60 protein-coding genes (1 of these 60 running past the window's edge) are annotated in these 55,856 nt (G+C 65.4%); 39 read left to right on the top strand and 21 right to left on the bottom strand.

What is annotated here, in order from left to right; translation table 11 throughout:
- From AC1DIO_RS14870 to AC1DIO_RS14810, 13 genes are all read left to right on the top strand, one after another.
- On the top strand, window positions 1–699 hold the 3' portion of the coding sequence (locus tag AC1DIO_RS14870; RefSeq protein ID WP_441506604.1) for an urease accessory protein UreD. Its footprint begins 192 nt before the window's first position; the window shows 699 of its 891 coding nt (coding positions 193–891); its start codon lies beyond the left edge, outside the window; its stop codon occupies window positions 697–699.
- A 10-nt stretch (window positions 700–709) separates the two neighbouring features.
- Window positions 710–1,033, top strand: coding sequence for a hypothetical protein (locus tag AC1DIO_RS14865; protein WP_441506603.1), 324 nt, complete (start codon window positions 710–712; stop codon window positions 1,031–1,033).
- Window positions 1,030–1,650 carry an urease subunit gamma gene (locus AC1DIO_RS14860; RefSeq protein WP_476853592.1) on the top strand — a complete coding sequence of 207 codons (621 nt, stop codon included), beginning with the start codon at window positions 1,030–1,032 and terminating at the stop codon, window positions 1,648–1,650. The genes AC1DIO_RS14865 and AC1DIO_RS14860 overlap by 4 nt, the downstream gene beginning before the upstream one ends.
- A 33-nt stretch (window positions 1,651–1,683) precedes the next feature.
- Complete coding sequence (locus tag AC1DIO_RS14855; protein ID WP_476853591.1) at window positions 1,684–2,511, top strand: DUF1003 domain-containing protein; 828 nt, start codon at window positions 1,684–1,686, stop codon at window positions 2,509–2,511.
- A gap of 41 nt (window positions 2,512–2,552) precedes the next feature.
- A complete protein-coding gene (ureC, locus tag AC1DIO_RS14850) occupies window positions 2,553–4,289 on the top strand; it encodes an urease subunit alpha (RefSeq protein WP_476853590.1) in 1,737 nt (578 codons plus the stop codon).
- 133 nt (window positions 4,290–4,422) lie between these two features.
- Complete coding sequence (locus tag AC1DIO_RS14845) at window positions 4,423–5,463, top strand: ABC transporter substrate-binding protein (protein ID WP_476853589.1); 1,041 nt, start codon at window positions 4,423–4,425, stop codon at window positions 5,461–5,463.
- A gap of 164 nt (window positions 5,464–5,627) precedes the next feature.
- Window positions 5,628–5,936, top strand: coding sequence for a putative quinol monooxygenase (locus AC1DIO_RS14840; protein WP_113514657.1), 309 nt, complete (start codon window positions 5,628–5,630; stop codon window positions 5,934–5,936).
- Window positions 5,937–5,962: 26 nt separating this feature from the next.
- Window positions 5,963–6,736 carry an urease accessory protein UreE gene (gene ureE, locus AC1DIO_RS14835; protein ID WP_476853588.1) on the top strand — a complete coding sequence of 258 codons (774 nt, stop codon included), beginning with the start codon at window positions 5,963–5,965 and terminating at the stop codon, window positions 6,734–6,736.
- 6 nt (window positions 6,737–6,742) lie between these two features.
- Window positions 6,743–7,420 carry an urease accessory protein UreF gene (locus AC1DIO_RS14830; protein WP_476853587.1) on the top strand — a complete coding sequence of 226 codons (678 nt, stop codon included), beginning with the start codon at window positions 6,743–6,745 and terminating at the stop codon, window positions 7,418–7,420.
- A complete protein-coding gene (gene ureG / locus AC1DIO_RS14825) occupies window positions 7,417–8,049 on the top strand; it encodes an urease accessory protein UreG (protein WP_441489162.1) in 633 nt (210 codons plus the stop codon). Before AC1DIO_RS14830 ends, ureG begins: the two co-directional genes overlap by 4 nt.
- A gap of 11 nt (window positions 8,050–8,060) precedes the next feature.
- Complete coding sequence (locus AC1DIO_RS14820; RefSeq protein ID WP_476853586.1) at window positions 8,061–8,639, top strand: HupE/UreJ family protein; 579 nt, start codon at window positions 8,061–8,063, stop codon at window positions 8,637–8,639.
- 39 nt (window positions 8,640–8,678) lie between these two features.
- A complete protein-coding gene (locus AC1DIO_RS14815) occupies window positions 8,679–9,263 on the top strand; it encodes an ANTAR domain-containing response regulator (protein ID WP_441506595.1) in 585 nt (194 codons plus the stop codon).
- A gap of 221 nt (window positions 9,264–9,484) precedes the next feature.
- The gene (locus AC1DIO_RS14810; RefSeq protein ID WP_441506594.1) at window positions 9,485–10,627 is read left to right on the top strand and encodes an alpha-D-ribose 1-methylphosphonate 5-triphosphate diphosphatase; all 1,143 of its coding nucleotides are present in this window, start codon (window positions 9,485–9,487) and stop codon (window positions 10,625–10,627) included.
- Between the two features lie 18 nt (window positions 10,628–10,645).
- On the opposite strand, the gene uxuA is transcribed toward AC1DIO_RS14810, so the two are convergent.
- Both uxuA and AC1DIO_RS14800 read right to left on the bottom strand, forming a co-directional pair.
- Window positions 10,646–11,842: a mannonate dehydratase gene (gene uxuA, locus AC1DIO_RS14805; RefSeq protein ID WP_476853585.1), complete on the bottom strand. Its 1,197-nt coding sequence runs from the start codon at window positions 11,840–11,842 to the stop codon at window positions 10,646–10,648.
- Window positions 11,843–11,895: 53 nt separating this feature from the next.
- On the bottom strand, window positions 11,896–12,588 hold the full coding sequence (locus AC1DIO_RS14800; protein ID WP_476853584.1) for a GntR family transcriptional regulator: 693 nt from the start codon (window positions 12,586–12,588) through the stop codon (window positions 11,896–11,898).
- 134 nt (window positions 12,589–12,722) lie between these two features.
- Between AC1DIO_RS14800 and AC1DIO_RS14795 the strand changes: the two genes are divergently transcribed.
- The 12 genes from AC1DIO_RS14795 to AC1DIO_RS14740 all read left to right on the top strand — a co-directional run bounded on the left by AC1DIO_RS14795 (window position 12,723) and on the right by AC1DIO_RS14740 (window position 23,203).
- Window positions 12,723–13,916, top strand: a complete 1,194-nt coding sequence (locus tag AC1DIO_RS14795; protein ID WP_441489176.1) for an ABC transporter substrate-binding protein — start codon at window positions 12,723–12,725, stop codon at window positions 13,914–13,916.
- Window positions 13,917–14,016: 100 nt separating this feature from the next.
- Window positions 14,017–15,090: an ABC transporter ATP-binding protein gene (locus AC1DIO_RS14790; protein ID WP_476853583.1), complete on the top strand. Its 1,074-nt coding sequence runs from the start codon at window positions 14,017–14,019 to the stop codon at window positions 15,088–15,090.
- A complete protein-coding gene (locus AC1DIO_RS14785) occupies window positions 15,087–15,974 on the top strand; it encodes an ABC transporter permease (protein WP_441478761.1) in 888 nt (295 codons plus the stop codon). Before AC1DIO_RS14790 ends, AC1DIO_RS14785 begins: the two co-directional genes overlap by 4 nt.
- A gap of 4 nt (window positions 15,975–15,978) precedes the next feature.
- Window positions 15,979–16,809: an ABC transporter permease gene (locus AC1DIO_RS14780; RefSeq protein ID WP_069882107.1), complete on the top strand. Its 831-nt coding sequence runs from the start codon at window positions 15,979–15,981 to the stop codon at window positions 16,807–16,809.
- A gap of 125 nt (window positions 16,810–16,934) precedes the next feature.
- Window positions 16,935–17,657, top strand: a complete 723-nt coding sequence (locus AC1DIO_RS14775; RefSeq protein ID WP_441489178.1) for a GntR family transcriptional regulator — start codon at window positions 16,935–16,937, stop codon at window positions 17,655–17,657.
- A gap of 75 nt (window positions 17,658–17,732) precedes the next feature.
- The gene (locus AC1DIO_RS14770) at window positions 17,733–18,623 is read left to right on the top strand and encodes a class I SAM-dependent methyltransferase (protein ID WP_476853582.1); all 891 of its coding nucleotides are present in this window, start codon (window positions 17,733–17,735) and stop codon (window positions 18,621–18,623) included.
- 110 nt (window positions 18,624–18,733) lie between these two features.
- Window positions 18,734–19,732 carry a tRNA dihydrouridine(20/20a) synthase DusA gene (gene dusA, locus AC1DIO_RS14765; protein WP_476853581.1) on the top strand — a complete coding sequence of 333 codons (999 nt, stop codon included), beginning with the start codon at window positions 18,734–18,736 and terminating at the stop codon, window positions 19,730–19,732.
- Between the two features lie 9 nt (window positions 19,733–19,741).
- Complete coding sequence (locus AC1DIO_RS14760) at window positions 19,742–20,203, top strand: PaaI family thioesterase (RefSeq protein WP_441489181.1); 462 nt, start codon at window positions 19,742–19,744, stop codon at window positions 20,201–20,203.
- Window positions 20,204–20,236: 33 nt separating this feature from the next.
- Entirely contained in the window at window positions 20,237–20,620 is a 384-nt protein-coding gene (locus AC1DIO_RS14755; RefSeq protein ID WP_476853580.1) for a cupin domain-containing protein, read from the top strand.
- Window positions 20,621–20,690: 70 nt separating this feature from the next.
- A complete protein-coding gene (locus AC1DIO_RS14750) occupies window positions 20,691–21,113 on the top strand; it encodes an ArsR/SmtB family transcription factor (RefSeq protein WP_476853579.1) in 423 nt (140 codons plus the stop codon).
- A 21-nt stretch (window positions 21,114–21,134) separates the two neighbouring features.
- Entirely contained in the window at window positions 21,135–21,575 is a 441-nt protein-coding gene (locus AC1DIO_RS14745; RefSeq protein ID WP_441506587.1) for an SRPBCC family protein, read from the top strand.
- A gap of 68 nt (window positions 21,576–21,643) precedes the next feature.
- Complete coding sequence (locus tag AC1DIO_RS14740; protein WP_476853578.1) at window positions 21,644–23,203, top strand: MFS transporter; 1,560 nt, start codon at window positions 21,644–21,646, stop codon at window positions 23,201–23,203.
- Between the two features lie 140 nt (window positions 23,204–23,343).
- Here AC1DIO_RS14740 and AC1DIO_RS14735 read toward each other — a convergent pair whose 3' ends face one another.
- The gene (locus AC1DIO_RS14735) at window positions 23,344–24,570 is read right to left on the bottom strand and encodes an SMP-30/gluconolactonase/LRE family protein (RefSeq protein ID WP_441506585.1); all 1,227 of its coding nucleotides are present in this window, start codon (window positions 24,568–24,570) and stop codon (window positions 23,344–23,346) included.
- Between the two features lie 314 nt (window positions 24,571–24,884).
- Between AC1DIO_RS14735 and AC1DIO_RS14730 the strand changes: the two genes are divergently transcribed.
- Window positions 24,885–25,718 (top strand): sulfite exporter TauE/SafE family protein, encoded by an 834-nt coding sequence (locus AC1DIO_RS14730; protein WP_476853577.1) that lies wholly within the window; start codon window positions 24,885–24,887, stop codon window positions 25,716–25,718.
- 36 nt (window positions 25,719–25,754) lie between these two features.
- The gene (locus AC1DIO_RS14725) at window positions 25,755–26,231 is read left to right on the top strand and encodes an N-acetyltransferase family protein (protein ID WP_476853576.1); all 477 of its coding nucleotides are present in this window, start codon (window positions 25,755–25,757) and stop codon (window positions 26,229–26,231) included.
- Window positions 26,232–26,278: 47 nt separating this feature from the next.
- Here AC1DIO_RS14725 and AC1DIO_RS14720 read toward each other — a convergent pair whose 3' ends face one another.
- Together AC1DIO_RS14720 and AC1DIO_RS14715 are read right to left on the bottom strand one after the other, a co-directional pair.
- The gene (locus tag AC1DIO_RS14720; protein ID WP_441506583.1) at window positions 26,279–26,473 is read right to left on the bottom strand and encodes a DUF1289 domain-containing protein; all 195 of its coding nucleotides are present in this window, start codon (window positions 26,471–26,473) and stop codon (window positions 26,279–26,281) included.
- Complete coding sequence (locus tag AC1DIO_RS14715) at window positions 26,470–27,324, bottom strand: adenosylcobinamide-GDP ribazoletransferase (RefSeq protein WP_476853575.1); 855 nt, start codon at window positions 27,322–27,324, stop codon at window positions 26,470–26,472. Before AC1DIO_RS14715 ends, AC1DIO_RS14720 begins: the two co-directional genes overlap by 4 nt.
- Before the next feature lie 111 nt (window positions 27,325–27,435).
- Here AC1DIO_RS14715 and cobT point away from each other — a divergent pair, with 111 nt between their 5' ends.
- Window positions 27,436–28,455 carry a nicotinate-nucleotide--dimethylbenzimidazole phosphoribosyltransferase gene (gene cobT, locus AC1DIO_RS14710; protein ID WP_441489191.1) on the top strand — a complete coding sequence of 340 codons (1,020 nt, stop codon included), beginning with the start codon at window positions 27,436–27,438 and terminating at the stop codon, window positions 28,453–28,455.
- A 104-nt stretch (window positions 28,456–28,559) separates the two neighbouring features.
- Here cobT and AC1DIO_RS14705 read toward each other — a convergent pair whose 3' ends face one another.
- Window positions 28,560–29,888: an MFS transporter gene (locus tag AC1DIO_RS14705; protein ID WP_441506581.1), complete on the bottom strand. Its 1,329-nt coding sequence runs from the start codon at window positions 29,886–29,888 to the stop codon at window positions 28,560–28,562.
- Between the two features lie 524 nt (window positions 29,889–30,412).
- A complete protein-coding gene (locus AC1DIO_RS14700; RefSeq protein WP_441489193.1) occupies window positions 30,413–31,930 on the bottom strand; it encodes a sensor histidine kinase in 1,518 nt (505 codons plus the stop codon).
- 85 nt (window positions 31,931–32,015) lie between these two features.
- Here AC1DIO_RS14700 and AC1DIO_RS14695 point away from each other — a divergent pair, with 85 nt between their 5' ends.
- The 5 genes from AC1DIO_RS14695 to AC1DIO_RS14675 all read left to right on the top strand — a co-directional run bounded on the left by AC1DIO_RS14695 (window position 32,016) and on the right by AC1DIO_RS14675 (window position 34,950).
- The gene (locus AC1DIO_RS14695; protein WP_441489194.1) at window positions 32,016–32,567 is read left to right on the top strand and encodes a thermonuclease family protein; all 552 of its coding nucleotides are present in this window, start codon (window positions 32,016–32,018) and stop codon (window positions 32,565–32,567) included.
- 199 nt (window positions 32,568–32,766) lie between these two features.
- Complete coding sequence (locus AC1DIO_RS14690) at window positions 32,767–33,378, top strand: glutathione S-transferase family protein (RefSeq protein WP_441489195.1); 612 nt, start codon at window positions 32,767–32,769, stop codon at window positions 33,376–33,378.
- Window positions 33,378–33,845 carry a hypothetical protein gene (locus tag AC1DIO_RS14685; protein WP_441506580.1) on the top strand — a complete coding sequence of 156 codons (468 nt, stop codon included), beginning with the start codon at window positions 33,378–33,380 and terminating at the stop codon, window positions 33,843–33,845. The genes AC1DIO_RS14690 and AC1DIO_RS14685 overlap by 1 nt, the downstream gene beginning before the upstream one ends.
- Window positions 33,842–34,312, top strand: a complete 471-nt coding sequence (locus AC1DIO_RS14680; RefSeq protein WP_441506579.1) for a hypothetical protein — start codon at window positions 33,842–33,844, stop codon at window positions 34,310–34,312. Before AC1DIO_RS14685 ends, AC1DIO_RS14680 begins: the two co-directional genes overlap by 4 nt.
- Window positions 34,309–34,950 carry a uracil-DNA glycosylase family protein gene (locus AC1DIO_RS14675; RefSeq protein ID WP_441506578.1) on the top strand — a complete coding sequence of 214 codons (642 nt, stop codon included), beginning with the start codon at window positions 34,309–34,311 and terminating at the stop codon, window positions 34,948–34,950. The genes AC1DIO_RS14680 and AC1DIO_RS14675 overlap by 4 nt, the downstream gene beginning before the upstream one ends.
- Window positions 34,951–34,966: 16 nt before the next feature.
- Here the strand turns inward: AC1DIO_RS14675 and AC1DIO_RS14670 are convergent, their stop codons facing one another.
- The 6 genes from AC1DIO_RS14670 to AC1DIO_RS14645 all read right to left on the bottom strand — a co-directional run bounded on the left by AC1DIO_RS14670 (window position 34,967) and on the right by AC1DIO_RS14645 (window position 40,048).
- Entirely contained in the window at window positions 34,967–35,833 is an 867-nt protein-coding gene (locus AC1DIO_RS14670; protein ID WP_476769402.1) for an NAD(P)-dependent oxidoreductase, read from the bottom strand.
- Between the two features lie 125 nt (window positions 35,834–35,958).
- Entirely contained in the window at window positions 35,959–36,675 is a 717-nt protein-coding gene (locus tag AC1DIO_RS14665) for an ABC transporter permease (RefSeq protein ID WP_441506576.1), read from the bottom strand.
- Window positions 36,672–37,400, bottom strand: coding sequence for an ABC transporter permease (locus tag AC1DIO_RS14660; RefSeq protein ID WP_069877202.1), 729 nt, complete (start codon window positions 37,398–37,400; stop codon window positions 36,672–36,674). Before AC1DIO_RS14660 ends, AC1DIO_RS14665 begins: the two co-directional genes overlap by 4 nt.
- Before the next feature lie 80 nt (window positions 37,401–37,480).
- Window positions 37,481–38,257, bottom strand: coding sequence for a transporter substrate-binding domain-containing protein (locus AC1DIO_RS14655; protein WP_441489200.1), 777 nt, complete (start codon window positions 38,255–38,257; stop codon window positions 37,481–37,483).
- A 220-nt stretch (window positions 38,258–38,477) separates the two neighbouring features.
- Window positions 38,478–39,698: an ornithine--oxo-acid transaminase gene (gene rocD, locus AC1DIO_RS14650; protein WP_476853574.1), complete on the bottom strand. Its 1,221-nt coding sequence runs from the start codon at window positions 39,696–39,698 to the stop codon at window positions 38,478–38,480.
- Between the two features lie 131 nt (window positions 39,699–39,829).
- Window positions 39,830–40,048, bottom strand: coding sequence for a hypothetical protein (locus AC1DIO_RS14645; protein WP_441489202.1), 219 nt, complete (start codon window positions 40,046–40,048; stop codon window positions 39,830–39,832).
- 101 nt (window positions 40,049–40,149) lie between these two features.
- On the opposite strand from AC1DIO_RS14645, the gene AC1DIO_RS14640 reads away from it, so the two are divergent.
- Entirely contained in the window at window positions 40,150–40,752 is a 603-nt protein-coding gene (locus tag AC1DIO_RS14640) for a TetR/AcrR family transcriptional regulator (RefSeq protein ID WP_476853573.1), read from the top strand.
- 31 nt (window positions 40,753–40,783) lie between these two features.
- Here the strand turns inward: AC1DIO_RS14640 and AC1DIO_RS14635 are convergent, their stop codons facing one another.
- From AC1DIO_RS14635 to speB, 3 genes are all read right to left on the bottom strand, one after another.
- Window positions 40,784–42,028, bottom strand: a complete 1,245-nt coding sequence (locus AC1DIO_RS14635; protein ID WP_476853651.1) for an MFS transporter — start codon at window positions 42,026–42,028, stop codon at window positions 40,784–40,786.
- Window positions 42,029–42,187: 159 nt separating this feature from the next.
- The gene (locus AC1DIO_RS14630; protein ID WP_069877198.1) at window positions 42,188–42,673 is read right to left on the bottom strand and encodes an Lrp/AsnC family transcriptional regulator; all 486 of its coding nucleotides are present in this window, start codon (window positions 42,671–42,673) and stop codon (window positions 42,188–42,190) included.
- Window positions 42,670–43,722 (bottom strand): agmatinase, encoded by a 1,053-nt coding sequence (speB, locus tag AC1DIO_RS14625; protein ID WP_476853572.1) that lies wholly within the window; start codon window positions 43,720–43,722, stop codon window positions 42,670–42,672. Before speB ends, AC1DIO_RS14630 begins: the two co-directional genes overlap by 4 nt.
- A 326-nt stretch (window positions 43,723–44,048) precedes the next feature.
- Here speB and AC1DIO_RS14620 point away from each other — a divergent pair, with 326 nt between their 5' ends.
- The 3 genes from AC1DIO_RS14620 (at window position 44,049) to AC1DIO_RS14610 (ending at window position 47,093) form a co-directional block, all read left to right on the top strand.
- Entirely contained in the window at window positions 44,049–45,134 is a 1,086-nt protein-coding gene (locus AC1DIO_RS14620; RefSeq protein ID WP_441489205.1) for a TRAP transporter substrate-binding protein, read from the top strand.
- 291 nt (window positions 45,135–45,425) lie between these two features.
- Window positions 45,426–46,520 carry a TRAP transporter substrate-binding protein gene (locus tag AC1DIO_RS14615; protein WP_113514737.1) on the top strand — a complete coding sequence of 365 codons (1,095 nt, stop codon included), beginning with the start codon at window positions 45,426–45,428 and terminating at the stop codon, window positions 46,518–46,520.
- 192 nt (window positions 46,521–46,712) lie between these two features.
- Window positions 46,713–47,093: a porin family protein gene (locus AC1DIO_RS14610; RefSeq protein ID WP_441489206.1), complete on the top strand. Its 381-nt coding sequence runs from the start codon at window positions 46,713–46,715 to the stop codon at window positions 47,091–47,093.
- 75 nt (window positions 47,094–47,168) lie between these two features.
- Here the strand turns inward: AC1DIO_RS14610 and AC1DIO_RS14605 are convergent, their stop codons facing one another.
- The 5 genes from AC1DIO_RS14605 to solA all read right to left on the bottom strand — a co-directional run bounded on the left by AC1DIO_RS14605 (window position 47,169) and on the right by solA (window position 52,993).
- Entirely contained in the window at window positions 47,169–48,875 is a 1,707-nt protein-coding gene (locus AC1DIO_RS14605; protein ID WP_441506665.1) for a TRAP transporter large permease, read from the bottom strand.
- A 104-nt stretch (window positions 48,876–48,979) separates the two neighbouring features.
- On the bottom strand, window positions 48,980–49,579 hold the full coding sequence (locus AC1DIO_RS14600; RefSeq protein WP_441506574.1) for a TRAP transporter small permease subunit: 600 nt from the start codon (window positions 49,577–49,579) through the stop codon (window positions 48,980–48,982).
- A gap of 118 nt (window positions 49,580–49,697) precedes the next feature.
- Window positions 49,698–50,888 carry a multidrug effflux MFS transporter gene (locus AC1DIO_RS14595; RefSeq protein WP_476853571.1) on the bottom strand — a complete coding sequence of 397 codons (1,191 nt, stop codon included), beginning with the start codon at window positions 50,886–50,888 and terminating at the stop codon, window positions 49,698–49,700.
- Window positions 50,885–51,787, bottom strand: a complete 903-nt coding sequence (locus AC1DIO_RS14590; RefSeq protein ID WP_441506572.1) for a DMT family transporter — start codon at window positions 51,785–51,787, stop codon at window positions 50,885–50,887. The genes AC1DIO_RS14595 and AC1DIO_RS14590 overlap by 4 nt, the downstream gene beginning before the upstream one ends.
- 63 nt (window positions 51,788–51,850) lie before the next feature.
- Window positions 51,851–52,993, bottom strand: a complete 1,143-nt coding sequence (solA, locus tag AC1DIO_RS14585) for an N-methyl-L-tryptophan oxidase (RefSeq protein ID WP_441506571.1) — start codon at window positions 52,991–52,993, stop codon at window positions 51,851–51,853.
- A 212-nt stretch (window positions 52,994–53,205) separates the two neighbouring features.
- On the opposite strand from solA, the gene AC1DIO_RS14580 reads away from it, so the two are divergent.
- Window positions 53,206–54,978 (top strand): methyl-accepting chemotaxis protein, encoded by a 1,773-nt coding sequence (locus tag AC1DIO_RS14580; protein ID WP_476853570.1) that lies wholly within the window; start codon window positions 53,206–53,208, stop codon window positions 54,976–54,978.
- Between the two features lie 125 nt (window positions 54,979–55,103).
- The gene (locus AC1DIO_RS14575; protein ID WP_476853569.1) at window positions 55,104–55,655 is read left to right on the top strand and encodes a GrpB family protein; all 552 of its coding nucleotides are present in this window, start codon (window positions 55,104–55,106) and stop codon (window positions 55,653–55,655) included.
- Window positions 55,656–55,856: the final 201 nt, after the last annotated feature.

The raw sequence follows: 55,856 nt of genomic DNA, 5'->3' as shown, positions 1-55,856 counted from the left end.
TTCGCCTCAACCTGCGAGGCCGTGCTGATCAACACCGGCGGCGGCATGGCCGGTGGCGACGCGATGCGGGTCGATGCCGTCATCGAGGCGCAGGCCGAGGCGGTCATCACCACGCAGGCGGCCGAGAAGATTTATCGCAGCCAGGGCGCTGACACGCGGGTCGAGACCCATCTCTCGGTTGCTGCCGGGGCGAGCCTCGCCTGGCTGCCGCAGGAGAGCATCCTGTTTTCGGGCGCTCGCCTCGCCCGGAATCTGACGATTGACCTCGCCACCGACGCCCGCCTCGTCGCCTGTGAATCGATCGTCTTCGGCCGCATCGCCATGGGCGAGACGATGCAGCGCGGTGCCATTCACGATCGCTGGCGCATCCGCCGCGACGGCCGCCTGATTTTCGCCGACGAGCTTCGCCTTGACGGCGCGGTCGCCGCCACGCTGGAGCGGCCTGCCATTGCCGCCGGGGCGCGGGCCGTCGCAACCGTGATCGCCGCCGGCCCGGAGCATCCTGCCAGGCTCGATGAGCTTCGTGCGCTGCTTGCCGAGGATCCCGCCTGTGTCAGCGTCGAGGCCGGGGCCGGGCTCGTCTCCGGCCTTCTCGTCATTCGCCTTCTCTCCCGCGATGCCCAGGCGCTCCGTCGCGCCCTCGTCATGCTGCTTCGGCATGTCACGGGGCGTGCGCTGCCGCGCACATGGTCCACGTGAGGAGAGCACCATGCTGGCGATCCAAGGCCTGAAATGCATTTATGACACCGGCTCGCGGGGCTGGGCGGTCGAGCTCGCCCTCGCCGACGAGGGGGAAACCGTCACGCGTCGCTTCGACGTCGACGGGCCTGATGATGCCGAGATGCTGATCGAGGCCTTCGAGGAATCCACCACGAGCAGCTTCGATCCCGCCACCAGCGAGATCGTCTTCGCCTATGAATACGCCGATCTCGACCTCGATGAGGACGAGGCGGAAGACGAGGACGACGAAGAGGTCGAGACCTCGGAAGACGAGTCCGAAGAGGACGAGGAAGACGAGAAGGAAAAGGCATGAACCTGACGCCGCGCGAAAAGGACAAGCTGCTCGTCGCCATGGCTGCCATGGTGGCGCGGCGAAGGCTGGAGCGCGGCGTCAAGCTCAACTATCCGGAGGCCGTTGCGCTCATCACCGATTTCGTGGTCGAGGGTGCGCGCGACGGTCGTTCTGTCGCCGAGCTGATGGAGGCAGGCGCGCATGTGATCTCGGCCGACCAGGTCATGGACGGCATCGCCGAGCTGATCCATGACGTGCAGGTCGAGGCGACCTTTCCAGACGGGACCAAGCTCGTCACCGTGCATGAGCCGATCCGCGGCTCGGCCGGGCGCCTGAAGCCCGGCGAAGTGACGACGCTACCCGGCGACCTCATTCTCAATGAAGGTCGCGAGAGCCTGATGCTCGCGGTTGCCAATACCGGTKACCGGCCGATCCAGATCGGCTCCCACTATCATTTCTTCGAGGCGAATCCCGCGCTCTCCTTCGAACGCGAGAAGGCGAGGGGCTTTCGGCTCGATATTCCGGCGGGAACGGCTGTGCGCTTCGAGCCCGGCCAGACCCGCGAGGTCAGGCTCGTAGCGCTCGGCGGCAAGCGCGAGGTCTATGGCTTCCGGCAGGAGATCATGGGTAAGCTCTAGCGAGACCGATGCCGGTGCGGGGTGAGAGTGCCGATGACCGCGATCGCAGAGAAATCGTCACAACAACTGGCCGCGAACGGAAAGAAGCGCGGGACCTGCGCCATTTCGGGTGTCGAGACCAGCCGCAAGAACCTTGTCCCGCTTGCCACGCTGCGTCCTTCCCTGGCCGAGCGCATCCAGTCCGACTTCCCGCAGCTTACCGAGCAGAGCCTGATCAGCAAGGCGGAGCTCGCGCGCTACCGCACGCGCTATGTCGAGGAAATCCTGCGTGAGGAGCATGGCGAGTACACGGAGCTCGACCGTGAAGTCGTCGAAAGCATCGCCAAGCAGGACACCATCGCGGCGAATGTCGAGGACGATTTCGAGGAGCATCGCACGGTAGGGCAGCGCCTCTCCGACGGTCTCGCCGGCTTCGGCGGCTCCTGGGCCTTCCTGATCAGCTTTGGCGTCGTGCTGGCGATCTGGATGATGATCAATGTCGTGGAAGGGATGGACAAGGCCTTCGACCCCTATCCCTTCATCCTGCTGAACCTCGTCCTCTCCTGCATCGCGGCGATCMAGGCTCCGATCATCATGATGAGCCAGAAGCGGCAGGAGCAGAAGGACCGTCTGCGCTCGTTCAACGACTATCAGGTCAACCTCAAGGCCGAACTCGAGATCCGCCATCTGCACGAGAAGATCGACCATCTGATCACCCGGCAATGGCAGCGCCTGGCCGAGATCCAGCAGGTCCAGCTCGAGATGCTGCAGGAGGAGAGCCTGCGCGCTACCCGCCGCCGCAAGCCCGCGGGTGCGAAGGCCAAGACGAAGCGGCGCGCTGAGGACCGGCAGCCCAAATCGGAGCCGGATGCATCGGCCTGAGAATTGCTAACACGTCGCAAGAACCGACCAGGGACTTCGAGATGCCCTTTCCCTTTCCGCGCAATGCCTATGCCGCCATGTTCGGCCCGACGACCGGCGATACGGTGCGCCTCGGCGATACCGAACTCGTCATCAAGGTCGAGAAGGATTTCACCACCTATGGCGAGGAGGTGAAGTTCGGCGGCGGTAAGGTCATCCGCGACGGCATGGGCCAGAGCCAGGTCAGCAATGCCGCTGGTGCGGTCGATACCGTCATCACCAACGCGCTGATCCTCGACCATTGGGGCATCGTCAAGGCCGATATCGGTATCCGTGCCGGGCGCATCTGCGCCATCGGCAAGGCCGGCAATCCAGATATCCAGAACGGGTTCGGAAACTTCAACCCGTCCGAGACCATCATCGTCGGCCCCGGAACCGAGGTCATCGCCGGCGAAGGCAAGATCATCACTGCCGGCGGCTTCGACAGTCATATCCACTATATCTGTCCGCAGCAGATCGAGGACGCGCTGATGAGCGGCCTCACCACGATGCTGGGCGGCGGCACCGGCCCGGCCCATGGCACGCTCGCGACGACCTGCACGCCCGGCCCCTGGCATCTCGGCCAGATGATCAGGGCAGCCGACGCCTTCCCGATGAACCTCGCCTTTGCAGGCAAGGGCAATGCCGCGCTGCCGGGCGCGTTGACCGAGATGATCGAGGCCGGCGCCTGCGCGCTGAAACTGCATGAAGACTGGGGTACGACACCGGCCGCGATCGACAACTGCCTCTCCGTCGCCGACGACTACGACATCCAGGTGATGATCCACACCGACACGCTGAACGAGAGCGGGTTCGTCGAGGACACGATCGCAGCCTTCAAAGGCCGCACCATCCACGCCTTCCACACCGAGGGGGCCGGCGGCGGCCACGCGCCCKACATCATGAAGGTGGCGGGCCTCCCCAATGTGTTGCCGTCCTCGACCAACCCGACGCGGCCCTTCACGGTCAACACGCTCGACGAGCATCTCGACATGCTCATGGTCTGCCATCACCTCTCGCCCTCTATCCCTGAGGATCTCGCCTTCGCCGAAAGCCGCATCCGCAAGGAGACGATCGCGGCCGAGGACATCCTGCACGATCTCGGCGCGCTCTCGATGATGTCCTCGGATAGCCAGGCCATGGGGCGCATCGGCGAGGTCGTGACCCGGACCTGGCAGACCGCGCACAAGATGAAGGTGCAGCGCGGTCCGCTGCCACAGGACGCCGGCACCGGCGCCGATAATTTCCGCGCCAAGCGCTATGTCGCGAAATACACGATCAATCCGGCGATCGCGCATGGCATCTCGCGCCATATCGGCTCGATCGAGATCGGCAAGCTAGCCGATCTCGTGCTCTGGTCGCCGGCCTTCTTCGGCGCCAAGCCCGATCTCGTCCTCAAGGGTGGCATGATCGCGGCGGCGCCCATGGGCGATCCCAACGCCTCGATTCCGACGCCGCAGCCGGTGCATTACCGCCCGATGTTCGGCGCCTTCGGCAAGGCCGTGACCACGACATCGCTGGTCTTCGTCTCGCAGGCCGCGCTGGCGAATGGCCTCAAGTCCCGCCTCGGTACGGACAAGGAGATGGTCGCGGTCGAGAACACGCGTGGCGGCATCTCCAAGAAGAGCATGATCCACAACGACGCGACGCCCGACATCCGGATTGATCCGGAAACCTATGCGGTGGTGGCGGATGGCGAGTTGCTGGTTTGCGAACCTGCCAGCGAGCTGCCGCTGGCGCAGCGCTATTTCCTGTTCTGAGCGATTGAGTGGCGCCCTGGGCAGTGGACCGCATGGGCGCGCGCCGCTTCCGTATTGACTAGCCCGCTCGCGCATCCTTTCTTCGTCGGCAAATGAATTTGTCAGGCAGACAAGTTTGCCAGGGAGAGAGCTCGTGTCCGGTTTCCGTTTCGCTCGCCAGGCGTCGTTCTGGCTCGCCAGTGCTGCGCTTCTGGCCTCCTATCAGCCTGCCGCGGCGCAGGGGCAGGTCACGGTCTATTGCTCGATTCTCGAAGAGCAGTGTCGTGAGGGCGCGACGATGTTCGAGCGCGCCACCGGCATCAAGGTCTCGATGGTGCGCAAGAGCACGGGCGAGGTCTATGCGCAGGTCAAGGCGGAAGCCTCCAATCCGCGTGGCGATGTCTGGTGGGGCGGCCCCGGTGAGCCGCATCTGCAGGCCGCGGAGGAGGGGCTGCTCGACGAGTATCGTTCGCCCAAGCTCGCCGAGCTGCATGACTGGGCGCAGCGCCATGCCGAGCAGTCGAAATTCCGCACCTCCGGCATTTATCTCGGCGCGCTTGGCGTCGGCTACAACACCGAGATGCTGAAGAAGAAGGGCCTGCCCGAGCCGAAATGCTGGGCAGACCTGCTCGATCCGACCTATCGCGACGAGGTCCAGATTGCCGACCCGAGCTCGTCCGGCACGGCTTACGTCTTCCTCGCGACCACCGTGCAGCGCCTCGGCGAGGAGAAGGGCTTCGACTATCTCAAGGCCCTGCACAAGAACATCAATCAGTACACCAAGTCCGGCATCGCGCCGGTCAAGGCGACGGCGCTGGGCGAGACGGTGATCGGCATCGCCTTCATCCACGACATGCTGACGCAGAAGCTGCAAGGGGCGCCGATCAAGACCGTCGCGCCCTGCGAAGGCACGGGCTACGAGACCGGCTCGGTTTCGATCATCAAGGGCGGCAGGAATGCCGAGGCGGCGCGCCGTTTCATCGATTTCACGCTCTCGCCCGAGGCGCAGAACATCAATGCCAAGCTCAAGATCAACTCGATCCCGTCGAACAGGAACGCCGAACTCTCTCCCGACGCGCCAAAATTCTCGGAGATCAAGCTGATCGACTACGATACGCCGCGCTGGGGCAGTCCGGCCGAGCGCTCGCGCCTGCTGAAGAAGTTCGACACCGAGGTGAAGGCGCTGCCCCGGTAAGGGTGGCGAAATCTGGCTCCTCGCCTTCGCAAACACATCCCACGCATCCGGACCCTCTGCACCATTCTGCTGCAGAGGGCGCGGCGGCTGCATCCAGCCCGCCGAAACGTGCGTATTCTCTCTGGGCGGGTGAAGCGCCCTCAGGCACGAGAGGAGAACGCGGTATGTCGGATCCGGTTATCGTCATTGCGCGGGCGCGCATCCGCCCGGAAACCCGCGCAGCCTTTGTCGCTGCGGCGCAGGACTGTATCGCCGCGACACGTCGCGAACATGGCTGTCTCGCCTATGACATGCATGAGAGCATTACGGAGCCCGGGTATTTCGTGTCGGTGGAGAGCTGGGAGCAGCGCGAGCATATCGACCGCCACCTGCAGCAGCCGCATCTTCAGGCGTTCCTCGAGATCGCGGGGGCTTGCGTCACGACGCCTCCGGTGATCGAAGTGGTCGAGCCGCGATCGGTCGATCGCCTCTGATCCATTTCGTTGTCACGGGTACCATCATGCTGCGCGCCACCTCCGTCGTCCGCAAGGCCGCGGTCAAGCAGGACAAGGTCGTTGAGACCCTGACGCTCGACCATGAGGATCGCAATCGCCGCCGCATCGCGCTGAAAGGCGATGGCGGGCGCGAGATCCTCCTCGATCTCGACAAGCCGACGGTTCTGAACGATGGCGATGCCGTGAAGCTCGAAGACGGCGGCCTGGTCCTGGTCAGGGCCGCTGCGCAGAGCCTGCTCGAAGTGCGGGCCGAGAACCCATTGCGGCTGATGCGCGTCGCCTGGCATATCGGCAACCGGCACACGCCCGCGGAAATCACGGCGGACGCGATCTATATCGAGAACGACCATGTCCTCGCCGAGATGGTCCGTGGCCAGGGCTGCGCCATGAGCGTGGTCGAACGTCCGTTCCAGCCCGAGCGCGGAGCCTATGATCACGGTCACGCCCACGACCATGAACACGGTCATGATCACGATCACGCGCATGATGCATCCTGCGGCTGCGGGCACGATCACGGCCACGCTCATCACGACAAGGGGCACGCTCACGCCGGCCTGGATCATGCTCACGACCACCATGGCCATAACCACCATGGGCACGACCACCACGAGAACAAACGTGATGATCACGCGAACCACGCCCACGCCCACGCGCATGCCCACGGCGCGGATTGCGGCTGTGGCCACGACCACGGCCATGGCGATCATKATCACAAGCATGACGACGGCCACCATCATGGCGCCGAACACGCGCACAAGGGTCACAAGCACGACCATTGAGGGCTGATGTCGCACGCCCATCTGCGGTTGATGGTCTGGCTTTCGCCGTCCTTCCCGGTCGGCGCTTTTGCCTATTCGCATGGGCTGGAATGGGCCTTCGAGGCCGGCGACCTCACCAATGCCGACACGCTTCGCGATTGGCTCGAGGCGCTCGTCGGCCATGGCTCCCTCCATAACGACCTCGTCCTGTTCACGTGCGCCTACAACGCCCTCGGGGCTGAGGACGGCGCGGCGCTGAGCGAGGTGGCGGAGCTGGCCCTGGCGCTGGCGAACTCCGCGGAGCGGAGGCTGGAAACGGTGACGCAGGGCAATGCGTTCGTCGCGGCCGTTCGCGCCGCCTGGCCCTGCGCGGCATTTGATCGGCTCCGCGCTGCCTGGGAGGGCGACGTCGCCTATCCCGTCGCGGTCGCGTCCGCCGCCAGCGGCCATGACCTGCCGCTGCGCCCGGCGCTGGAAGCCTACAGCCTCGCCTTCGTCGCCAATCTGGTTTCGGCCTCGGTCAGGCTCGGCATCATCGGCCAGACCGACGGGCAGAGGATCACGGCTGGGCTGGTGCCGTCCTTGCATGCGGCTGCCACGCGCGCGGAAACCGCGACGCTCGCCGATCTCGGCGGCTGCGCGCTGCGCTCGGACCTTGCGTCCCTGCGCCACGAAACCCAGTATTCGAGGCTGTTCCGCTCATGATCCGCTCTCCCCACGGCCCCTTGCGCGTCGGCATCGGCGGCCCGGTCGGTTCCGGCAAGACCGCCCTGATGGAGGTGCTCTGCAAGCGCATGCGCGATCGTTACGATCTCTGCGCCATCACCAATGACATCTACACCAAGGAGGATGCGCGTCTCCTGACCGTTGCAGGAGCGCTGCCGGAGGAGCGCATCATGGGCGTCGAGACCGGCGGCTGCCCGCATACCGCCATTCGCGAGGATTGTTCGATCAACCTCGCCGCGGTCGAGGAAATGCGCGGCAAATTTCCCGCGCTCGACCTGATCCTGATCGAGTCCGGCGGAGATAATCTGGCGGCGACCTTCTCGCCCGAACTCGCCGATCTGACGATCTACGTGATCGATGTCGCAGCCGGCGAGAAGATCCCGCGCAAGGGCGGCCCGGGCATCACCCGCTCGGACCTGCTCGTCATCAACAAGACCGATCTCGCTCCGCATGTTGGCGCGGATCTTGCTGTGATGGACCGGGACTCAAGAACCATGCGGGGCAAGCGACCCTTCGTCTTCACCAATACGCGGGAGGGCGAGGGCGTCGATGCGGTGGTGGATTTCATCGAGACCGTGGGCGGCCTGAAGGCGATCGCCCCGGGATAGAGGAGGCGAACATGCTGACGCGGTTGACGGGCGCCCTGGCGTCGCTCGTGACGATGATGGCGGCACCCGCCCTTGCCCATACCGGAGTGGGCTCCGTAGATGGTCTCGTTCACGGGCTGCAGCATCCGCTCACCGGGTTGGATCATGCGCTGGCGATGATCGCGGTCGGCCTCTGGGCCGGGCTCGTCGGTGGCAGGGCGCGCATCGCCTACCCCATCACCTTCGTTTCGGCCATGGCGCTGGCCGGGCTCTGGGCGATGTCCGGCGGACCGCTTCCAGGCGCGGAGGTCGGTATCGCCTTTTCCATCGTCATCCTCGGGCTTGCCATCGCACTCAATCTCGCGCCGCCGCTCGCTGCCGGCGCCCTTGCCTGCGGGATCTTCGCGATCTTCCACGGCTTTGCCCATGGCGCCGAGATGCCGGAGGATGCCAGCGGTGTGAGCTATGCGATCGGCTTTGTGATCGCGACATCTGCCCTGCATGGAGTAGGCTTGCTTCTTGCGGGCCAGCTTGCGGTGCGGATGCCGCAGCTTGCCCGCATCGCCGGTGGTGGTTTCATTCTGGCAGGTGTCGCAATCCTGTCGGGCTGAGGACGGGCCTTATCCTCACTGCGTTAGGCGTCGTGGCTCATGACACCTGCGTTGAAAATTCTGATCGTCGACGCCAACCCGGTCCGGGCTGCCATTCTCGACGAGGGCTTGCGCGAGGCGGGCTTTACCGATCTCGTCCAAATCGGTGCGACAAACGGGCAAGTCACTAGCGTTGAGTCACATGACCCCGATGTAGTCGTGATCGATCTCGCGAGCCCCGACCATCATGCGCTGGCTGAGGCATTTTTGGTCAGCCAGCGCCCGAAGCGGCCGGTCACCCTGTTCGTCGAGCCGCCGGATCCGGCCTTGATCGAGGCGGCCGTCGAGGCAGGGGTCGCGGTCTATGCCGTCGACGGGCTGAACCGGGCGGCGCTCAAGCCGATCCTCCAGGCCTGCATCAGTCGCTTCGACGCTGCCTCGAAGCTGCGCGAGGGGCTGGACGAGGTGCGGTCGCAGCGCGACGACCGCGCGCTGATCGATCATGCCAAGGGGATCGTCATGCGCCTCAAGGGGCTCCCCGAAGCGGAGGCCTATGCCCTGATGCGCCGCACCGCGATGAACGAGAAGCGCAAGCTGGTCGACATCGCCCGTTCCATCATCACCGCGACCGAGGTCTTGAAATGATCCTGGGCCGGAGCGTCACCGTCCTGCGCCTCGCCGATGCCGCCGCTTGCTGATCGCAGTGGACGATGCCGGCTTTGCGGAAGGCCGCCCGGTCGATGACGTTGTCGCCGGTCTCGGTGCGTTGAACAAGGCCGGACGCCATCCTGACCGGCCCGCTTGTCATTCTGCCGTCATGCTGACCCGTCAAGCGCGCCCTCCCAGGGGCTGCGGCGGAGGCGGGCGTGTCACTTCATATCACGGGCGGAACAGTTCTGACCGCCGCGCTCACCCGTGCCGATCTCGTCACCGATGGATCGTCCATCGCTGCGCTCGATGCGTCTCCTCCTGCCGGCGCCTTGCGCCTGGACGCCACCGGCCTGCTCGTCCTGCCGGGCATGGTCGATTGTCATGGTGATGCCTTCGAGCGGCACATCATGCCGCGACCGCGCGTGTCGTTCGATATCGATCTCGCTCTGCGCGATGCCGATCGCGCCATGCTGAGCTGCGGTATCACCACGGCCTTCCACGGCGTCACCTGGTCCTGGGAACCCGGCCTGCGCGGAGCCGGTAATGCGCGGCGCCTGGTCGAGGCGATTGCACGGCTCGGGCCGGAACTTGGGGCCGATACCCGATTTCATTTGCGCCACGAGACCTTCAACCTCGATGCCGAGGCCGAGATTATCGAGTGGCTGCAGGCGGGGCGCGTCGGAGTGCTGGCCTTCAACGACCATACCGGCGGCATCCTCAAGGAGACGACCCGGCCGGACAAGGTCGCCAAGATGGTCGAGCGCACCGGCCTCTCACATGCCGACTTCATGGCCCTGGCGCAGAACGCCCATGACCGCGGCGACGACGTGCCGGAATCGGTMGCGCGGCTGGCGAAGGCCTCGCTGGCCGCCGGCATTCCGACGCTCTCGCATGACGACATGAGCCCGGACATGCGGCGTTGGTATCGCTCGCTCGGCGTGACCGTGGCGGAGTTCCCGATGGATGAGGCGACGGCGCGCGAGGCGGTCGCGCATGACGAGGCGACGGTGTTCGGCGCGCCCAATGTCGTACGCGGCGGTTCGCATACCGGCTGCCCGGCCGCCGAGGATATGGTCGGCAAGCGGCTCTGCACCATTCTGGCGTCGGATTACTATTATCCGGCGCTGCTGCTGGCGCCCTTCATGCTGGCGCGCAACGGCACGGCGAGCTTTCCCGAGGCCTGGAGGCTGGTTTCCGAGGCCCCGGCGGAAGCCCTTGGCCTGGCCGATCGCGGCGTCATTGCGCCGGGCAGGCGGGCGGATCTGATCATCGTCGAGGATGCGCCGCAGCCGCGCGTCGTTGCGACGATTGCTGGCGGCAAGCTGGTGCAGCTCGCCGATCAGCGTCTTCTGGCCTAAGTAGCGTCCCTGGCCTGATCAGGCGTCGTAGCCGCGCAGGCTGGTCAGGGTGGCCATCACGCCGCGCAGCTCCGCGAGGCCGCGCAGGCGGCCGACGGCCGGATAGCCCGGGAAGCTGCCCTTGCCGATATCGTCGAGCAGTTCATGGCCGTGATCGGGCCGCATCGGGATGCGCCAATGGCGCCAGCCGGCGGCCTTGCGGCGCTGCTCCTCGACCATCAGCACATCGACCAGCGCCACCATGTCGGTGTCGCCGCCGAGATGCTCTGCCTCCATGAAGGAGCCGTCCGGATCCTTGGCGACATTGCGCAGATGCGCGAACCAGATCCGGTCGGCGAAGCGCCGGGCGATTCCGGGCACGTCGTTCCCTGGGTTGGCCCCCAGCGAGCCCGAGCACAGCGTCAGGCCATTGGACGGGGTATCGACCGCACTGAGTATGAAGGCGATGTCGCTCTCGTCCKAGCAGATGCGCGGCAGGCCGAAGAGTGGGCGCGGCGGATCGTCGGGGTGAATGCACATGCGAATCCCGACCTCTTCCGCAGTCGGGATCACCGCCTCGAGGAACCGCTTCAGATTGGCGCGCAACCCGTCATGGCTCATCTCATGATAGCGCGCGAGCATGCGCTTCAGGCCGGGCACGTCATAGCGATCATAGGCGCCGGGCAGCCCGGCCATGATATTGGCGAGCAGACGGGCGCGATCGGCCTCGGTCGAGCGCTCGAACCAGGCCTTGGCCCGGTCCATCACCTCGGCAGAGTGGCCGTCGGCGGCGCCAGGTCGCTCCAGCATGAAATGGTCGAAGGCGACATATTCATGCAGGTTGAAGCGCAGCGCCGTGCCGCCGCCGGGCAGGGGGCAGGCGAGTTCGGTCCGGGTCCAGTCGAGAACCGGCATGAAGTTGTAGCAGACCACCTCGATGCCGCAGGCGGCGAGATTGCGCAGCGACTGGCGGTAGTTGACGAAGATCGGCTCGAGATCGCCTTCGCCGATCTTGACGCTTTCATGGATCGGCAGGCTCTCGACCACGGACCAGCGCAGGCCGAGGCTCTTGTCCTTTTCGATGATCGCCTTGCGCGCCTCGATCTCCTCGACGCTCCAGACGACGCCATAGGGAATCTGATGCAGCGCGTTGACGATGCCTTGCGCGCCCGCCTGCCGTGCCTGGGCGAGCGTCACCACATCGTCCGGCCCGAACCAGCGCCAAGTTTGTTCCATCGTCGCGTTCCTTCCTTGTCGTTTCTTGTCGTGATGCAGAGAATGCGGCCGGCTCAGGCCTTGCGGATCGGGGTGTTGGCGACGAAGGCGTCAACATGATTGCGTGCGATCGCCTCGATGGCGTCGAACACCGTGCGCAGATGCGCCCGCATTGCCGTCTCGGCGCCGAGCACGTCGCCGGCGCTGACCCTCGCGGCGATCTCGCGATGCTGGTCCATGATCATGCCGGGCCAGGACGCGGCCTCGAGCGACAGGCAGCGCACGCGGTCAAGCTGCGCCTTGACGCCTTCGATCAGGCCCCAGACCGAGGGGTGTCCCGATAGCCGCGAGAGCTCGGCATGGAAGGCCTCGTCAGCACGGAAGAAATTGACGCGATCGCCCACTGCGAGCGCTTGTTCCTGCTGGGTGATCAGCCGTTCCAGTGCGGCGCGCCCGGCATCGTCGATCCGCTGCGCAGCCAGCGTGACAGTGCGGCATTCCAAGGTTTCGCGCACGAACTGGCTGTCATAGACTGCCGCCAGATCGATCGGCGCGACGAAGGTGCCGACCTGCGGCACGACCACCAGGAAACCTTCGTCGACCAGTCGCTTGAAGGCCTCGCGCACGGGCGTGCGGCTGACCCCGAACTGGACGGCCATCCGCGCTTCCGACATCGCCTCGCCCGGCAGGAGCACCGCGTTGAGGACGTCGTCCCGCAAGGCGCGGTGAATCTGGTCTGTGCTTTGTCGTGCCGCTGCGCTGCCCATTGCCAAGCTCTGGTCCACTAGTATACTAGGATACCGGGCAATCCGAGGCGGCGTCAATGTGAACTTCGCCGAGGCTGATGCCGAAAGGTGTCTAAGAATCCAAAAGCGGTAAATCCGTACCGAAGGGAGAAGTCATGGTCCAGGACAGCATCAATCGGCGCACATTTCTCGGCGGCGTCGCAGGTCTCGCCGGTGCCGCGGCCTATGCGCCGGGCGCCTTCGCGCAGCAGCTCAAACTGCCGACCTCGCCGGTCGCGCTTTCCGTCGTCGATGTCGCCGGCAATCTGGCGCTGACGCAGAAGGCCATTGAGAATTACCGCAAGGCCAAGCCGAATCTGGTCTCGCGCATCACCTTTACCAAGGCGCCTGCGCCGGAGCTTCCGGGCAAGCTGAAGGCGCAGCAGGAAGCGAACCGCGTCGATATCGACATGGTGCTGACCGGGACCGATGCGCTCTCCGCCGGTGTCGACCAGAAGCTCTGGACGCCGCTGCTGCCGCAGCTTGCAGGCTCGCTGCCGAAGCTCGACGAGATCTATCTCGAAGGTGCCGCCAAGATGCAGGGCCTCGCGAGCGGCCAGGGCGTCGTGGTGACCTATTATCCGTCCGGGCCGCTGCTCGAATACATGCCTGACAAGGTCAAGAAGGTGCCGACGACGGCGGAGGAGCTGCTCGCCTATACCCGCGAGAACAAGAACCGCTTCTTCTACGCGCGCCCCGCCAATTCGGGCCCCGGCCGGACCTGGATCATGGGCCTGCCCTATATCCTCGGGGATTCGAACCCGAAGGACCCGGTCAAGGGCTGGGACAAGACCTGGGCCTATCTCAAGGCGCTGGGCGAGAACGTCGAGTACTACCCGGCCGGCACGGGTGCGGTGATGAAGGAGCTCGGCGAAGGCTCCCGCGACATGACCGTCACGACCACGGGCTGGGACATTAACCCGCGCGTGCTCGGCGTCGTGCCCAAGGAAGCCAAGGTCGGCGCGCTCAAGGGATTCCATTGGGTCACCGACGCGCACTACATGTGCATCCCGAAGGGCGTCTCGGACGAGAAGCTCGCGGTGCTGCTCGACCTGATGAACTTCCTGCTCACCAAGGAGCAGCAGGCCTACACCTATGACGAGGGCTATTTCTATCCGGGCCCGGCGGTGAAGGGCGTGACGCTCGACATGGCGCCCGCCGACAGCCAGGCGGCGATCAAGGAATACGGCCGCCCCGAATACGAGAAGCTCATCGCCGAGGCGCCGCTCGAGACGCCGCTCGACCCCGACCAGATGGTGCTCGCCTTCCGCCGCTGGGACGAGGAAGTCGGCGGCGCCAAGCGCAAGTGAACGAACCCCGCTAACGACAGTGAGCCGGTTCCGGCCGGCTCGCTTCGCCGTCACATTTCCTGACAGAACCCATCAGCCGCTTTCCAAAGACGTGACCTAAATGACGATTCACGCTGCGAACTTCCGCGAGCTGCGGCTCGACAATCTGAGCCGCGACTTCGGCACTCACAACGCCGTCAAGGACGTGTCGCTGACGATCAAGAAGGGCGAGTTCATCGCGCTTCTCGGTCCGTCGGGCTGCGGCAAGTCGACGACGCTGAACCTGATCGCGGGCCTTCTGCCAGCGACGGGGGGCGGCATCTGGCTCGATGATCGGCGCATCGACCCGCTGCGGCCCGAGGAGCGCGGCTTCGGCATGGTGTTCCAGAATTACGCCCTCTTCCCGCATATGAGCGTGAAGCGGAATATCGGCTTCGGTCTGAAGATGCGCGGCGTCCAGAAATCCGAGATCGAGCGGCGTGTCGGCGAAGCCGCAGCGCTGGTCCGGTTGCAGGGCCAGACCGAAAAACTGCCCGGCCAGCTCTCCGGCGGACAGCAGCAGCGTGTCGCCATCGCCCGGGCCATCGTCGTCGAGCCGCCGCTCGTGCTGATGGACGAGCCGCTCTCCAACCTCGATGCCAAGCTGCGTCTCGAGATGCGCGCCGAGATCCGCCGCATCCACAATACGCTCGGCGCAACCACGATCTACGTCACGCATGACCAGGAAGAAGCGTTGTCGCTGGCCGACCGCATCGTCGTGATGCGTGACGGCGAAGTGCGTCAGGTCGGCGGGCCGGAAGACCTGTTCTCCCGCCCCGACCATCTCGATGTCGCCGAGTTCATGGGCTTCCGCAACAAGGTCGCCGGCCGCGTCGCCTCTGTCGAGGGCGAGCGTGCGACCGTCACCGTCGGTGACGCCAAGATCGTCGGGCGGGTGCGTGGCGCGGTTGCGCCCGGTGCTCCGGCCTGGCTCGCGATCCGGCCAGAGGACCTTCATCCCGCGGCAGCCGGTGGTGCCGGGCTCAAGGCGTCCGTCGTCTCGACCGAGTTCCGCGGTCGCGAATTCGTCGGCTTCTCCCGCATGGCGGATGGGACCGATCTCTCCTTCCTGGCGCATGACCGCATCGCGCCGGGCGGCGAGGTCACGCTGAGCGCAGATCCCGATCGCGTCCTGGTTTTCGGGGGGGCGGCGTGAGCGCGACGACATCCATCCCCCTCAGCCAGAGGCTCGCCGCACGCGGCATCGATTCTCTGACCCTGCTGGTTCTGCCGGCGGTGTTCTTCCTCCTGGCGCTGTTCATCTACCCGTTCCTCTATGGGCTCGTGCTCTCCTTCACGCCCAAGACCGGGCCGATGCTGGCGAACTACACGCGCTTCTTCTCGGATTCCTTCCTGTACGGGACGATCGCGACGACGCTCTGGCTGGCACTGCCGGTCACGATCGTGACGCTTCTGCTCGCGATCCCGATCGCCTTCCGGGTCCGGATGATGAAACATCAGCGCCTGCTGACCACGATCCTCGTGATCCCGATCACGCTCGGCACGGTTCTCGTCGCGCAGGGCCTGTTGAATTATCTTGGCCCCCAGGGCTGGTTCAACCGCACCCTGCTGACGCTCGGGCTGATCTCGACGCCGGTGAAGCTCCTGCACAATTACTGGGGCGTCTGCATTTCGCTCGTCATCACCGGCTTCCCCTTCACCTTCCTACTGACGCTGTCCTACCTCTCCGGTGTCGATCCGGCACTCGAGCAGGCGGGCGCGACGCTGGGCGCAGGACCCTGGGAGCGGTTCAAGCACATCCTGCTGCCGCTCCTGCTGCCGGGTCTGGCGATCACCTTCTGCCTCAGCTTCGTTCAGGCCTTTTCGGTCTTTCCCTCGGCGGTCTTGCTGGGGGCGCCGGCCGGGCCGACGCGCGTCATCTCGATCGCGGCCTATCAGGCTGCCTTCGAGGAGTATGATTATTCGATGGCGTCTGCCGTCGCGATGATCATGGGCGTGGTGCAGCTCAGCATTGTCGTCGTCGTGCTGGCTGCGCGCGGCATGCTCTACCGTGGCCCCGCCGGTGGCGGGAAGGGCTGAGATCATGGTCAAGGATACCCGCCTCTCCAGTAAGCTCTGGGCTGCCGCCAACTGGACGCTCATCGGCTTCTTCATCCTCAATCTCGGCGCGATGATCGCGACGGTGGTGACGAGTTCCTTCGCGACCCGCTGGCTTGGCACATGGCTGCCGGCCGGCTGGACCACGCGCTGGTATTCGGCCGCCTGGAGCGAGTTCCAGCTCTCCGACGTGCTGAGCGTGACCTTCCAGATCGTCTTCCTGGTCGTGTTCCTCTCGGGCCTGCTCGGCGTTCCAGCCGCTTATGCGCTGGCGCGGCGGGATTTCCCGGGCAAGAAGCTCGTCATGCTGCTGTTCCTGCTGCCGCTGCTGGTGCCGCCGATCACCTTCGGCATCCCGCTCGCGACGGTGCTTTACAAGCTCGGTCTTGCCGGCGGCATGTCGGGTGTCGTGCTCGCCAATCTGGTGCCGACGGTTCCGTTCGTCATCCTGGTGATGATCCCGTTCATCGAGCAGATCGACACCAAGATCGAGGCGGCCGCCCGCGTCTTCGGGGCGAACACCTTCAAGCTCTTCATTCACGTCCTGCTGCCCCTGCTGATGCCGGGCATTCTGGCTGCATTGCTGCTGGTTCTGGTCAGGACGATCGCGATGTTCGAGCTGACCTTCCTGACCGCAGGCCCGACCAGCCAGACACTCGTCGTCGCCCTCTATTATGCGGTCTTCGCTGCGGGTGTCCGCGCCGTGCAGTCGATCGACGCCATGGCGGTGATCTACATGATCACGACGCTGATCTGGCTGGTGATAGCGCTGCGCTTCGTCAACCCGACGCAGATCGTCGCCCGCGCCAAGAAATAGAATGCCGAAGTGAACCCGGCCGCCTTTGGGCGGCCGGGCCCCTGCGACGTATGGGCATGGCGACATCCACCATACCGGTATGCTAGATAGACCAACGGATGGGGGATGAGCGGGACGCTCTGCCCATGACGATGGAACCCAGCCTCCGCCTTAAGGATCCGATCGCTCCGCAACTGGTTTCGTCCTTGCGGCAGGCGATTATCGCCACGCAGCTCAGGCCCGGCGAGGCGCTCTCCGAAAAAGATATCGCCGGCCGCTTCGGCGTCAGCCGTCAGCCGGTCCGTGAGGCCTTCATCAAACTCTCCGAAGCCGGTCTCGTGCAGGTCCTGCCGAGCCGCGGCACCTATGTGATGAAGGTTTCGATGCGGGCGATCGCCAATGCCCGCTTCGTGCGCGAGGCGGTGGAATGTGCCATTGCGCGCGCGGCCAGCGCATTGATCACCAAGGACGACGTGATGCGGCTGCGCTGGCTGATCGAGCGTCAGCGCGAGGTGTCTGCCCTCGCCGATCGCGCTGCCTTTGCCGTGCTCGACGAGAATTTCCACCAGACCCTGGCCGAGATCGTCGATTGCGACTACGCCGCCCGCATCGTCGAAGGTGCTCGCGCCCAGACTGACCGCGTCCGCTATCTGTCGCTGCCCGGTGCCTCGCCGGTTCCGCTGCTCGTTGCGCAACACGCTGCGATCCTCGATGCCATCGAGGCCGGAGACGCCGATGGAGCCGAATGCGAGATGCGCAGGCATTTGCGCGAGATCCTCAACGCCTTGCCCCGGATTGCGCAGAACTATCCCGAGCTGTTCGAGGACGAAGTCATGCCGGCACATACGCAGGTGCTGCACAGGCCCTGATAGGCGGGCCCAGGGGCTCAGGGAGCGTCCGAGACCCGTGCCGATCGATCCAGCAACGTGATCCGGGATCGCCCAATGGTGCGCAGCCAGACCACCCGAAACATGGCGCGGCCAGTGCAGACTGATCCCGAGTCATTGCTGTCCGAGAAAGTGACCCTGACCAGGGAGCGGGAAACGCTCCTCATCACCCTCTACGCCAAGGGCGAGGAAAGCCGCCTGCGGGATTCCCTGCTGCATGATCGCTTCGCCGCGAGCGCGGTCCGCCGGATCGACTATGACTTCCGGAAACTGGGCGTCAGCCGGGATGACATGATCGCGCTGGCGATGCGGGCGCATATTTTCGATGGCTGGACCAGTGATTTCATCATGCGGCATCCCGATGCGACGGTGCTGCATCTCGGCTGCGGCCTCGACAGCCGGGTCTTCCGGATCGATCCGCCCCCGAGCGTACGCTGGTTCGATCTGGACTATCCCGACGTCGTCGCGCTCCGCCGGCGTCTCTATCCGGAAAGACAGGGTTACACCCTGATCGGTTCCCCGGTGACGGAGTCGGGTTGGCTCGATGACGTGCCTTCGGGCCGGCCGACAATGATCATTGCAGAAGGGCTGCTGATGTATCTCCGACCGGATGCCGTGCCACGGCTGATCAAACGGCTGGTTGCGCATTTCGGGCATGGCGAACTGGCCTTCGATGCCTTCAGCCCGTTCGGATTATGGCTTGTCAGCCATCACCGCGCGGTGCGGGCGACCGGCGCCACGCTGTTATGGAGCATCGACGAGCCGCGCGAGCTTGAAGACCGCATTCCCGGGCTGAAACTCAGGAACGACCTKACCGCCTATGATCCGCGCGGCTATGATCCGGCCCAGATAGCAAGGATGTCCTGGCCCGCCCGACTGACGGTCCTCTTCCTCTCCGCCTTTCCGCCTCTCGGGCGCATGGGCCGGCTGCTCCGCTTCCAGTTTTGAGCGCGGCAGATCGCCGGGCTGAATCCCATGCGCAAAACCGGTCGAAAATCGCCTGGTTTCGCGTATAAGGGCGCGTGAAGCTCAACACGCGCCGCCCATGTCCGGATAAAATGCAGCACTATCAGTCATATCGATTCTCCGTCGCACCGATGATGGATTGGACGGACCGGCATTGCCGCGTCATCCATCGCCTGATGTCGCGCCGGGCGCGGCTCTATACGGAGATGGTGACGGCGCAGGCGGTGATCCGCGGCGACCGGCAGCGCCTGATCGGCTTCGACGCGATGGAGCAGCCCGTTGCCTTGCAACTCGGCGGTAATGATCCGGCCCTGCTGGCCGAGGCCGCGAAGATCGGCGCCGATTTCGGCTATGACGAGATCAATCTGAACTGCGGCTGTCCCTCCGACCGCGTGCAGGGCGGGGCCTTTGGTGCCTGCCTGATGCGGGAGCCCGCGCTGGTCGGTGACTGCGTCGCGGCGATGAAGGCGGCAGTCTCCGTCGCCGTCACCGTCAAATGCCGCATCGGCGTCGATGATCAGGATCCGGAAGCGGCGCTCGATGCCCTGACCGCCAGCGTGCGAGACGCCGGCGTCGATGCGCTCGTCGTGCATGCTCGAAAGGCCTGGCTGCAGGGATTGTCGCCGAAGGAAAACCGCGAGATCCCGCCGCTCGACTATGAGCGCGCCTATCGTCTGAAGGCGGCCAATCCGGACCTGATCGTGGCGATCAATGGCGGCATCCGCGCTCCTGCGGAATGGCCCGCCCATCTCGCGCATCTCGACGGGGTGATGATCGGCCGCGAGGCCTATCAGAATCCAGAGGTCTTGCTGCAGGTCGATCCGCTGCTCTTTGGCGAGGCGGCTCCGGTTGACGATGCCTTCGCCATGCTGGAGGCGCTCGAACCGCATATCGCGACGCATCTCGAGAAGGGTGGCCGGCTGCATGCCTTCACCCGCCATCTCGTCGGGCTGTTCCCGGGCCGCCGGGGGGCGCGCCAGTTCCGCCGCCATCTCGCCGAGCATTGCGTCGGAAGCGAAGCGGGGCTGGCGGATTTGCGTGCGGCTGTCGCCCATGTCTCGCGGTACGAAGAGGCGGCCGCCGCTGCATAGGAGTCTGCCATGACCGTGCCCGACCAGTCGCTTTCAGATGCGGACGTGGTCAGGCGCATCGAGGCGAGTTTCGGCAAACAGGCCTTCATGACGACGCTCGGCGCCCGGCTTGCTCGTGTCGCTCCTGGCGAGGTCGAGATCGAGCTGCCGGTCTCGGCCCATCTCACCCAGCAGCACGGCTTCGTCCATGCCGGAGCGGTCGCCACCATCGCCGATTCCGCCGCAGGCTATGCGGCGCTGACGATGATGCCGCCGGGCACCGGCATCCTCACTGCCGAGTTCAAGATCAATCTTCTTGCGCCTGCTGCCGGCGAACGGCTGGTGGCKAAGGGCAGGGTGGTCAAGGCCGGCCGCACCCTGACGCTCGCGACCGCCGAAGTCTTCGCGCTGAAGGACGGCGCGGCCAGGCTCTGCGCGATGATGACGGCGACCTGCATGACCATTGCCGGTCGCGACGGCGTGTCCGACTGAATGCGGGCTCCGACGGGAGAAGAATGCAACGCCATGGATATCCTCGATCACGCCACTMAGCCGCAGGAACACTGGCGCGACGGGGTGAGGACGCTGATGCGCGTTTCGGCACGGGTCGAGAGCCGGCAGCTCTGCATCTTCGAGCAATATTGCGAGCCCGGCCTGGGCGCGCCGATGCATCTCCACGCTGTCGAGGAGGTGCTCGAAGTGATCGAGGGCACGGTCGAAATCACCCTGCGCGACGAGACCCGGACGGTGACGGCCAATCAGTCGGTGCTGATTCCGGCAGGCGCCCGCCATGGCTTCAGGAATGTCGGAGCCGGAATCCTGCACGTACGCGCCACCTTGGCCGCCTCGATCTTTGAAGCGTCCTATGACGATCGCAACGAACTGTCCCGGCGCTATGTGCCGGATTGAGCGTGCCAGCGTGGCGCTGGATGGAGTAGGCGCCTCGTAGCAGCGTCTCCTGCCCCTTGGTCACGAGCGCTTGACGCTGCCTGAATCGATGCCTAAACTTAACTCAATGGTTAAGTATCAAGAGCCGTCGCTCGACCGCACCTTTGCCGCTTTGGCCGACCCGACGCGGCGGGCGCTTCTGGCGCGGCTCGAAGAGGTGGATTCCGTCTCGGTCAGTGACCTGGCGCGACCCTTTCCGGTCACGCTGCCGGCCATCATGAAACATCTCGACGTGCTGTCGGATGCCGGGCTGATCACGCGGGAAAAGACAGGCCGCACGGTATCGTGCCGCCTGAACGCCGCACCGATGGAGGAAGCTATGGGGTGGCTGCGCCGCTACGAGCGCTTCTGGCGTGAGAAACTCGATGCGCTCGAGGCCTATTTCAACCGCCCGCGCAAGGATCGGGAGCCTGATCGCGGCGCGCCACCATGCAAGACCAGCGACAAGACCTGATCGATCGACCGGAGGATAATCATGGACAAGAAGGTCGAGACCGCGCCCAGCCTGACGATGAAGCGGCGGCTCAATGCGACGCCGGCGGAGGTCTACCGCGCCTGGACGCAACCGGAACTGCTCGCGCGCTGGTTCGGGCCGGAGAATGTCCGGGCCGAGAAGGCGGAGATCGATGCGCGCGTCGGCGGCCATTATCGCATCTCGATGCGCGGCAGTGATGGTCAATTGCATCACGTGTCCGGCGAGTATCACGAGGTCGTCGAAAATGAGCGCCTCGTCTTCAGCTGGGCCTGGATCTCGACGCCGGAGCGCGTCTCACGCGTGACGGTGACCCTCAAGCCGGACGGGGATGTCACCATCCTGACGCTGCTTCACGAGCAGTTCTACGACGAGGCCGCGGCCGGCCGCCATGTGCATGGCTGGACAGGTTCGCTGGTCAAGCTGGAGCAGCTCTTCTCCTGACAGAGCCGGGCGAGCTCAAGGGACATCATCACCAAGGGGCGGCAACGCCTCCGGAGCCTTCAATAACGATGCACGATCAAGCCCCTCAGGCCGGTCGGCGCGAATGGATCGGCCTTGCCGTCATCGCGCTGCCCTGCCTGCTCTATTCGATGGATCTGACGGTCCTGAATCTCGCTGTGCCGCAGCTCAGCGCGGAACTCAGGCCCAGTGCCTCGCAACTGCTCTGGATCGTCGATATCTACGGCTTCATGATCGCCGGCTGCCTGATCACCATGGGCACGCTGGGAGACCGGATCGGCCGGCGCCGGCTGCTGCTGATCGGTGCGGCGGCGTTCGGCCTCGCATCGATCCTGGCCGCTTTCGCCAATAGCGCCGGCACGCTGATCGCGGCGCGCGCCGCATTGGGTGTGGCGGGGGCGACGCTCGCGCCCTCGACGCTCTCCCTGATCCGCAACATGTTCCTCGATCCGCGCCAGCGGACCGCGGCCATCGGCATCTGGATCGCCAGCTTCTCGGCGGGCGGCGCGATCGGCCCGCTGGTCGGCGGCATCATGCTCGAGCATTTCTGGTGGGGCTCGGTCTTCCTGATCAATGTGCCGGTGATGGTGCTGCTGCTCCTGCTCGGCCCCGTGCTGCTGCCGGAATTCCGCGACCCGAATGCCGGCAGGCTCGATCTTGCAAGCGCCGCCATGTCGCTCGTTTCCGTGCTGGCCGTGATCTACGGGTTGAAGCGGATTGCCGAGGATGGCCTGGGCTGGCTGCCCATCATGGCGATCCTGGCTGGGATGGCGCTTGCCGGCCTCTTCCTGCGCCGCCAGGTGCGCCTGGCCGAACCGTTGGTCGATCTGGCGTTGTTTCGCTCCAGGGCCTTCAGCGCTTCACTGACGGTCAACATCCTCGGCTTCTTCATCGCCTTCAGCAGCTTCCTCTTCACCGGTCAGTATCTGCAGCTCGTGCTGGGAATGAAGCCGCTGGAGGCCGGGCTCTGGTCCCTGCCCTCTGCGCTTGGTTTCATCCTGGGATCGATGTTCGCGCCCCGTATCGTCGGCAGCGCGAGCCCTGCGCATGTMATGGCGGGCGGCTTCACGTTGACCGCGTTGGGCTTTGCGACGCTGGCCGGGATCAGCCATGTCGAAGGCCCCATGATCATCGTCGCCGGGACGGTTCTGCTCTCGCTGGGGCTCGCGCCGATCGTCACGCTGACGACCGATCTCGTGGTCGGCAGCGTTCCGCCCGAGCGCGCCGGCACGGCGTCGGGCCTGTCCGAAACGAGCGCCGAGTTCGGCGGCGCTCTCGGCATCGCCATCCTCGGAAGCGTCCTGACTGCGCTGTATCGCTATCAGATGGGCCTGGCCGTGCCGTCGGGCGTGTCGCCGGAGGCGGCCGCTGCTGCGCGTGATACGCTCGGTGGCGCATTGACCATTGCAAAGGAGGTCGCGGGGACAGCCGGGGCAGACCTGCGTGCGACGGCGCGTGCGGCCTTCACACGCTCCTTCGCCATCACGGCGGGGCTCTGTTCGGCGATTGCGGTCCTTGCCGGCCTCTTTGCGGTCGTGATGCTGCGTGGCGTTGGTGGCGGCCCGGACCAGCACCACGAGGCCGGCGCGCCGGCTCCGGTTGCGCGCTAGCTGCCGCAGCTGCGACGGCTAGATCATCGGACCGGAAATCGTATCCGGTCCGATGATCTAACCCTTTGTGTTTGCATCGGCTTTCCCGAAAACCGCAATCCACTTTTCGGGCCGATGCAATAGCGCGAGACGGTAAGAGGTCAGCCCGGCCCGGCGCCCTGCGTATTGACATAGACCGCGTAGATCGACTGGCTCGCTGCCATGAACAGGCGGTTTCGCTTCGGTCCGCCGAAACAGATATTGCCGCAGACCTCCGGCAGGCGGATGCGCCCGATCAGCTTGCCCGCCGGGTTGAACACCTGCACGCCATTATAGCCGACGGCGCGGCCGGCATTGCTCGAGACCCAGAGATTGCCGTCGACATCGCTGCGTATCCCGTCGGGCCCGCATTTCACGCCGTCGAGCATGCAATCGGAGAAGAGCTTCTGATTGCCAAGCTTGTTGTCGGCACCGACATCGAAGACATGAATGTCGCCCTTGCCGCCGGGGCCGGTATCGCCCGGCCCCTTTCCGGTCGAGACAACGTAGAGCTTCTTGAAATCAGGCGAGAAGCAGAGCCCGTTCGGGTCCGGCACCTGTTCCTCGGTGACGACGCGGTCGATGCGGCCGGACGGGTCGATGCGATAACAGTTCGTCGGCAGTTCGCGTTTGGCCATGCCGATGCCGGCGAGCTGGCCGAGCCGCGGATTGAGCCGCCCACTCGGGTTGCTCGGACCTCCGGCGGCGTCCGGCGCGCCCTCGTAGAGTTGGCCGCCATAGGGCGGATCGGTGAACCAGTAGCTGCCGTCGGGATGGGCAACGATATCATTGGGCGAGTTCAGTTTCTTGCCCTCGAAACTGTCGGCGAGCACGGTCGCCGACCCGTCGAGCTCATAGCGCACGACGCGGCGGTTCAGGTGCTCGCAGGAGAGCTGGCGGCCCTGGAAGTCGAAGCTGTTGCCATTGCTGTTGCCTGACGGTGTGCGGAAGATGCTGACCCGTCCGTCATCTTCCAGCCAGCGCAATTGCCGATTGTTGGGGATGTCGCTCCAGACCAGATAGCGACCCTGCGCGTTCCAGGCCGGTCCTTCGGCCCAGAGCGCGCCGGTCCAGAGCCGCTGGATCGCGCTGTTGGGCTGGGCATAATTGTTGAACACCGGGTCGACCGCGAGGACGTCGGGATCGGTGAAATAGGTTGTCGGGGCGCCGTTGCGGCTGAAATCCCGGGGCGGGCTGGTAATCGTGCTGGGCGGTCCGACCGGGCCGGACGGGGCCTGGGCGAGGGCTGGGTTCGTCGCCATGGCGAGCGCGCCGGTTCCCATCGCAGCGATGAGATGTCTCCGTGAGAGCTCCGGGCGTTGCTGCGTGTCAGTCAGTTGATCTGTCATCTTTAACCTCCCTGAGTGGCTTTTGATGAGATATCCCCCCGACCCTGTGGCCTTCGTCTCCGTGCGAATATTGTCCTTTCCTGTCAGGCTAGACTTAAGGCCGCACTCAGCACTGCCAACACTGCAGCAACCGGTCGAGCCTCTGCCGCTTGCGAGCGGGATTGCAGCAGCGGCATGGACAGGCAGTCCCCTGTGCGCCCCAGGGCCATACAATCACCGAAACTGCCGCAGACATAGCGGCCTTGCCGCGCAAGCCTTGCCCCGGCGCGCAAAATCGCCCAGAGGTGGCCGCCCGCCGCCAACGGATTGTTTCTATGATTGCTGGAATCCCCTTGGGCGATCTCGCCTTTCTTGCCGTGTCGCTGGTTMTGGCCGGTGCGGTCACCGGTGTTCTCGCCGGGCTCTTCKGCGTCGGCGGCGGCGCGGTCATCGTGCCGATCCTCTACGAGGTCTTCCGCGTCATCGGCGTGCCGGAGGAGGTGCGCATGCCGCTTTGCGTCGGCACCTCGCTCGCGATCATCATCCCGACCTCGATCCGCTCCTTCAACGCCCACCGGGCCAAGGGGCTCGTCGATCTCGACATTCTCAAGGTCTGGGCGGTCCCGGTCGTGCTCGGCGTCATGGGCGGCAGCTATATCGCGCGCTATGCGCCGCCCGACCTGTTCAAGATCATCTTCGTCGCGGTCGCCGTGGTGAGCGCGATCCGCCTGCTCTTCGCCTCGGACCGCTGGAAGCTCGGCGATGACATGCCGGGCAAGGGGCTGATGACGGTCTATGGTGGCATCATCGGCGTGCTCTCTGCGCTGATGGGCATTGGCGGCGGTCAGCTCTCCAGCCTGTTCATGACGTTTTATGGCCGACCGATCCATCAGGCCGTGGCGACCTCCTCGGGCCTCGGCGTGCTGATCTCGATCCCGGGCGCGTTGGGCTATATCTATGCCGGCTGGCCGAAGATGGACGTTTTGCCGCCGCTCTCGCTCGGCTACGTCTCCTTCATCGGCTTCCTGCTCTTCATCCCGACCAGCATCTGGACGGCCCCGATCGGAGCGCGGCTGGCGCATCGGCTCTCCAAGCGCAAGCTGGAGGTCGTCTTCGGCATCTTCCTGCTCTTCGTCGCGAGCCGCTTCATCTGGTCGCTGCTGTTCTGATCGATCCGGCGAGCTGCATGCGGGGCGAGGGCGCGCATGGTCACGACCCGACTGGCGACACCGGCTGACCATCCCGGGCTGATGGCCGTGCTCGTGGAGATGCAGGGCCACTACGCGGTGCCGTGCCCTGCGCCCGAGGCCATTCTGGCAGGGCTTCGCGATCGACCCGCCGGCACCGAGATCCTGCTGGCGGTGGAGCACGCCACGATCACCGGCTTTKCCGCCGTCGCTGCGATCTATCCCGGGCCAGGCCTCCAGCCTGGCTTCTTCCTCAAGGAGCTCTATGTCGCGGCGTCCGCGCGCGGCAGCGGTTCGGGGAAGGCGCTGATGCGGGGGCTGGCGCGGCTGGCGCTCGAACGCGGCTTCCAGCGCATCGACTGGACGGCGGCGCGCGATGATCTTGGCCTGAGGGGCTTCTACGAGGCGCTCGGGGCTGCGCCGCATCCCGACAAGATCTTCTATCGGCTGACCGGCGATGCCTTGCAGCGGCTGGGGCGCGAAGCCGAGGCTTAAAGCACCGGCCCGAAAAGTGGATTGCGGTTCTCGGGAAAGCCGATGGTCTAGCCTGTCGGCTGGCTCGACCGGTCCGACGGAATCTTGCGGCGAGACAATTCGGCCATGATGGCCAGCCGCTCGGGCTCGCTCAGCCGCGACCAGTCGGCGATCTCCTGAAGCGTTCGCAGGCAGCCTTCACAGAGCCGCGATACGGGGTCGATCACACAGATCTGCACGCAGGGGCTGGAGGCGCCGCTCATTGCCAGGCAGAGCCCAGCGCGAAGGCGAAGCCGCAGGTGAGCGCGATCTCGGCGAGTTGCTGTGCTGCACCCAGAATATCGCCGGTCTGGCCGCCGATCAGGCGGCGGCCGAGCCGGGCGAGCCCCGCCAGGACGAGCACGGATAGCGCCAGGCCAAGCGCAAGGCCCGTACCCGGCAGCCCGGTGGCCAGTGTCCCTGCGACGGCGAACGCGACCGAAAGCGCCAGCGCTGTCCAGGCCGTTGCGGCGGTGGGCTGGCCAACCGCAGCCGAGGCGCCGGAGCTCCGGGCAGGGGGCTCGGTGGCGAGCAGATAGAGCGCAGTGGCGCGCGACCATGGCGCCGCGATCAGCAGCGCGGCGGCTGCAGCCAGAGATCCGAGCGCCTGGAGAATGGCCGCAAGTGCCGTCACCCGCAGCAGCAGGGAGAGCCCCAGCGCCATCGCCCCGAAGGTGCCGACGCGGCTGTCCTTCATGATCTCCAGCCGCCGTTCCGGCGTATGCCCTCCGAACAGCCCGTCGGCGGTGTCGGCAAGGCCGTCCTCGTGGAAAGCACCCGTCGTCAGTGCCGCGACCGTGACGGCAAGCGCTGCTGCCAGCGGCGCGCTGATGCCGGCCGCGCCAGCAGCTAGGAGGACAAGCGTTGCGGGCAAAGCGATGACGAGCGCAGCCAGCGGTACGGCGCGCGGCACCAGCCTGAAATCCGGCAGGCCATGCGCTGAATCCTCGCCGGGCAGGCGCGGCACCGGAAGACGCGAATAGAAACGGATGCAGATCGCAGTCGCGATCAGCCAGCCCGGCCAATGCGGCCGGCCGGCCGGCAACTCCGAGATGTCGGGAGGGGCGTCGGCCATGCGGTCTCGGTATCCTCGATTGTCTTCCGCCGTCCAAGCCTATAGCAGCAGCGGCAACCCGGCGGCCACGCCGCATCCCGCCCGATTCCATCTTTCGCGAGACATCCAGCGATGCCCGCTTCCGGCCTTCCCTTCGACGACATCCGCAATCTCATCGCCAACATGCCCGGCCCCGATATGGGTGCCGCCAATGCTGTGCGGGCCCGAGACAAGGATCTTACCAAGCCCGCCGGCAGCCTCGGCCGCATGGAGGAGATCGCCGAATGGCTTGCAGCCTGGCAAGGCAAGGCGCCCCCGCGCGTCGACCGGCCGCTGGTTTGCGTCTTCGCCGGGAATCACGGTGTCGTGGCGCAGGGTGTCTCGGCCTATCCGCAGGCGGTAACGCGCCAGATGCTGGAGAATTTTGCCGCCGGCGGCGCTGCGATCAACCAGATCTGCGCGGCCTTCGATCTCGGCTTCAAGGTCTTTGACCTGGCCCTCGACCTGCCGACCGGCGATTTCACGCAAGGTGATGCGCTCGACGAGAAGGCCTGCGTCGCGACCATGGCCTTCGGCATGGAGGCGCTTGCCGGCGGGGCCGATCTGCTCTGCCTCGGCGAGATGGGCATCGGCAACACCACGTCAGCGGCTGCGATCTACGCGGCGCTCTATGGCGGCGGCGCTGCGATGTGGTGCGGGCGCGGCACCGGCGTCGACGATGACGGTCTGAATCGCAAGATTGCCGCTGTCGAAGCGGGCCTCGCTTTCCACGCCGCGCATCTGGGCGACCCGCTGGAAGTGCTGCGCCGCCTCGGCGGTCGCGAGATCGCAGCCATTTGCGGCGCGATCATCGCCGCCCGGCTGCAGCGCATCCCGGTGATCCTCGACGGCTATGTCGTCACTGCCGCCGCTGCCGTCCTGCATGCCATCGAACCGTCCTCGATCGACCATTGCCTTGCCGGCCATCTCTCTGCCGAGGGCGCCCATCGCGAAGCGCTGCTCCGGCTCGGCAAGCAGCCGCTGCTGGCGCTCGAGATGCGGCTCGGCGAGGGCACGGGGGCGGCGCTTGCGGCAAGCCTCGTCAAGGCCGCCGCCGCCATCCATTCCGGCATGGCGACCTTCGATCAGGCGCAGGTCTCGAAGAAGGACTGAAACTGCGGGAGCCTGACGGCAGCGTTGCTCCCAAGGCTCGTCTCGAACTCAGGCCCTGAGCGCGCCGTGCGGGGCCCGGGCAGCCCCGCAAATGCGCGACCTCGTCAGGTTGCGGCCTTCGTCTCGAAGGGTTCCCAGATACTGATCTGGCGCGTTTCCGGCATCAGGAAGAGGCAGAGCACGAAGCACACGGCCGGGACGGCGATCGGGTAGATCAACGCGTAGCCGACGCTCCCGGTCGCCGCGAAGGCCGCCGACGTGATGAATGGCACCAATCCACCACCCCAGCCATTTCCTATGTGATAGGGAACCGATACCGACGTGTACCGGATCCTGGCGGGGAAGTATTCGGCGAGGAAGGCCCCGACCGGCCCGTACACCATCCCGACATAGCAAACGAGGATGAAGATGATGAAGATCGCGGTCGGAAAGTGGACATTGCCGGGTCGCGTGACCGTTCCCAGCCACAGGTACAGCGGATAGTACGTGATCGCGGCGAGCAGCATGCCGCCCAGGATCACTGGCTTGCGGCCGATGATGTCGGATAGCCAGCCGAAGAAGATCAAGCTCGGGGTTGCGAGGAGCAGCGCTGCTCCCACGATGTAGGACGAGGTCAGCGGGTCCAGCTTTGAAACCTGCTGCAGGAAATACAACGCCCAGAACTGGCCGCTGTACCAGACCACTCCCTGTCCGATCAGCACGAGGGTGGCGATCCCGACATATTTGATGTTGGAGCTGAGAAAGGCTTCCTTCCAGGGGTTCCTGGTCATCTGTCCCCTGGCCTTGATCGCCTCGAAGATCGGCGTCTCCTGGAGCTGGAGCCGGATGTAGATTGCGACGGCGACCAGAAGGAAGGATATCAAGAATGGAACGCGCCAAGCCCATGCTTTGAACGTCGCCTCGCCGAAATAGGTGCGGGTCGCGATGATCACGATGAGCGACACCACGATCCCGAGCGTCGGGGAGGTTTGCAGCCAGCCCGTGTAGTAGCCGCGGCGCTCGTCCGGAACATGCTCGGCGACATAGGTGATGGCGCCGCCATATTCGCCACCCAGGCACAGGCCCTGGATGATCCGCAAACCGAAGAGAATGAATGCGGCAGTCAGACCGATGGAGTCGTAGGTCGGGATCAACCCGATCGCCCCGGTGCCCAGCCCCATTCCGCTGAGCGTAACGAGGAAGGTGTATTTGCGGCCGACCCGATCGCCCATCCATCCGAAGAGGAATGCTCCCAGCGGACGGATCAGGAAACCGGCGGTAAACAGCGCGATCGTGCTCAGTAATGCCGCGACCGGATGACTCTGCTCGAAGAACTTGACCGACAGAATGGCGGCCAGGCTGCCGAATATGTAGAAGTCATACCATTCGATGACATTCCCCACCGATGCAGCGACGATCACGCGGCGGAAATCACTCGGGATCTGGATGGGCATGGCGCCCTCCCTTTACTTCAAGGCACTTTCTCCGGTGTTTCACGCTTGATGGCTCGCACCGCGAAATCCACGCGTGACAGCTGTGGGGTGCCGTCCGCTGCGCTTGCCGTATGAAGCTCTGTATCGCTCGAGGGGAGCTCCAACGGCCATGGGCGCCGCGAGCCGTCATTCCCTCCTACCCGCCGTGAAACAAGGGCGTAGCTGCCATTTTAATCCTTAATGGGCGGTTGCGGTATCGATTTTCTATTTGAAGCCAGCTGGGTGAGCGGTGACTGCCGGACTTGCCGGGAGCGTCAAAGTGATCGCTTCGGATGCTGTCACGGTTGGCGCGGCAGCCCCTCAGATATGCCCCACCACCTGCCCCGGCAGCGTGGCGGATCGCGCGCCATGGCAGCGCTCATTCTCTCTCCCTTCGCGAGCGGGGAGGCCGTTCCGGCGATCTGCGTGATGGAACCGGGCAGTCTCGGCGGCCTCGTTCCATCCGATCGGAACTCCGCTCTGGCGAGCGCATCCCGTGCGCGCGCCTAAGCCGCCGATCGTGCCGGCTCGGGCAGCGCCGCCAGCGTGTCCATCACGCGCTCGGGCGGCAGGGTGATCGTCACTTCCGTGCCGGCGCGCGGCCTGGATTTCAGATGGAAGCCGCCATTATGGAGATCGAGCAGCCCCTTCACGATCGGTAGCCCCAGGCCGGAGCCCTGTTCGGCGGTCTTGATGGCGAGCGAACCGCGCCCGAAGGTCTGCAGCACGATCGGGATTTCATCCTCGGGAATGCCCGGCCCGGTGTCCGTGACCGAGACATATTGTCCGCCATTCGCCGTCCAGCCGACCTTGATGGTGATGTCGCCGCCCTGCGGCGTGAATTTGATCGCGTTGGACAGGATGTTGAGCACCGCCTGCCGGATCGCGCGCTCGTCCGCCCAGACCTTCGGCAGATCGGGCTCGGCCGCCTCGCGGATCGTTTGCCCCTTGGCCTTGGCGCGCAGCTTCAGCATGTGCCGGCATTCGTCGACCACGCCTGCCAGGCTGAGGGCCTCCTCGTTCAGCGCGTATTTGCCGGCCTCGATCCGCGAGAGATCGAGAATCTCGTTGATCAGGTTGAGCAGATGCTGGCCCGAGCCGTGGATGTCGCCCGAATATTCCTTGTAGGCCGGGTTGGCGTGAACGCCGAAGATCTCGTTCTTCATCACCTCGGAGAAGCCGAGAATGGCATTGAGCGGCGTCCGCAGCTCATGGCTCATCGTGGCGAGGAAGCGGGATTTGGCGAGGTTGGCCTCTTCGGCCTTGCGGCGCGCCTCGTCGGAATTCGCGGTCGCAGTCTCGAGCTCGGCGATCAGCGCGTCCTTCTCGGCGCGGAACTCGATGGTTGCGACCGAACTCGAATAGAGCCGGTGGGCGAGGAAGATGAAGAAGAGCTGGGCCGATGCCGCCATCAGCGCCATGGTGACGCTGTCGATGTCGGAGCGGCCCCAGAAGAACAGCGTGATGCCGATGGTGACCGGCCCCAGCCCGGAATACACCGCAAGCGGGATCGTCGCCGCCAGCATCACGGTCAGCGCGCTGACGACGAGCAGCGTCGTCATCACGAAGACCTTGGCGCCCGGTCCGTCGACCTGCGCGAACAGGACGAGGATCAGCGTCCAGGACAGGCCGTGAAAGGCTTCCGCCGCCGGCAGCAGGCGGCGCCAGCGCCGAATATTCACCTCGCCGGCCGGCTGCGCCAGGAAGCGGCGGCAAAGCAGGACCATGACCGCCGAGGCCAGGATGACGATGCCGAGCCAGGTGGTGACCTGGTAAGCCGGGACCCAGAGGCAAGCGGCGGTCGCGATGCACAACGCCAGGACCAGCGCGCCGACCGAGCCGTGCATCCGATACTGGGCGAAGACCCGCAGCAATTCGTAGTCGAAGGCGCGTTCGAGGCCGGTCGTCGAGGTCAGCCGCTCGCGCACGGACTTGACCTCGCGCGTGACGAGCTTGCGCCGCGCCAACGCCGTAGGGTCGGGACCGCGCCCTCGCTGGATCTGTTCGGCCGTCACTTCCGCCATAATCGGAACGCATGTACCTCTTCCGGCGGCAGACCCTGCACGCCCGGCTCGCCATTATGGTCTCGAAATCGTTAAGCTCTTACTGATGGCGCGCTTCGGATTCGGACGATCTCGGTATGGACCTTTCGGCTGGCGCCGCGTCAGCCGCCCGGTCGATCTGGTCGTCGCACTCGGGCTGCTCGGCCTGCTGGCGATTGCCGGCGCTGTCCTGCAATACAAGCTTGGCCCCGCCCGCATGCTTGCCGGAGCCGCCCAGGCGATCGATGGCGATTCGCTGCGGCTGAATGGCGAAGAGCTCAGGCTCGAAGGCATCGATGCCCCGGAATTCCGCCAGAGCTGTCGCGACAGCGCGGGCAGGGATGTGGATTGCGGCCGTGCCGCCCGCCGTGCCCTGCTGGCGCTGATCGGGCGCGGTCTCGTCACCTGCGACATCGGCCGGGTCGATCGCTACGGCCGCGGCCTCGCACGCTGCAGGCAGGGCGAGACCGATATCAACGCCGCGATGGTGCGGCAGGGCCATGCCGTCGCCTATGGTGATTATCGCAGCGAGGAAGACGAGGCGCGAGCCGCCGGGCGCGGCATCTGGGCGCTGCAGTTCGAGCGGCCGGAGGCGTGGCGCAAGGCTCATCCGCGGTAGAGCATTGGACCGAAAAGTGGAATCCGGTTTTCGGAAAATCCGATGCTTAAGCAAGGAGCTGGATCGCCGATCCTGCGTCCGAACGGACGCAGGGCGACTCTAGCGCGCATGGCTGCGCCATCACGAATGGGTTTGAAATGGTTGACCGCCGGACCTCCGCCATGGTCGGGTTCGCACGCGGTTTCCGATGAGGTTGACGATGAAGCTCTATGATGGCGGGCGCGCGCCCAATCCGCGGCGGGTCCGCATCTTCTTCGCAGAGAAGGGCGTTCCCCTGCCGGAGCTCGTGCCGGTCGATATCACCCGGAAGGAACACCTCACGCCCGAATTCGCCCGCATCAACCCGCTGAAGCGCCTGCCGGTGCTCATGCTCGACGATGGAACGGCGCTTGCCGAGACGATTGCGATCTGCCGCTATCTCGAAAGCCTGCATCCCCAACCCGTGCTCTTCGGTGGGGATGCCAAGGAACAGGCGCAGATCGAGATGTGGAACCGGCGCGTCGAGCTGGGCCTGTTCAGCAGTGTCATGTCTGTCTTCCGGCACAGCCACCCGTCGATGGCGGAGCTCGAGCATCAGGTGCCGGAATGGGCCGAGGCCAGCCGCGAGCAGATCGATGACCACCTCCTGATCATGGAGCTCCAGCTCGCGGGTAGCCGCTTCCTGTCCGGGGATCGGTTCACGGTGGCCGATATCACTGGAGGCATCGCCGTCGACTTCATGAAGCCGTCCCGGGTTCGGTTGCCTGAGGAATGCGTCAACATCCGCCGGTGGCATGACGAAGTGTCTGCGCGGCCAAGCTGGAAGGCCTGATGCGACCGGTCTTCGCCATTCTGGCGCTGCTGGTGCTGGTCCAGCCCTCCGTCGCGGCCGAACGGCTGAACGGCGAGGCGATCAAGCGAGCCTTCGAGGGCAACACGGTGAGCGGCCGCTACACCAATGGCGGGTTCTTCACCGAGTATCATGAGCCGGATGGCCGCGCACTCGGCCATAATGGCTGGCAGCCGAACAAGGATGCCTGCTGGATCACGAAGGAGGATCAGGTCTGCTACTACTATGGCCCTCCCAGCGACCGCACGGTGCATTGCTTCACGGTCGAGCTGACGGATCGGCTCTATGTCCTGCGCAATGTCTCGAACGGGCAGATCAATGCTCTTGCCACGATCGAGCCCGGCAATCCGCGCGGGCATTCCGACAAGGGGGAGCCCTGGTATTGCGACGGCCTGATCTCGCGGGCACCTGAGGTCCCGATGTCACGGCGCAGGCTTGCCTCGCGATGATGCGTCTGCTGCTCCTTGCGGCCGCGCTCATGCTTCAGGCCGCCGCCAACTCTCCGGTGACGGCCGCGGAGCGCCTGAGCGGCGAGGACATCCGCCGTGTCTTCGAAGGCAATACCGTCAGCGGCCGCTACAATAACGGCATGCCGTTCAGCGAGTACCATCACGCCGACGGCCGGGCGAGCGGACATAACCGGCACGTGCCGAACCGCGACGCCTGCTGGACGACCACACCGGACGCGGTCTGCTATTACTACGGACCGCCCGAGCAGCGTCGCACCTATTGCTTCACGGTCGAGCGCAGCGGAGGCCTCTATGTCCTGCGCAACCGGCCGAGCGGCCGCATCAACGGCATCGCCACCATCGAAGCGGGTGACCCGCATGGCTATGCGACCAGCGCCAAGATCTGGACCTGCGACGGCCTGATCTCGCAGCGGCGCGGGGAGCCGTCCCGTCTGGCGGCGCGATGAAGTCGGATCGGGAGCGCCCATCGGAAACGCTCGCCGCGGTGCTGCAGGAACTGGCTGCCTGCCGCATCTGTCGCGACGAGCCGCGCTTCCAGCCGCCGCTTCCGCATGAGCCGCGCCCGGTGATCCAGGCCTCGCCGACGGCCAGGCTCTGCATTGCCGGCCAGGCGCCGGGCACCCGCGTCCATGCCAGCGGCAAGCCGTTCACCGATCCGTCCGGTGTCCGGCTGCGGCAATGGCTCGGGCTCGACGAAGCGGCGTTCTACGACGCAGCCAGGGTCGCGGTCGTGCCGATGGGCCATTGCTTCCCGGGGCTCGACGCGCAGGGCGGGGATCTGCCGCCGCGCCGCGAATGCGCACCGATCTGGCGCTCACGCGTGCTTGCGGCGATGCCGCAGGTCGAGCTCGTGCTCGCCATCGGCCGCTATGCGCAGGCCTGGCATCTCGGCGCGAAGGCGGGCGCCAATCTCTCCGCCACGGTCGCGGGCTGGCGCGCGATCCTGGCGGAGCCGCGCCGCCCCCGCGTGCTGCCGCTGCCGCATCCCTCCTGGCGCAACAACGCCTGGCTGAAGCGCAATCCCTGGTTCGAGGCGGAGCTTCTGCCGGTGTTGCGCGAGGAGGTGGCGCGGCTGGTCCTGTGAACGCGGAGAGCCCCGCTCAATCCTCGAGGCGCGCAATCAGGCTGGACGTATCCCAGCGCCTGCCGCCCATCTTCTGGACTTCGGCATAGAACTGGTCGACCAGCGCGGTGACCGGGAGCTGGGCGCCGTTGCGACGCGCCTCCTCGAGCACGATGTCGAGGTCCTTGCGCATCCAGTCGACGGCGAAGCCGAAGTCGAATTTCCCGGCATTCATGGTCTTGCCGCGGTTCTCCATCTGCCACGAGCCGGCGGCACCCTTGGAAATCACCTCCAGCATGGACTCGACATCGAGGCCGGCGCGCTTGGCGAAATGAATGCCCTCGGACAGCCCCTGCACCAGTCCGGCGATGCAGATCTGGTTGACCATCTTGGTGAGCTGGCCAGAGCCGGCCGGGCCCATCAGCTTACACATCCGCGCGAAGGCACCGATCACCGGCTCGACCCGGGCATAGGTTTCCGGGGCGCCGCCGCACATCACGGTCAGCACGCCGTTCTCGGCGCCGGCCTGGCCACCGGAGACCGGTGCATCGATGAAGCCGAAGCCGCCGGCCTTCGCGGCCGCGTCGAGTTCGCGGGCGACGCCAGCCGAGGCCGTGGTGTGGTCGACGAAGACAGCGCCCTTCGCCATGCCCGCAAAGGCTCCGGCTTCGCCGGTGGTCACGGAGCGCAGATCGTCGTCATTGCCGACGCAGGCGAAGACGATCTCCTGGCCCCTGGCCGCCTCGGCCGGTGTCGGGGCGGATCTGCCGCCATGCTGCGCCACCCAGGCCTGGGCCTTGGCCGCGTTGCGGTTATAGACGGTGACGTCGTGGCCCTTGGCCTTGAGATGGCCGGCCATGGGGTAGCCCATGACGCCGAGACCGAGGAAGGCAACCTTAGCCATGTTCCGCTCCGCTGATAGGTTCTGGTTTCGCTTCGGCCTGTAGCGCGCGCGACCCGTAGGGGGAAGTCGCGCGGACGCCAAGGCACTTTGTCAGGAATGGAGAGGGGGCGCGCGGCGCGCCCCGCTCAGCGTAGCGCCATATGCCGCGTCAGCCTGAGTTCCAGCCGGTCCCAGACCCGCCGGATCACCTCGACCAGAAGAAGATAGATCAGCGCGGCGTAGAGATAGATCGTGAGATCGAAGGACCGAGCGAAGGCGAGCCTTGTCGCGCCCATGAGGTCGAAGAGCGTGACGAGCGAGGCGATTGCGCTGGCCTTGATCATCACGATCAGCTCGTTGCCGAGTGGCCTGAGCGCCAGGATCATCGCCTGGGGCATGATCACAAGGCGCAAGGTCGACCAGCGATGCAGCCCGAGCGCCATGGCGCCTTCGAACTGGCCGCGCGGGATCGACTGGATGGCGCCGCGCAGGATTTCGGCCTGATAGGCGGCCGTGTTCACGGTGAAGGTCAGCAGCGCGCAGTAGAACGGCTCCCGGAAGAACCACCACAGCCCGACATCCTGCCAGAACAGCCGGAATTGGCCGAGCCCGTAATAGACCAGGAAGAGCTGGCACAGCAGCGGCGTGCCGCGGAAGAAGGTGGTGTAGCCGTTGATCGCGGCCTTGGCCCAGCGCGGCCCGTAAAGCCGTGCGATGGCGAGCCCGAGTGCCAGCACAAAGCCGATCGCGACCGAGATTATGACCAGCTCGAAGGTCACCCACAGGCCGCTCGCCATCCGGCAGCCGTAGTTCTGGAAAACCTCGCTGCCGAAGAGATAGCCCGGATATTCGCACCAGCTCATCGCGTCGCTCCACCAAAGGCAGCAAAGCCGCGATTGGCGCGGATCTCGAGACGCCCGACGCCCCAGGCCGAGATCAGCGAGAAGAACAGGTAGATCAGCATCGCCGCACCGAAGAACAGGAACGGTTCCTTGGTCGCGACATTGGCGCGGGTGGTGATGAACATGATGTCGGGCAGGGTGATGACCGAGACCAGCGAGGTCTCCTTCAGCAGCACCATCCAGTTATTGCCCAAGCCGGGCAGCGCCACCCGGATGAGCTGGGGGAAGACCACGAGGCGGAAGGCCTGCCCTTTGCTCAGGCCGAGCGCGGCGGCGGCCTCGCGCTGGCCCTTCTGGATCGAGTTGAGGGCGCCGACCCAGACCTCGCTGGAGAAGGCGGAGAGCACCACGCCGAGCGCCACCATGCCGGCGACGAAGGGTGGCATGCTGAAATTGCCGGGCAGGCCGAGCGAGACCCAGGCCTTCTGCAGCACGATCTGGATGCCGAAATAGATGATGTAGAGCGTCAGAAGCTCCGGCACCCCGCGGAAAACGGTCGTGTAGACCGTGGCCAGCCAGCGCAGAACAATGTTCTCGGAGCGCTTGCCGAGCGCGACGATCAGGCCCAGCAGCAGGCCGAAAGGCAGGGTTGCCAGCGCGATTGCGATGGTGATCCCGGCGCCCTGGAGCAGGGCGAGGCCCCAGCCGCCGTCGCCGAAACCGAGCAGTGCGAGTTTGTCGAACATGGATAAGCCGGCGAGGGGAGGGAAATGGACCACCGCCGGCGCGCGAGGCACGCCGACGGGGTTCGGTCAGCCGGCTATTGTCACAGGATAGGGAACTTGAACCACTTGTCCTGGATCTTCTTGTGCGAGCCGTCGGCGATCGATTCGGCGATCGCCTTGTCCCACATCGCCTTCAGTTCAACATCGGCCTTGCGCACCGCGCCGGCCGTGCCGGGGCCGTGGATGGTGGCGTCACGCGGAACGTCGGCCGCCTTCTTGCAGCAATCCTTGCCCTTGCCATTGAGGAAGTCCTCGAGCGAGAGCGAGTCGGCGATGATGTAGTCGAGCCGCCCATTCGCCAGGTCGAGATTCGCCTCTTCCTGGGTCGGGTACAGGCGGATGGTCGAATCCTTGTAGAACTTCTCGAGGAAGTTGGCGTGGATGGTCGAGCCCTGCGTGCCGATGGCCTTGCCCTTCAGGGCTGCCGGCGAGATGTCGGTTCCAGCCGACTTGGCGCTGATCGCCCAGATCGGGGTCTTGGTGTAGACCGCGGTGAAGTCGACCTGCTTCTTGCGCTCATCGGTGGCGTTCATGCCGGCGATGATGATGTCGTATTTATTGGCGAGCAGCGCCGGGATGATGCCGTCCCAGTCCTGGACCACCCAGGTGCATTTCACCTTCATCTTCTCGCAAAGCATGTTCGCGTAGTCGATCTCGAAGCCTTCGAGTTCCTTCTTGGCGTTGAGATTGTTGAAGGGGGGATAGGCGCCTTCGGTGCCGATCCGGATCTCCTTCCACTCCTTTGCCTGGGCCAGGACGCCAGTGGCGCCGGCAGCCGTCAGCACAGCGGCGGCGATCAAACGAACGAAACCTTTCATGGTACCTCCCACAGGTTTGACCGGCCGGGCGTTTCGAGTTCCCGTGTCCGGCTTGTGCTTACAGATTGTGCGATCCTGTGCCCTGCCCGCAAGTGGGGGCATGCAGCTTTTCTGAGCGAAGCCGCTTAAAGGGGAGGCAGCACAAATCATTGATTTTATTGATTGTTTATGCCCCTGTCTGATTCCGCGCGGATTGTGCCTGCGCGCTTCGACACCGTGCTCAGGCTGCGCTGGCCCTGCGCTGTCCGCCAAACGCGGCAAAGACTGCCTCGCAGCGGTCGAGTCCCCAGTCCAGTTCCGCCCGGCTGATCGTCAGCGGCGGGGCGAATCGGATGACCGTCTCGTGCGTTTCCTTGGTCAGCACGCCGGCGCTGGCCAGTGCCTTGACGAGCGCCTTGGCGGAACCCACTGCCGGATCGATATCGACGCCGATCCACAGACCGGCTCCCCGGACGTCCCGCGCGATACCGCGGGTCATCGCGGCAAGGCGCTGCTTCATGTGAGCGCCCTGTTCGGCGGAGCGCTGCACCAGCCGCTCTTCCTCGATGATCTTGAGCGACTCCAGCCCGATCGCGGCGGCGAGCGCGTTGCCGCCGAAGGTCGAGCCATGCGAGCCGGGCTCGAACAGGCGCATGACATCCCGAGAGGCAAGGAAGGCCGAGACGGGATAGACACCGCCGCCAAGCGCCTTGCCGACGATCAGGCCGTCCGCTCGGATGCCCTCATGCTGATGCGCGAACCAGCGCCCGGTGCGTCCGAGCCCGGACTGGATCTCGTCGAGGATCAGCAGGACGTTGTGGCGGTCGCAGAGTTCGCGCAACCGCTTGAGATAGCCCGCAGGCGGCATGACGATGCCCGCCTCTCCCTGGATCGGCTCGATCATGATGGCGGCGGTGCGGGGGGTGATCGCCGCCTCGACGGCCGCTGAATCACCGAAGGGCACCGTCACGAAGCCCGGTGCGAAGGGGCCGAAACCGTCGCGATAGCTGTCCTCGGAGGAGAAGCCGACGATCGTCGTGGTACGCCCGTGGAAATTACCCGCGGCGACGATGATCTCGGCCTGATCCCTGGCGATATCCTTGACCCGGTAGCCCCAGCGCCGTGCCGCCTTGATGGCGGTTTCGACCGCCTCGGCGCCGGTGTTCATCGGCAGCGCCATGTCCTGGCCCGATACGGCGCAGAGCTTCTCGAGGAAGGGGCCGAGAGGTTCGCAGTGGAAGGCCCGGCTCGTCACCGCGAGCTTGCGCGCCTGTTCGCTCAGGACCTTGAGAATACGCGGGTGACCGTGGCCCAGGCTGACGGCCGAATAGCCGCTCATCATGTCGAGCCGTTTCACCCCGGAGGTATCGGTCAGCCAGACACCCTCGCCATGTGAGAGCATGATCGGCAGTGGCGCGTAGTTGGCGGCACAGACCTGCTGCTCGAGCGCGATTGCATCCATGGTCGTTCTCCCTCGTTCCAGCGAGGGTAAATCTGCCGAGACGACCGGTTCGTGTTGGAATCAGCTCCATCGGCGGCCGATTCTGTCGAGTGAGCGACAGAATCGGACACGCCAGCGCCGCATGGACGTGGCTAGGCCGTGCCGCGACGCGCGATCGGTATGACGAGATAGACCATGCCGAGCACCATGGGCGGCACGGCCAGCGCGGTGACCGACCAGGTCGACCAGCCGGCCGTCAGGGGAGCAAGCAGGCTCAGCAGGGCGTTGATGAGAAGATAGGCGCCGACCATGAGCGTGCCCAGGAAGCGAAGCCTGGCGAGGATGCCGGGGAGTGATGACGATTGAGACATGCTCTTCTCCAAAACGAAACGTACCGTTTCGATATATTGATATGCACAGCCCGTTTCGTTATGCAAGAGGCGGATGACATAAAGGAGTCGCGTCGTCACTCATGAGCGGGATCGATCAGCCCACGCCACGGCGCGCCTCGATTGGGGCCAAGCGCAGTCCGGCCTCTGAGGCTGCGATTCTCGCCGCGGCCCGCGCCGTGCTGGCTGAAGGGGGCTATGCGGGTTTCTCGATCGACGCCGTCTCCCGGCGCGCGGGTGCCGGCAAGCCGACGATCTATCGGTGGTGGAAGACGCGCGCCGATCTGCTCATGGACGTCTATGACGCCGAGAAGGCGTCTATGCTGACGCAGCCGATGACGGGGGACCTGACGGGGKACCTGGTCGCCTATACCGAGGGGCTCTGGGACTTCTGGTCGGCAACGCCATCAGGCCGGACCTTTCGCGCCCTCATCGCCGAAGCCCAATCGAACAGCGCCGCTCTCGACGCCCTGCGCCTGAAATTCCTGCCGAAGCGGACACTCCACCTGAGCAAGCTCTTCACCGCTGCGGCCGGGCGAGGCGAGATTGCCGAAAGCGAGATCGAGACGCGGCTCGCGCTCTATATCGGCTTCAACTGGTACTATGTCCTGACCGACCGCCTCGACGAGGGGCGGGCGGCCATTCCTGCGGCCATGAGTCTGATCGCAGCGCCAGCGTCCCGCTGACGGGACGCTTGGCAGGGGCTTATTGGAGACGCTATTCGCCCGGGGCGAGCGCTGCCCTGCCTGCCTCGCTGGCCTGCATGTCCCACAGCGTCAGCAGCCAGATCGCGAAGCCACCGAGCGCGAGCGCGCTGCCGACCCAGCCCGTCGAGGTCCAGCCATAGCCGGAGGCAATCGCCATGCCGGCGAGCAGGGGGCCGAGCGCATTGGCGAGGTTGAAGGCGCTGTGGTTCAACGCGGCAGCGAGGGTTTGCGCGTCCTCCGCGACATCCATCAACCGGGTTTGCAGAGGCGTGCCAAGGCCGCCGCCACAGCCGATCATGAAGACCACGATCGAGACGGTCCAGATATTGCCGGCGGCGAGCGGAAACAGGGCGAGCGAGGCCGCGCTCCAGAGCAGGATGCCACCGACCGACGGCATCAGGGCCCGGTCCGCCGCCCAGGCACTGACGATCGTGCCAACGGTCATGCCGAGCCCGAAGATGGCGAGCACGACCGGCACCATGCCCGGCGCGACATGCGTGACCTCCATCAGTGTCGAGGCGACATAGGTGTAGACCGCGAACATGCCGCCGAAGCCGATCGCGCCGATCGCCAGCGTCAGCCAGACTTGCCTGTGCCGAAGCGCGCCGAGTTCGCGCAGCGGGCTCGCCCCGGGCTGCGGCCTGTCCTTCGGTGCGAACGCCGCGACCAGAATGACGGTGAGGAGGGCCAGGGCCGCAACGACGCCAAAGCCCCAGCGCCAGCCGAGCGCGAGGCCCAGCCAGTTGGCGAGGGGCACGCCGAGAATGGTGGAGATCGTCAGCCCCAGCATGACGCGGGCGACCGCCTGCGAACGCCGGTTCTTCGGCACMAGCGAGGCGGCGACCAGGGCTGCGACGCCGAAATAGGCGCCGTGCGGCAGGCCGCTGAGAAAGCGGAAGACCAGCATCCAGCCATAGGTGGKAGCAAGCGCGCTCAAGCCGTTGGTGATGGCGAAGGCCGCCATCAGCCCGATCAGCAGCGTCCGCCGCGAGAGTTTTGCCGCGAGCACTGCGATGACGGGGGCGCCGGCAACGACGCCGAGCGCATAGGCGCTGATCACGTGCCCGGCGGTCGGCCCGTCGACGCCGAGGCCGACTGAGAAATAGGGCAGCAGGCTCATGACCGCGAATTCGGCCGTCCCGATGGCGAAGCCACCCATCGCCAATGCGAACAGAACGAGGCTGGTGCGTTGAGCCGGCGCGGCAAGCGATCCTGCTGGGCGCGCGACAGCCGCTCCCGTGCTGGAGGAGGTCATGGAATTCGTCCGGGTGATGAAGGCGCGATGCTGCGGCGCGATGTTCACGCTGCGCTGCAATATATTGTCTCCGACATGCGTTCGACGCAAGAGCCCAAGGGCTCAATCGCGCGTAGGGCAGGGCGCCATGAATTCAGGGCATGGCGCCCGCTGCGCTGCTTACTGCTCCGCCAGGGGGTATCCGTCGAAGTCCTTCAGCGCCTTCAGTGCGAAGGTGGTGGCAATCTTGGCCACGCCGAGCTGCGCATCGGCCAGCCAGGTCCCCGTCAGTTCCTCATACTCCGCCAGTGAATCCGCGACGATGCGGGCAAGATAATCCGCCTCGCCGCTGACCACCTGCACCTCGACCACGTCCGGACAGGCCCTCAAGACCTTCTCGACCCGTTCGCGCCGCCCGACCGAGTGGTCGCGCAGCGAGATCTGCGCGAAGGCGACGATGGCGTGGCCCGCGATCTCCGGCGACAGCCTCGCGCCATAGCCGAGGATCAGCCCCGAGGCTTCGAGCTTGCGCACGCGCTCGAGGCAGGGGCGGGCGGACAAGCCGACCCGCTCCGAGAGCGCCTGATTGGTGATGCGGCCCTCCGCGCGCAGGATCGTGACGATCCTGCGGTCGATCGCGTCGAGCTGGACGGCCTTGCGTTTCACGGCCTGCCCTTGCCGGCAGCGCGCGCCTCGGCGATCAGGCAGAGTTCGGCGAACAGGACCTGCGCCGCGCATTGGGCCGTATTCGAGGTCGCGTCATATTGCGGCGCGACTTCAACCACGTCAGCCGCGACGATATCGCGGCMCTTGAGGCCGCGCAGGATCGCAAGGGCCTCGCGCGGCGTCAGGCCGCCGACCTCGGGCGTGCCGGTGCCGGGCGCGAAGGCCGGGTCGAGCGAATCGACATCGAAGGAGACATAGGTCGGCCCGTCGCCGATCACGGCAAGCGCCTTTGCGATCACCGCATCGAGCCCCATGCGGTCGACCTCATCGGCATGGATCACGGTCATGCCGGACTCGTAGGAGAACTCCCAGAGATACTCGGCGCCGCCGCGGATGCCGATCTGGATKACGCGCTCGGGATCGAGCACACCATCGAGTACGGCCTGCCGGAATGGCCCGCCATGATGGAATTTCGAGCCTTCATAGGGCCCGGACGTGTCGCAATGCGCGTCGATATGAACCATGCCGACCGGGCGCTTCTCGCCGACGGCCTTGAGGATCGGATAGGTGATCGAATGGTCGCCACCGACCGCAAGCGTCGAGACGCCGGCCTTCACGATCGTCTTGAAAGTCGCTTCGATATCCTCGTGGCAACTCTCGAGCGAATAGCGCGAGCGGAAGGGCACGTCGCCGATATCGGCAACCTTGAGCTGGCCGAAGGGCGCCATGCCGGTGACGTGATCCATCGGCCCCATGCGCTCGACGGCCCGGACCGCGCGCGGCCCCAGCCGCGTGCCGGCACGGTTCGTGACGCCGAGATCCATCGGCAGGCCAATGATCGCGACGTCGAGCCCGCCGAGATCGGGCTTGCTCAGTGCATCGGGCTGGTAGGGCGCGCTGATGAAGGTCGCAACGTCGGAGAAGGGCCATTTCCGACGGTCGCCCTTGAACTGGTCGGCAGCGACCTTGGCGAAGCGCGGGTCGTGGATGTCGCCCCCGCTCGCGCCGGCATAGCGGGCTCTCAGCCTGGCGAGTTTGTCCTGATCCATGTCGCGTCTCTCATCAATTTGTCTGCATTGCGCGATCGGAGGTTGACCGGGCCCCGCGAAAGTACCATGCGCTTCGTGTGCAGCCGTGCCATGCCTTGAGCGCAATTGTCGAGGCGTCTGGGTTGGTTGACGGTGATGCGATGTTTGGGGAGAGCTGCGCAAATCTTGTGCAGGCGCGGATCGGCGGCAGGAATGAAAGTTTGGATCAACCAAACATGCCCGCAAGATCGACTGCATTCCTAGCCAGAATGATCCTTGAAACTTCGCCGTAACGGGACCGAACCCGCCTGCGCATCGCAAAGTCGAAATCCGAGGAGATGTCCATAATGAAGCGTCGTCAATTTATTCAGGCCGCCACTGCTGGCGCTGCGGCCTCCGCTGTCGCCATGCCGGCCGTTGCGCAGTCGAAACCGGAAGTGAAATGGCGCCTGGCGTCGAGCTTCCCGAAGTCTCTCGACACGATCTATGCCGGCGCCGAGATCATGGCCAAGATGGTCTCCGAACTGACCGACGGCAATTTCCAGATCCAGGTCTTCGCGGCGGGCGAAATCGTTCCCGGCCTGCAGGCGGCGGATGCCGTCACCAACGGCACGATCGAGATGGCGCACACCGTCTCTTATTACTATGTCGGCAAGGATCCGACCTTCGCGATTCCCGCATCGGTGCCGTTTGGTCTCAACGCCCGCATGCAGAATGCCTGGCTCTATCAGAACGGCGGCAATGAGCTGTTCAACGAGTTCTTCAAGAAGTTCAACATCTACGGCCTGCCCTGCGGCAATACCGGCGCGCAGATGGGCGGCTGGTTCCGCAAGGAATTCAAGACCGTTGCCGATCTTCAGGGCCTGAAGATGCGCATCGGCGGTATCGCCGGCCAGGTTCTGGCCAAGCTCGGCGTCGTGCCGCAGCAGCTCGCCGGTGGCGACATCTATCCGGCGCTGGAAAAGGGCACGATCGACGGCGCCGAGTGGGTCGGCCCCTATGACGACGAGAAGCTCGGCTTCTCCAAGGTCGCGCCGTACTACTACTATCCGGGCTTCTGGGAAGGCGGGCCGACGGTCCATGCCTTCGTCAACCTGGAGAAGTGGAACGCCCTTCCCAAGGCCTACCAGGCAGCCCTGACCGCCGCCTGCACCTATGCCAACACGCAGATGGGCGCGCGTTATGATGTCGTGAACCCGCCGGCGCTGAAGCGCCTGGTCGGTGCCGGCACACAGCTGCGCCCGTTCTCGCAGGAGATCCTCGAAGCCAGCCTCAAGGCCACGAACGAACTCTACGCCGAGATCTCGGCCAAGAACCCGGACTTCAAGAAGGCCATCGATACGATGACCGCTTTCCGCTCGGACCAGTATCTCTGGTGGCAGGTCGCGGAACTGACCTTCGACGTCTTCCAGGTGCGTTCGCGCGCGCGCTGAGATCGGCAACATCGACTGAGATCTTCTCGGTCGAGATCAACGCGAAAGCCCGGCGCAAGCCGGGCTTTTTCTTTGGTCGTTCGCGCGAGATCGGTCTTCCCTTCGGGGCAGGCGGGCCGGTCTTGTTTGACGGAACTCGCTTTCCCCTGCGACGAAAGTACTATCCTGCAAAAAATGCATAGGGGGCATGCTTTCCACTTGCGCGGATCACAGGACCTGCTTTTCTGGAGCGCGCGCGCAAAGCCGGATCAACCGGTGCCGCTGAACGTCTCTGAGGGGAGAAAAATCCAGATGAAGCGTCGCCATTTCTTGAAGGTTGCCGGGGCGGGGGCTGCCGCTGGCGCCATTGCCAGCCCGGCCATCGCCCAGCCTATGCCTGAGCTGAAATGGCGAGTGACCTCGTCATTCCCGAAATCCCTCGACACGATCTACGGCGCTTCCGAGATTCTCGCGAAGGCCGTGTCGGAAGCGACCGACGGGAATTTCCAGATCCAGGTCTTCGCAGCCGGCGAAATCGTTCCCGGCCTGCAGGCCGCCGATGCGGTGACCAATGGCACTGTCGAGATGTGCCACACCGCTTCCTATTACTATGTCGGCAAGGATCCGACCTTCGCCTTCGGCACTGCGGTGCCGTTCGGCCTCAATGCGCGCCAGCAGAATGCCTGGTTCTACCATGGCGGCGGCAATGAATTGCTCAACGAATTCTACAAGAAGCACAACATCTACGCGATTCCCGGTGGCAATACCGGCTGCCAGATGGGCGGCTGGTTCCGCAAGGAGATCAAGACCGTCGCCGATATGCAGGGCGTGAAGATGCGCATCGGCGGCTTCGCCGGACAGGTCATGAGCAAGCTTGGCGTCGTGCCGCAGCAGATCGCCGGTGGCGACATCTATCCGGCGCTGGAAAAGGGCACGATCGACGCGGCCGAATGGGTCGGCCCGGCCGATGACGAGAAGCTTGGCTTCAACAAGGTTGCGCCGTTCTATTACTATCCGGGCTGGTGGGAAGGCGGCGCTGCGCTGCATTTCTTCATCAACCAGGCGAAGTGGGAATCGCTGCCGAAGGTCTACAAATCGGTGCTGACCACGGCGGCGGCACTGGCGAATGTCGACATGCAGGCCAAATACGATGCCAGGAATCCCGCGGCCCTGAAGCGTCTCGTCGGCGCCGGTGCACAATTGCGACCGTTTTCGCAGGAGATCATGGAAGCCTGCCTCAAGGCATCCAAGGAGGTCTATGCCGAGACCTCAGCCAAGAACCCCGACTTCAAGAAGGTCTATGAGGCGATGTCGGCCTTCCGCGGCGACGAATATCTCTGGTTCCAGATCGCCGAATACAGCTTCGACAATTTTCTGATCCGCGCGCGCGCGGCCAACCAGCTCTGAAGAGAGCGACCCGCCGGGAAACCGGCGAACTCGATCCCTGTCGGACCCCGGCCGCGAGGCCGGGGTTTTTCGCATCCGCCGGGCATGCCAATGGGGCGGCGGCCGGCCATTGCTTTGCCGCGCTTGCGGGCTAGACTCAGGGCTGGTCACGCCTTGCGCGCCGCTTGCGCATTTGTTCGGGAAGTCTTGCGAATGCCGCGTCTGATTGTCGGTCTGCTCGCCGTGTTCGCTGCAACGGTCCCCGCCGCGGCTCAGTCGATCGGCGAGCCCCTCCCTGGCCGCGGCGTCCCGTCGGCCAAGCTGCCTGCACCCAAGCTGGATAAGGCGACGCGTCCCTGCCCGGAATATGGCCCCGGCTATGTCAGGGTCGATGGTTCCTCTTTCTGCGTGCGCGCGGGCGGCTCGGTTCGGGCCGAATTCGGCAAGCGCTCCGATAATCGCTATGGCTCTGCCGTCGGTGCCACGGCCCAGCTCGAGGCACGCGGCGAGTCCACCCTCGGGCCCGTGCGCGCGATCGTCCGCGGCAAGGTTCAATCCGACCGGGGCTTGTTCGGCGACAGCTTCTATCGCTGATCCCAAGCGCTGCCGTACGGACATGAAAAAAGGCGGGGATCGCTCCCCGCCCTTTTTGTTTCGGCTGACCGGCGCCTATTTGAGGTTGAGCGTCGGCGGGGCGTTGAGGTCGAGACCTGGCATGCTGCCGCCCAGTCCCGGGATCTGGATCGAGTCGAACTGCTTGTCGATCGACTTCTGGTCGAGCTGAATGGCCGACGCCTTGTAGTGCATCACCATCTTCGGGAAGATGATGACGAGCGCCACCATGATGCACTGGATCACCACGAAGGGCACGGCGCCCCAATAGATCTGGCCGGTGGTGACGGGCTCCATCTGCAGGCCCGTGACCTTGTCCTTGTAGCGGTGCTTGGGCGCGACCGAACGCAGGAAGAACAGCGCGAAGCCAAAGGGCGGGTGCATGAAGCTCGTCTGCATGTTCACGCCCAGGATAACGCCGAACCAGATCAGGTCGATGCCGAGCTTCTCGGCCGCGGGGCCGAGCAACGGCACCACGATGAAGGCCAGCTCGAAGAAATCCAGGAAGAAGGCCAGCAGGAAGACCATCACGTTGACGACGATCAGGAAGCCCGTCGCGCCGCCGGGCAGCCCGACCAGCAGATGCTCGACCCAGACATGGCCGTTGACGCCGTAGAAGGTCAGCGAGAACACGCGCGCGCCGACCAGGATGAAGAGCACGAAGGCCGAGAGCTTGGCCGTCGACTCCGTCGCCTGCTTCAGCAGCTCGAAGGAGAGGCGGCGCTTGCTGAAGGCGAGCAGGATCGCACCCGCCGCGCCCATCGCGCCGCCTTCGGTCGGTGTCGCGACGCCGATGAAGATCGTCCCGAGCACGAGGAAGATTAGCGCCAGCGGCGGCACCATCACGAAGATGACCTGCTCGGTCATGCGCGACAGCAGCTTGAGCCCCAGCATCTTGTTGATCAGCGCGATGACCAGCGAGACGCCAACCATGATCGACATCGTCAGCACGACGAAATCGGCCCCGGCATCGACCTTGGTATAGAGCTTCATATAGGCGTAGGCGACGCAGAAGGAGATGATCGCGACAACCAGCAGCGAGAACCGGCGTGTCTTGCCGTCGGCGTCGCGCAGGGTCTGTGCCTCTGGCGGCAGGCCGGGAGCGCGCTTCGGGTAGACGATGGTGACAAGGAAGACGTAACCGGCGTAGAGCCCGGCGAGGACGAGGCCTGGGATGAAGGCGCCCTCATACATGTCGCCAACGGACCGGCCGAGCTGGTCGGCAAGCACGATCAGAACCAGCGAAGGCGGGATGATCTGCGCCAGCGTTCCGGACGCTGCGATCACACCCGAGGCGAGTCGGCGGTCATAGCCGTAGCGCAGCATGATCGGCAGCGAGATCAGGCCCATCGAGATGACGGAGGCGGCAACGACACCGGTCGTGGCGGCGAGCAGGGCGCCAACGAAGATCACGGCATAGGCGAGGCCGCCGCGGATCGGGCCGAAGAGCTGGCCGATGGTGTCGAGCAGGTCTTCCGCCATGCCCGAGCGCTCGAGCACCAATCCCATGAAGGTGAAGAAGGGAATGGCGAGCAGCACGTCATTGTTCATCGTGCCGTAGATGCGTTCCGGCAGCGCCTGCAGGAAGTTCTCCTGGAACATGCCGAGGTCGATGCCGATCAGCGCGAAGAGCAGACCGTTGGCGGCGAGTGCGAAGGCGACGGGGTAGCCGAGCAGGAGGAAGAGCACGAGGGCGGCGAACATCACCGGCGCCATGTTGACGCGCAGAAAATCCCCGATCCCCGCGGCATGGGCATCGCCCATATGCAGGCTGAAGAAGGCAGTCAGGGTGAGCGCGAGCAAAAGCCCGGCTGCGCGCGCGAAGCGGGAGGCGGTCATCGGCGGTTTCCGGAGTTCTTCTGGGTTGCTCACGAAGCCAGGCCCTGGGCCTTGGCTTGATCCAGCAGGCGTTGCGCTTCCGCTTCCGCAGCGGCCGCATGGCCACGCAACGTCTCTTCGTCCTCCAGGAGGCCGCGCATGATCGCGATCTGCTTGATGACCTCCGAAATGCCCTGGCAGAACAGCATGAAGAAGCCGACGATCAGGAGCCCCTTGGCGGGCCACTGGGGCAGGCCGCCGGCCGAGAGCGACTGCTCATTGACCGCGTAGGAGCGCCAGAAGAACGGCCAGGAATGGTAGATCATCAGCGCGCAGAACGGCAGCAGGAACAGGAGATGACCGAGAAGGTCGATCCATTGCTGAACGCGCTTCGGCAACTGGCTGTTCAGGATGTCGATGCGGATATGCTCTTTCACCTGCAGCGTCCAGGAGGCGCACATCAGGAAGACGGCGCCGAACAGCATCCATTGCAGCTCGAGCCAGGCATTCGACGACATGTTGAACATCTTGCGGATAATCGCATTCACCGCTGCGACGATGACTGCCAGCAGGATCAGCCAGGCAACTTTCTTGCCGATCTGACTGTTGATCGCGTCGATGATGCGGCTGACCTTGAGAAGTCCCTGCACACCCGCTCTCCCAGATTATGAATGCACGCGACGCATGAGGGCCATGTCGCGCTGGTTAAGCGCTGGTTATACGAAGGTCTGGGGCAGCACAAGATTACGCAGGGCGACAGGCTGGGGATCAGCTGTGTCGCCGGAAGCCGCTGAAACGCAAGGAAAATAGCCCGATCGCCATCATCAGCCACATCGTGGCGATCAGGGACTGCGGCCAAAGTATGACAAGCCAGCTGATCACGATCGTGGCCAACGCACCGACACCGAGCTGGATGGCTCCCATCAGCCCGGCTGCGGAGCCGGCAAGTTCGGGTTTGGCGGACAGCGCTGCAGCTGCCGCACCGGGAATCGTCAAGCCATTGCCGACCGAGCTGATCGCCAGCGGYAGGAACAGGGTCAGCGGCGTCCAGTAATCGCTCATCGCGAACACCATCGCGATGCTCATCATCACCACGGAGATGATCAGGCCAATCCGCACCAGGGGAGCGGCCCCGCGCCTGACCGCGAGCCGCGACATCGCGAAATTCCCGACCATGTAGCCGAACGCGCTCAGGATGAAGTAGGCGCCATAGACATCCGAGCCCCGGCCCATCGTCTCGACGACGATGAAGGGGGCTCCGGCGACGAAGGCGAAGAACGCGGCCGATGTCATCGAAAGCGCGATGACGTTGACGATGAACTCCCGGTCGAGCGCCAGGAGCGGGAAGGAGCGGAAGACGCCGAGCAGCGATGTCCTGATGCCGACATTCGGAGCGGTTTCCGGCAATCGGGCCGCCGTCAGCAGGAGAACGAGCACGCCGGCTGCCGTCATTGCCCAGAAGATCATCCGCCAGCCGAACCAGGTTTCGATATGGCCGCCGAGATAGGGTGCGATCATCGGCGCCACCACCATGACCATGGTGACGCTGGCGATCTGGCTCGCTGCCTTGTCGCGATGGGCGCTGTCGCGGATGATGGCCCGGGCCAGCGCGAAGGTCGTACCGGCACCAGCGCCCTCCAGCACGCGCGCCGCCAGCAGGACTTCCGTGGTGGGGGCCAATGCTCCGAGAATCGAGCCGAGAATGAAGACGATGATCCCGCCATTGACGCAGGGCCGCCGCCCGAAGCGGTCCGAGAGCGGGCCGATCAGTAACTGGATCAGCGCGACAGAGACGAGATACAGCGTCAGCGTGAGCTGGATCGTTGCGTAGTTCGTGCCGAAATGGCGCGCCACGGCTGGTGTCGCAGGCGCGAGAAGGTTGAGGGCGATCGGCTGCAGGGTCGAGATCGCGACCAGGACGAGCAGGGCGGGCTTCGCTGCAACAGGCTGGCCGCTCATGACGCGGGGCCACCCTCGATCTTGAGCTTGGCACTGGGAACGACGCGCTGGCGATGCAGGGTGTAGAGGCCGCTGCCGGCGATCAGCGCGATGCCGGTGACGGCCCAGGCGTCCGGAATCTCGCCCCAGAGCAGGTGCCCGATCAGCACCGCGAAGGCGACGCCGGAATAGCGGTAGCCGGTGACGACCCCGACATCGGTGTTCCGGAAGGCGTTGACGATGCAGAAGCTGCCAAGCGAAACCAGCACGGCCGCGCCGCCGACATAGACGGTCTCGATCCGCTGGACCGGCACCCAGGTCTCGAAGAAGCCGAGTGCGAAGGCGGAGAGGCCGACGATGATCGTCGCCGTGAACGAAATCACCGTCGAAGGGACGTGGTTGCCAATCCTGCGGGTAACCAGATCGCGAACCGCCGCCAATATCGCGCTGACGAGGGCCGCAATCGCGGCGATGTTCATATGCTCGGGCGTCGGCCGGATCACGACCAGCACGCCGATAAAGCCGACCGCGACGGCAACCGTCCGGCGCCAGCCGACCTTCTCGATGCCGAGCGCCACCGCGAGGACGAGGATGATGAGCGGTGAGGCCATCAGGATGGCGGTGATGTTCCCGAGTGGGAGCTTGGCCACCGACCAGATGAAGATCAGGGCGATTGCGGCCTCTATCATCCCGCGGAGCAGGACCAGCGGCCTGAACATTTCGCCGAGCTTGCGGCCTTCGCCCATCATCCAGATCATGGCGAGGGCCGTCGTCACCGCAAAGACGGCCCGCAGCGAGATCGCCTGCCCGACGGGGTAGACTTCACGTGCCAGCTTCATGAGCGCGTCGTTGCAGGTGAAGAGAAACATCGCCAGCAGCATGGCGATGATTCCGCGACGGTTTTCGGCTGAACTGGCCAAGGCAAGGTCCTGGTGGCGTCGAGAGGCCGTCGCGCAGAAGTTCTGCGCCGGGCTCGCGGCGGCTCACGCTTCCGGAAAGCGGCTGAGCGAGAAGGGTTTGAGATCGAAAGCGGATTGGCCGGTGGTGGAGAGGTCGGCGAGGATTTCGCCGATAGCGCTGGCGAATTTGTAGCCATGGCCGGAACAGGCGGATGCGAACACGGCCTGCGGGACGCCCGGCACGGCGTCGATTACGAAATCCTCGTCCGGCGTCACCGTGTAGACGCAGCCCTTGAGGCTGAGCGGTTCTCCGGCGGCATCGGGCAGGTAGCGGGCGAGGCAATCGCGGATCAGCGCCACCTGGCGCGGGCTCGGCGTGCGGTCCGGCTCGCGCGGATCCATCGGCTCGCGCCCGAAATGCGGGCCGCCGAGCTTGAAGCCGGGATGCTCGTAGAGCGGAAAGCCGTAGAAGGTGCCTTCCTCGACACTGAGGATGAAGACGGGGAAGGCGCCCGGACGATACAGCTCCGGCCGTCGCGTCGTGAACCAGCCGATGGCCTGCCGCACGGTCGAGACATTCGCAGCCAATGCCGGGACCGCGTCGGCGATCCAGCCGCCGGAGGTGATCACCAGCCGGCCAGCGGAATAGGTGCCGCGCTCGGTGCGAACGACCACGCCGCCTTGCGCTGTCGGCGCCCAGTCGAGCAGCGGCTCATTGGTCCGGATCTCGGCGCCACGCGATTGGGCGAGGCCGACATGGGCATAGATCGCCTTCTCGGAGGCGACGAACCCGCCATCGGGCTGCCAGAGACCGACATGTCCCGCCGGCAGCTGAAAGCCAGGGAAACGGCGCGCGATCTCCTGGCCCGAGAGCACCTCATGCGTCAACCCGTGGTCGAGGCAGGAGCGCAGCGAGGACTCGACCGGCCCGGCGCCTTCGGGGGCGAGATCGAGCGAACCGGTGACGTGCAGCAACTGCATGCCCGCTTCCGCGCCGGTCTCGGACCAGAGCTGATGCGCGCGCCGGACGATCGGCACGTAATGCGAGCCTTCGAAATAGGCGAGGCGGATGATCCGCGTCATGCCATGCGACGAGCCCATCGCATGGCCGAGGTCGAAGCGCTCGAGGCCAAGGACCTTCAGTCCGCGCCGCGCGAGATGCCAGCAGGCGGCGGAGCCCATGGCACCGACACCGGCAACGATCACGTCGTAGCTATGACTGGTCATGGGCTGGCCTGGGGGAGGGCAATGCGGATGATCAGAGCTTTAGCTGCAGCCTCGCATCGGGTCCATGCCGGTCCGGGACGGCGAATCCCGCTTCCGGCGCATGGCCCTGCGCGCTTTCGGCCTCTCGTTTGGGCAAGTCGTGGCTTCGGGAGAAGCTTTGTTAACATTGCCCGACCATAAAGGTTCGACTTTGCGCTGTCCGGGATTGGCTGATGTTTCGCGAAAGGGTCCGGCGCTGGTTGGGCACCCAAGACCGTGCCGTTGCAGCCGGGCCTGTCGCCACTGCGGAGCCGACGTCGCCGGCAGAAGCGATCGAACTTCCCGATCCGCTCGACGATGCCTCGATCCGCGAAGCCGTCAATGCGCTCGAGCAGGATGTCGTTGCCGCCCTGCGACGCCTCACCGGGCGCCTCTATGAGGCAGAGCATACATCGAGCCAGGCCGAGGGTGGTTCGATCGGCATTCACAGGCGTACCGGCGATCTGAGGCAGGCGGCCGAGACGGCCAGCATGAATTCGAGCGCGCTCGCGACCGCCACCCAGCAGGTCTCCGACGCGGCCGAGCAGGTCGGCAGCTCGATGAATGGCGCGCGAGACATGCTGGAGGCGGCGGCCATGCGTGCCGGCGAGGCGACGCACATGATGACAGGCCTCGCCTCCGCCACGGTCGAGATCCGCAGCATCGTCGATTCCATTGCCGAGATCGCGCGCCAGACCAATCTGCTTGCCTTGAATGCGACCATCGAAGCGGCGCGCGCCGGTGAGGCCGGCCGCGGCTTCGGCGTGGTTGCCCAGGAAGTGAAGGCGCTCTCCATCGAGGTGCGCGACGCGGTCGACCATATCCGCAACCGTGTCGATCGGCTGACCCAGACGGCCCAGGGCTCGGCCGCGATCGTCAATGATGCGCTGCAAATGGTGCGGGACGTCAATCCGGTGATCGCGGCCATTGGCAGCGCCTCGCTCGAGCAGGCGGCAGCGGCCTCGGAACTGTCGCGCAGCGCCGACGAGACGGCCCGCTTCATCGACACGGTTTCCCGGCAGGTCGGTGAGATCGACGAAATGGCCTTGGGCGCAGCGGCCCGTAGCGCCGAGGCGCGCGCCGCCATGTCGGATGGCGCGCGGCAGGCCGAAGGACTGATGGGGCGCTTCGTGCCATTGCTGCGGCACACCGTCTTCGCCGACCGCCGCCAGCATGACAGGTTCCCTGCGGAATATCCGGTCGAGGGACACTTCGGCGCCACGACCTTCAACGCGCAGACGATCGACCTCGGCTTGGGTGGAACGCTGCTGCTCGCCCAGTCCGATCCCGGCATCCGCCCAGGCACGGGCGGGACGATCACCATCGGTGGCCTGCCGCCTTTGGCCTGCCGCCTGATGGCGTCGAGCCAGCTCGGCCTTCATGTCGCCTTCGGCGAAGCGACCGTCAGGGAGCATGAGCCCCTGCGCCGTCTGCTCGACGAGATCGAAGAATCCTATCGGCCGCTGATCGAACGCGCGCAGCTCTTCGCGGTTCGCCTGGGCACGCTCTTCGAGCAGGCACTGCGGGATGGGAAACTGTCCGAGGCCCAGCTCTTCGACGTCAACTACCTGCCCGTGCCGGAGACGGAGCCGCAGCAATACACCAACAGCGCACTGCCGGCCTTGGAGGCCCTGTTGCCGCCGGCGCTCGCCGAGGAACTGGCCAGCGATCCGCGGCTGGTGTTCGCCCTGCCGATCGATCGCAACGGCTATATTCCGGTGCACCATCCCGAATTCGCCCATCCGCAGCGCAAGGGCGATCCTGCCTGGAACGCGCCGCATAKCCGCAACCGCCGCATGTTCCACGATCGCGCCGGCATCATGTCGGCTCGCTCCGTGCGCCCCTTCCTCGTCCAGTCCTACCGGCGCGACATGGGCGATGTCACCCAGCTCATGCGCGAGGTCGACGCGCCGCTCCGCGTGAATGGCCGGCATTGGGGCGGCGTGCGGATGGCCTACCGGATGTAGGAGGCCAGGGCGCCTGCGCGACGCCGGGGGCATCTGAAGAGTGACGGGTTCCCTCAGCGCGCTCGTCCTTGCGCCGGGCAGCGGCATCGTCGAAAGAGCTCGGCCCTGAATGGAAGAGCACTGGCATGCCGCCGCCCATCACAGTCGAACTGCACCCCCATGATCCCCATTGGTCCGATCTCGCCGGGCGCGAGGCGCAACGTCTCGCGGAGGCGATCGGGCCATGCCTGCTCATCGTTCATCACGTCGGTTCGACAGCGATCCCGGCGATTCACGCCAAGCCGATCCTGGACCTTCTGCCAGTGGTCGGGAGCCTGGCTGCGCTCGATGCCCGGCAAGGCGAGCTGGAAACGCTCGGATACGAATGGTGGGGAGAGCTTGGCTTGGCCGGCCGGCGCTACCTTACGAAAGCCGATACGGAGACGGGGCGCAGGCTCGTCCAGCTCCATTGCTATCCCGAAGGCTCCCCGGAGATCACGCGACACCTGGCGTTCCGCGATTATCTCCGGGCCCGTCCCGACATCGCAGTCGCCTATGATCGCGTAAAGGCGGACTGCCGGAGCCGGCACCCCGACGACTCCCACGCTTATGGCGACTGCAAGGATGCGTGGATCAGACAGGCGGAGGCAGACGCCCTCGCGTGGCATCAACGGCGCTCAGCGCCGGGACGTCTGTGAGACCGGCCGGCCCGATCTGAGCCGACCCCGCCGACCCGAGCAAAAGGGCTCCCTAGAAGCTGACCCTGACCTGGGCCTGGCCGCCGAGGCGGTTGGTGGAGCCGGAGAGTTCGCCGTCGAGCCGGGCGCCGAGCGTGACGGAGGGGCTGAGCCTGAGGTCGAGCCCGGCGGCGAGCAGCGCGCTGTTGCGGGCGGGCCTGG

It is taken from the genome of Allobosea sp. 05T439, from assembly GCF_056396005.1.
This window is presented reverse-complemented; position numbering and strand designations above follow the sequence as displayed.

Bases quoted from the DNA above. Each gene is read 5' to 3' on its own strand.
- AC1DIO_RS14780 (WP_069882107.1), top strand. From the start codon at position 15,979: ATGGTCAAGGATACCCGCCTCTCCAGTAAGCTCTGGGCTGCCGCCAAC.
- AC1DIO_RS14795 (WP_441489176.1), top strand. From the start codon at position 12,723: ATGGTCCAGGACAGCATCAATCGGCGCACATTTCTCGGCGGCGTCGCA.
- AC1DIO_RS14620 (WP_441489205.1), top strand. From the start codon at position 44,049: ATGAAGCGTCGTCAATTTATTCAGGCCGCCACTGCTGGCGCTGCGGCC.
- AC1DIO_RS14840 (WP_113514657.1), top strand. From the start codon at position 5,628: ATGTCGGATCCGGTTATCGTCATTGCGCGGGCGCGCATCCGCCCGGAA.
- AC1DIO_RS14865 (WP_441506603.1), top strand. From the start codon at position 710: ATGCTGGCGATCCAAGGCCTGAAATGCATTTATGACACCGGCTCGCGG.
- AC1DIO_RS14660 (WP_069877202.1), bottom strand. From the start codon at position 37,400: ATGTTCGACAAACTCGCACTGCTCGGTTTCGGCGACGGCGGCTGGGGC.
- AC1DIO_RS14720 (WP_441506583.1), bottom strand. From the start codon at position 26,473: ATGAGCGGCGCCTCCAGCCCCTGCGTGCAGATCTGTGTGATCGACCCC.
- rocD (WP_476853574.1), bottom strand. From the start codon at position 39,698: ATGGATGCAATCGCGCTCGAGCAGCAGGTCTGTGCCGCCAACTACGCG.
- AC1DIO_RS14685 (WP_441506580.1), top strand. From the start codon at position 33,378: ATGCGACCGGTCTTCGCCATTCTGGCGCTGCTGGTGCTGGTCCAGCCC.
- AC1DIO_RS14675 (WP_441506578.1), top strand. From the start codon at position 34,309: ATGAAGTCGGATCGGGAGCGCCCATCGGAAACGCTCGCCGCGGTGCTG.
- AC1DIO_RS14610 (WP_441489206.1), top strand. From the start codon at position 46,713: ATGCCGCGTCTGATTGTCGGTCTGCTCGCCGTGTTCGCTGCAACGGTC.
- AC1DIO_RS14830 (WP_476853587.1), top strand. From the start codon at position 6,743: ATGTCGCACGCCCATCTGCGGTTGATGGTCTGGCTTTCGCCGTCCTTC.
- AC1DIO_RS14800 (WP_476853584.1), bottom strand. From the start codon at position 12,588: ATGGGCAGCGCAGCGGCACGACAAAGCACAGACCAGATTCACCGCGCC.
- AC1DIO_RS14575 (WP_476853569.1), top strand. From the start codon at position 55,104: ATGCCGCCGCCCATCACAGTCGAACTGCACCCCCATGATCCCCATTGG.
- AC1DIO_RS14815 (WP_441506595.1), top strand. From the start codon at position 8,679: ATGACACCTGCGTTGAAAATTCTGATCGTCGACGCCAACCCGGTCCGG.
- AC1DIO_RS14605 (WP_441506665.1), bottom strand. From the start codon at position 48,875: ATGGGCGATGCCCATGCCGCGGGGATCGGGGATTTTCTGCGCGTCAAC.
- AC1DIO_RS14775 (WP_441489178.1), top strand. From the start codon at position 16,935: ATGACGATGGAACCCAGCCTCCGCCTTAAGGATCCGATCGCTCCGCAA.
- AC1DIO_RS14700 (WP_441489193.1), bottom strand. From the start codon at position 31,930: ATGGCGGAAGTGACGGCCGAACAGATCCAGCGAGGGCGCGGTCCCGAC.
- AC1DIO_RS14820 (WP_476853586.1), top strand. From the start codon at position 8,061: ATGCTGACGCGGTTGACGGGCGCCCTGGCGTCGCTCGTGACGATGATG.
- AC1DIO_RS14790 (WP_476853583.1), top strand. From the start codon at position 14,017: ATGACGATTCACGCTGCGAACTTCCGCGAGCTGCGGCTCGACAATCTG.
- dusA (WP_476853581.1), top strand. From the start codon at position 18,734: ATGCAGCACTATCAGTCATATCGATTCTCCGTCGCACCGATGATGGAT.
- AC1DIO_RS14745 (WP_441506587.1), top strand. From the start codon at position 21,135: ATGGACAAGAAGGTCGAGACCGCGCCCAGCCTGACGATGAAGCGGCGG.
- ureG (WP_441489162.1), top strand. From the start codon at position 7,417: ATGATCCGCTCTCCCCACGGCCCCTTGCGCGTCGGCATCGGCGGCCCG.
- solA (WP_441506571.1), bottom strand. From the start codon at position 52,993: ATGACCAGTCATAGCTACGACGTGATCGTTGCCGGTGTCGGTGCCATG.
- AC1DIO_RS14715 (WP_476853575.1), bottom strand. From the start codon at position 27,324: ATGGCCGACGCCCCTCCCGACATCTCGGAGTTGCCGGCCGGCCGGCCG.
- AC1DIO_RS14655 (WP_441489200.1), bottom strand. From the start codon at position 38,257: ATGAAAGGTTTCGTTCGTTTGATCGCCGCCGCTGTGCTGACGGCTGCC.
- AC1DIO_RS14695 (WP_441489194.1), top strand. From the start codon at position 32,016: ATGGCGCGCTTCGGATTCGGACGATCTCGGTATGGACCTTTCGGCTGG.
- AC1DIO_RS14645 (WP_441489202.1), bottom strand. From the start codon at position 40,048: ATGTCTCAATCGTCATCACTCCCCGGCATCCTCGCCAGGCTTCGCTTC.
- AC1DIO_RS14690 (WP_441489195.1), top strand. From the start codon at position 32,767: ATGAAGCTCTATGATGGCGGGCGCGCGCCCAATCCGCGGCGGGTCCGC.
- AC1DIO_RS14705 (WP_441506581.1), bottom strand. From the start codon at position 29,888: ATGCCCATCCAGATCCCGAGTGATTTCCGCCGCGTGATCGTCGCTGCA.
- AC1DIO_RS14670 (WP_476769402.1), bottom strand. From the start codon at position 35,833: ATGGCTAAGGTTGCCTTCCTCGGTCTCGGCGTCATGGGCTACCCCATG.
- AC1DIO_RS14735 (WP_441506585.1), bottom strand. From the start codon at position 24,570: ATGACAGATCAACTGACTGACACGCAGCAACGCCCGGAGCTCTCACGG.
- AC1DIO_RS14680 (WP_441506579.1), top strand. From the start codon at position 33,842: ATGATGCGTCTGCTGCTCCTTGCGGCCGCGCTCATGCTTCAGGCCGCC.
- AC1DIO_RS14665 (WP_441506576.1), bottom strand. From the start codon at position 36,675: ATGAGCTGGTGCGAATATCCGGGCTATCTCTTCGGCAGCGAGGTTTTC.
- cobT (WP_441489191.1), top strand. From the start codon at position 27,436: ATGCCCGCTTCCGGCCTTCCCTTCGACGACATCCGCAATCTCATCGCC.
- AC1DIO_RS14615 (WP_113514737.1), top strand. From the start codon at position 45,426: ATGAAGCGTCGCCATTTCTTGAAGGTTGCCGGGGCGGGGGCTGCCGCT.